Source organism: Sulfurimonas sp. NWX367, assembly GCF_039667065.1.
Taxonomy (GTDB): Bacteria; Campylobacterota; Campylobacteria; order Campylobacterales; family Sulfurimonadaceae; genus Sulfurimonas; species Sulfurimonas hydrogeniphila.
In genome coordinates, this window is sequence record NZ_JALCZM010000004.1 from 113,645 (window position 1) to 155,647 (window position 42,003).

At 37.1% G+C, this 42,003-nt stretch carries 43 protein-coding genes (1 of these 43 running past the window's edge); 28 read left to right on the top strand and 15 right to left on the bottom strand.

The window, feature by feature from the left end; translation table 11 throughout:
• Positions 1-434 carry the 3' portion of a hypothetical protein gene (locus MNY28_RS11330; protein WP_346389901.1) on the top strand. The gene continues 25 nt to the left of window position 1, outside the view, so only the last 434 of its 459 coding nucleotides appear in the window; its start codon lies off the left edge, out of view; its stop codon occupies positions 432-434.
• Here MNY28_RS11330 and MNY28_RS11335 read toward each other — a convergent pair.
• The 3 genes from MNY28_RS11335 to MNY28_RS11345 are packed head-to-tail and all read right to left on the bottom strand — an operon-like array spanning position 427 to position 4,038.
• Positions 427-1,578: a hypothetical protein gene (locus MNY28_RS11335; protein ID WP_346389902.1), complete on the bottom strand. Its 1,152-nt coding sequence runs from the start codon at positions 1,576-1,578 to the stop codon at positions 427-429. The genes MNY28_RS11330 and MNY28_RS11335 overlap by 8 nt on opposite strands.
• Positions 1,559-3,130 carry a VWA domain-containing protein gene (locus MNY28_RS11340; protein ID WP_346389903.1) on the bottom strand — a complete coding sequence of 524 codons (1,572 nt, stop codon included), beginning with the start codon at positions 3,128-3,130 and terminating at the stop codon, positions 1,559-1,561. Before MNY28_RS11340 ends, MNY28_RS11335 begins: the two co-directional genes overlap by 20 nt.
• On the bottom strand, positions 3,127-4,038 hold the full coding sequence (locus MNY28_RS11345; RefSeq protein ID WP_151899834.1) for a VWA domain-containing protein: 912 nt from the start codon (positions 4,036-4,038) through the stop codon (positions 3,127-3,129). The genes MNY28_RS11340 and MNY28_RS11345 overlap by 4 nt, the downstream gene beginning before the upstream one ends.
• A 45-nt stretch (positions 4,039-4,083) precedes the next feature.
• Between MNY28_RS11345 and MNY28_RS11350 the strand changes: the two genes are divergently transcribed.
• Positions 4,084-4,440 carry a c-type cytochrome gene (locus MNY28_RS11350; RefSeq protein WP_188110038.1) on the top strand — a complete coding sequence of 119 codons (357 nt, stop codon included), beginning with the start codon at positions 4,084-4,086 and terminating at the stop codon, positions 4,438-4,440.
• 107 nt (positions 4,441-4,547) lie between these two features.
• On the opposite strand, the gene MNY28_RS11355 is transcribed toward MNY28_RS11350, so the two are convergent.
• Positions 4,548-5,045, bottom strand: a complete 498-nt coding sequence (locus tag MNY28_RS11355; RefSeq protein ID WP_151899836.1) for a redoxin domain-containing protein — start codon at positions 5,043-5,045, stop codon at positions 4,548-4,550.
• A 64-nt stretch (positions 5,046-5,109) separates the two neighbouring features.
• Here MNY28_RS11355 and MNY28_RS11360 point away from each other — a divergent pair, with 64 nt between their 5' ends.
• Positions 5,110-5,622: a nitrous oxide reductase accessory protein NosL gene (locus MNY28_RS11360; RefSeq protein ID WP_346389904.1), complete on the top strand. Its 513-nt coding sequence runs from the start codon at positions 5,110-5,112 to the stop codon at positions 5,620-5,622.
• A 21-nt stretch (positions 5,623-5,643) separates the two neighbouring features.
• Here the strand turns inward: MNY28_RS11360 and dnaK are convergent, their stop codons facing one another.
• Positions 5,644-7,530 (bottom strand): molecular chaperone DnaK, encoded by a 1,887-nt coding sequence (gene dnaK / locus MNY28_RS11365; RefSeq protein WP_151899838.1) that lies wholly within the window; start codon positions 7,528-7,530, stop codon positions 5,644-5,646.
• Positions 7,531-7,638: 108 nt separating this feature from the next.
• On the bottom strand, positions 7,639-8,169 hold the full coding sequence (grpE, locus tag MNY28_RS11370) for a nucleotide exchange factor GrpE (RefSeq protein ID WP_346389905.1): 531 nt from the start codon (positions 8,167-8,169) through the stop codon (positions 7,639-7,641).
• A 193-nt stretch (positions 8,170-8,362) separates the two neighbouring features.
• Here grpE and MNY28_RS11375 point away from each other — a divergent pair, with 193 nt between their 5' ends.
• Positions 8,363-10,384, top strand: coding sequence for a hypothetical protein (locus MNY28_RS11375; protein WP_346389906.1), 2,022 nt, complete (start codon positions 8,363-8,365; stop codon positions 10,382-10,384).
• Here MNY28_RS11375 and MNY28_RS11380 read toward each other — a convergent pair.
• The 7 genes from MNY28_RS11380 to MNY28_RS11410 are packed head-to-tail and all read right to left on the bottom strand — an operon-like array spanning position 10,376 to position 17,912.
• Entirely contained in the window at positions 10,376-10,954 is a 579-nt protein-coding gene (locus MNY28_RS11380; protein ID WP_346389907.1) for a ComF family protein, read from the bottom strand. The genes MNY28_RS11375 and MNY28_RS11380 overlap by 9 nt on opposite strands.
• Before the next feature lie 10 nt (positions 10,955-10,964).
• Positions 10,965-12,755 (bottom strand): translation elongation factor 4, encoded by a 1,791-nt coding sequence (lepA, locus tag MNY28_RS11385; protein WP_346389908.1) that lies wholly within the window; start codon positions 12,753-12,755, stop codon positions 10,965-10,967.
• An 8-nt stretch (positions 12,756-12,763) separates the two neighbouring features.
• On the bottom strand, positions 12,764-13,690 hold the full coding sequence (locus MNY28_RS11390; protein ID WP_151899843.1) for a ribose-phosphate pyrophosphokinase: 927 nt from the start codon (positions 13,688-13,690) through the stop codon (positions 12,764-12,766).
• 59 nt (positions 13,691-13,749) lie between these two features.
• Positions 13,750-14,157: a Fur family transcriptional regulator gene (locus MNY28_RS11395; protein WP_151899844.1), complete on the bottom strand. Its 408-nt coding sequence runs from the start codon at positions 14,155-14,157 to the stop codon at positions 13,750-13,752.
• A 38-nt stretch (positions 14,158-14,195) separates the two neighbouring features.
• Positions 14,196-15,164 (bottom strand): DNA polymerase III subunit delta, encoded by a 969-nt coding sequence (gene holA / locus MNY28_RS11400; RefSeq protein ID WP_346389909.1) that lies wholly within the window; start codon positions 15,162-15,164, stop codon positions 14,196-14,198.
• Positions 15,157-17,103 carry a ribonuclease R family protein gene (locus MNY28_RS11405; RefSeq protein ID WP_346389910.1) on the bottom strand — a complete coding sequence of 649 codons (1,947 nt, stop codon included), beginning with the start codon at positions 17,101-17,103 and terminating at the stop codon, positions 15,157-15,159. Before MNY28_RS11405 ends, holA begins: the two co-directional genes overlap by 8 nt.
• 5 nt (positions 17,104-17,108) lie before the next feature.
• Entirely contained in the window at positions 17,109-17,912 is an 804-nt protein-coding gene (locus MNY28_RS11410) for an HDOD domain-containing protein (protein ID WP_151899847.1), read from the bottom strand.
• 144 nt (positions 17,913-18,056) lie between these two features.
• Between MNY28_RS11410 and MNY28_RS11415 the strand changes: the two genes are divergently transcribed.
• From MNY28_RS11415 to MNY28_RS11430, 4 genes are all read left to right on the top strand, one after another.
• Positions 18,057-18,383, top strand: a complete 327-nt coding sequence (locus tag MNY28_RS11415) for a hypothetical protein (protein WP_151899848.1) — start codon at positions 18,057-18,059, stop codon at positions 18,381-18,383.
• Between the two features lie 9 nt (positions 18,384-18,392).
• Positions 18,393-18,920 carry a transcription elongation factor GreA gene (gene greA / locus MNY28_RS11420; RefSeq protein ID WP_188110039.1) on the top strand — a complete coding sequence of 176 codons (528 nt, stop codon included), beginning with the start codon at positions 18,393-18,395 and terminating at the stop codon, positions 18,918-18,920.
• A gap of 62 nt (positions 18,921-18,982) precedes the next feature.
• On the top strand, positions 18,983-21,199 hold the full coding sequence (gene purL, locus MNY28_RS11425) for a phosphoribosylformylglycinamidine synthase subunit PurL (protein WP_346389911.1): 2,217 nt from the start codon (positions 18,983-18,985) through the stop codon (positions 21,197-21,199).
• 76 nt (positions 21,200-21,275) lie between these two features.
• Positions 21,276-21,863: a DUF302 domain-containing protein gene (locus MNY28_RS11430; RefSeq protein WP_151899850.1), complete on the top strand. Its 588-nt coding sequence runs from the start codon at positions 21,276-21,278 to the stop codon at positions 21,861-21,863.
• On the opposite strand, the gene MNY28_RS11435 is transcribed toward MNY28_RS11430, so the two are convergent.
• Positions 21,860-22,837: a 6-phosphofructokinase gene (locus tag MNY28_RS11435; RefSeq protein ID WP_346389912.1), complete on the bottom strand. Its 978-nt coding sequence runs from the start codon at positions 22,835-22,837 to the stop codon at positions 21,860-21,862. The two genes, MNY28_RS11430 and MNY28_RS11435, sit on opposite strands and share 4 nt — an antisense overlap.
• A gap of 90 nt (positions 22,838-22,927) precedes the next feature.
• On the opposite strand from MNY28_RS11435, the gene purH reads away from it, so the two are divergent.
• From purH to MNY28_RS11450, 3 genes are all read left to right on the top strand, one after another.
• The gene (gene purH, locus MNY28_RS11440) at positions 22,928-24,466 is read left to right on the top strand and encodes a bifunctional phosphoribosylaminoimidazolecarboxamide formyltransferase/IMP cyclohydrolase (protein WP_346389913.1); all 1,539 of its coding nucleotides are present in this window, start codon (positions 22,928-22,930) and stop codon (positions 24,464-24,466) included.
• 104 nt (positions 24,467-24,570) lie between these two features.
• The gene (locus MNY28_RS11445) at positions 24,571-25,467 is read left to right on the top strand and encodes a J domain-containing protein (protein ID WP_151899853.1); all 897 of its coding nucleotides are present in this window, start codon (positions 24,571-24,573) and stop codon (positions 25,465-25,467) included.
• A 15-nt stretch (positions 25,468-25,482) separates the two neighbouring features.
• Entirely contained in the window at positions 25,483-25,857 is a 375-nt protein-coding gene (locus tag MNY28_RS11450; RefSeq protein ID WP_151899854.1) for a helix-turn-helix transcriptional regulator, read from the top strand.
• 5 nt (positions 25,858-25,862) lie between these two features.
• Here MNY28_RS11450 and murA read toward each other — a convergent pair whose 3' ends face one another.
• Positions 25,863-27,125 carry a UDP-N-acetylglucosamine 1-carboxyvinyltransferase gene (gene murA / locus MNY28_RS11455; protein ID WP_346389914.1) on the bottom strand — a complete coding sequence of 421 codons (1,263 nt, stop codon included), beginning with the start codon at positions 27,123-27,125 and terminating at the stop codon, positions 25,863-25,865.
• A 240-nt stretch (positions 27,126-27,365) separates the two neighbouring features.
• Here murA and MNY28_RS11460 point away from each other — a divergent pair, with 240 nt between their 5' ends.
• The 17 genes from MNY28_RS11460 to MNY28_RS11540 all read left to right on the top strand — a co-directional run bounded on the left by MNY28_RS11460 (position 27,366) and on the right by MNY28_RS11540 (position 41,743).
• A complete protein-coding gene (locus MNY28_RS11460) occupies positions 27,366-27,797 on the top strand; it encodes a hypothetical protein (protein WP_346389915.1) in 432 nt (143 codons plus the stop codon).
• A complete protein-coding gene (locus MNY28_RS11465; RefSeq protein WP_346389916.1) occupies positions 27,790-28,350 on the top strand; it encodes a hypothetical protein in 561 nt (186 codons plus the stop codon). The genes MNY28_RS11460 and MNY28_RS11465 overlap by 8 nt, the downstream gene beginning before the upstream one ends.
• Entirely contained in the window at positions 28,344-29,045 is a 702-nt protein-coding gene (locus MNY28_RS11470; protein ID WP_151899858.1) for an exonuclease domain-containing protein, read from the top strand. The genes MNY28_RS11465 and MNY28_RS11470 overlap by 7 nt, the downstream gene beginning before the upstream one ends.
• 4 nt (positions 29,046-29,049) lie before the next feature.
• Positions 29,050-29,424 (top strand): hypothetical protein, encoded by a 375-nt coding sequence (locus MNY28_RS11475; RefSeq protein ID WP_151899859.1) that lies wholly within the window; start codon positions 29,050-29,052, stop codon positions 29,422-29,424.
• Positions 29,414-30,013 carry a 16S rRNA (guanine(966)-N(2))-methyltransferase RsmD gene (gene rsmD / locus MNY28_RS11480; RefSeq protein WP_151899860.1) on the top strand — a complete coding sequence of 200 codons (600 nt, stop codon included), beginning with the start codon at positions 29,414-29,416 and terminating at the stop codon, positions 30,011-30,013. Before MNY28_RS11475 ends, rsmD begins: the two co-directional genes overlap by 11 nt.
• Positions 30,014-30,049: 36 nt before the next feature.
• Entirely contained in the window at positions 30,050-31,096 is a 1,047-nt protein-coding gene (locus MNY28_RS11485) for a flagellar basal body P-ring protein FlgI (protein WP_151899861.1), read from the top strand.
• Complete coding sequence (locus MNY28_RS11490) at positions 31,096-31,404, top strand: rod-binding protein (RefSeq protein WP_151899862.1); 309 nt, start codon at positions 31,096-31,098, stop codon at positions 31,402-31,404. The genes MNY28_RS11485 and MNY28_RS11490 overlap by 1 nt, the downstream gene beginning before the upstream one ends.
• 76 nt (positions 31,405-31,480) lie before the next feature.
• Entirely contained in the window at positions 31,481-31,687 is a 207-nt protein-coding gene (locus tag MNY28_RS11495) for a flagellar biosynthesis anti-sigma factor FlgM (protein ID WP_151899863.1), read from the top strand.
• 23 nt (positions 31,688-31,710) lie between these two features.
• A complete protein-coding gene (locus tag MNY28_RS11500; protein ID WP_346389917.1) occupies positions 31,711-32,139 on the top strand; it encodes a hypothetical protein in 429 nt (142 codons plus the stop codon).
• Between the two features lies 1 nt (position 32,140).
• Entirely contained in the window at positions 32,141-34,021 is a 1,881-nt protein-coding gene (flgK, locus tag MNY28_RS11505; protein WP_346389918.1) for a flagellar hook-associated protein FlgK, read from the top strand.
• 4 nt (positions 34,022-34,025) lie between these two features.
• Positions 34,026-34,823, top strand: coding sequence for an ABC transporter permease (locus tag MNY28_RS11510; RefSeq protein WP_346389919.1), 798 nt, complete (start codon positions 34,026-34,028; stop codon positions 34,821-34,823).
• A gap of 11 nt (positions 34,824-34,834) precedes the next feature.
• Positions 34,835-35,878 carry an AI-2E family transporter gene (locus MNY28_RS11515; protein ID WP_346389920.1) on the top strand — a complete coding sequence of 348 codons (1,044 nt, stop codon included), beginning with the start codon at positions 34,835-34,837 and terminating at the stop codon, positions 35,876-35,878.
• Between the two features lie 60 nt (positions 35,879-35,938).
• Complete coding sequence (locus MNY28_RS11520) at positions 35,939-36,505, top strand: aminodeoxychorismate/anthranilate synthase component II (RefSeq protein WP_151901488.1); 567 nt, start codon at positions 35,939-35,941, stop codon at positions 36,503-36,505.
• The gene (locus MNY28_RS11525) at positions 36,502-37,695 is read left to right on the top strand and encodes a hypothetical protein (protein ID WP_346389921.1); all 1,194 of its coding nucleotides are present in this window, start codon (positions 36,502-36,504) and stop codon (positions 37,693-37,695) included. The genes MNY28_RS11520 and MNY28_RS11525 overlap by 4 nt, the downstream gene beginning before the upstream one ends.
• Positions 37,696-37,782: 87 nt before the next feature.
• On the top strand, positions 37,783-39,123 hold the full coding sequence (locus tag MNY28_RS11530; protein ID WP_151899869.1) for an ATP citrate lyase citrate-binding domain-containing protein: 1,341 nt from the start codon (positions 37,783-37,785) through the stop codon (positions 39,121-39,123).
• Positions 39,124-39,132: 9 nt separating this feature from the next.
• A complete protein-coding gene (locus MNY28_RS11535) occupies positions 39,133-40,947 on the top strand; it encodes a citrate/2-methylcitrate synthase (RefSeq protein WP_346389922.1) in 1,815 nt (604 codons plus the stop codon).
• A gap of 85 nt (positions 40,948-41,032) precedes the next feature.
• A complete protein-coding gene (locus MNY28_RS11540) occupies positions 41,033-41,743 on the top strand; it encodes a prepilin-type N-terminal cleavage/methylation domain-containing protein (protein WP_346389923.1) in 711 nt (236 codons plus the stop codon).
• Positions 41,744-42,003: the final 260 nt, after the last annotated feature.

Here is a 42,003-nt window from a genome sequence, read left to right on the forward strand (position 1 = left end):
TAAGAAACGAATTTGAAATGATGCAAAAACAGGCAATGCAGGCTGCCTGTGATGACGGAAGCTGTGCAGAAGATGAGTATGAAGACTATCCAGACTATTTAAAGGCCATTTATGCAGAGATTATGCCTCCGGCAAAAAGCGGTATCTATTTTTCAAGATGGGATTTAAAACGCATAGCAGCTGAACTGGGCGAATCTTTTGCCATAGATGTACGTGAGAGAATGTTTAAAAATTTCATGCAGTGGATTGCTACACCCGAAGACATGCAGGCTGTTGTCAATGAATTTAAAAAACACATGGATATGAAATGTGATTTGTATCAAGAATATATGCAAAACTATCCGGCAATGAAAGAGATTTTCGAACCGAAAATTCAAAAAGCGGAAAAAGCAAAAAAATATCTTGACAAAGTCTATATCGAGTTTTTTACTTAAGCTTTTTCAGTATCTCTTTTTTTATTTTTCCGAGATTGAGGGGATGTTTTTTATGAATATCCGCCTCAAGCTTTGCAATCTCCTCATCTAAACCTCTGTTTTGATAATTCATTATTAAGAGCAAGAGCAATTCTTTTGCATCTTTTGCGCGTTTAATATCTGCAAACTCTTCTTCTTGTTTTTTGGTAAAAAATGATTTTTGACTGATTTTTGCGGTGAAAAATCCGGCTAAAAAAATCAGGGTATAGATGAAAAAAGTTTTTATCTGCGCAAAATTTATCCATGCTTCATTTTGTGGGGCATTTGTTTTGTCTAACAAGAGTGCAGGATTTGTTTTTTTTACTTTGACTTTATATGCTTTTGTATGGAGTGTGTAATAGCTGTTTTTGCGCGGGGAATAAACTTCTAACGCAAAAGAGGGGATTGTAAAATTATCTGCCGCGCTGAGGGCATATATATATTCTGTATTGATAATATACCCATCTTCTGTAAGCCTGGAAAGTTTGTCTTTTCTTTTTGAAAATATGCTTACATTTTCAATTTGCGTATTGAGGATATTCAATGCTGTTTCTTTGTAACCCGTACCGGAGAGTATATAATGCAGATTGACAATCCCGTACTGGTCAATTTCATCGGTGTCAATTGTAGAGCTGATTTTAAAATCTCCTACCAGGTCAACATGTTTTTTAAATTTTTCTACCTTGAGTGTTAAAGGTTTGAGCGCTATTTTTGTATCATAGGTGCTGATGGCTATACTGTCATCATGGTCATCAACATAACTTTGTTTGACAGCTTTGTCACTGGCGGTGCGAATAATAAAATCAAAATTTACATGCAGTGTTTTTGCTTTGAGTGCAAAGAGAATAAACTTAAAGATTGTCTTCGTGTTGTGGTAGCCTTTGTCCTGTATGCTTTTTTGTAAAAGTTTTACTTCATAATCAGGGCTTTTTTGCACATTAAAGGAAAAAAACATATGATCACTGTGGTTTTTCTGTTCCGCCTGAAAGGTAATGAGCAGAGGTTCTTTGATGTGGACACTTTTTTTATTGGTTGTAAGTTTGTAGGTTGCCAGCTGGCCTGCACCAAAAAGTGAGACAGTAAAAAGTATAAAAAGCAAAAATATCTTACCAAGGGTGTTTTTCATTTGTATATCCTTTGTTTATGAGTTCATAAGCTCTGTATCCCAGCTTGTATTTTGATTTGTTTTTCTTATTTACATGTAGAAGATTTTGGTTCTCTTTTTTCTTTTTGCTGTTTTTTCCGCTGCCGCTGCTTTTTTGTGAAGCTTTTTGCTGTGAGTTGGACGATGAGGCACTTTTGTTTGTGCTTTTTTTCTGCATTTGTTTTTTATCATCTTGCTTTTTGTGCTGCCTGTTGGTTTTTGGAAGCATTTGTCCGAGATTTTTTTCATCCTGAAGTCCCAGTTTATACAGAAGGCTGAGATTGTAAAAAGCATCTTTGTCAAATCCAAGTGCCAATGATTTTTGGTAATAGCGCATTGCTCGGCTGTATTTTTTCAAGGCAACAGCACAATTGCCGAGATTGTAAAAAATATTTTGTTTGAGTTTTGGATCTGTGGAACGTATTTGTGAAAAAAGTTCTACAGCTTTTTTGTAATTTTTTGCTTTGCAATAGGCAACTGCACTGTTATAGTAGCTTGCAGGGGAGGGAGAAAGCTTGAGAAACTCCTGTGCAGCAGCTGCATAGTTTTTATGCCTGTATGCCTGATTTGCTTTGTTGTGATGATAAAAATCCAAGAGCGAGGCCGCATGAACAGGGTATGGCAGAATGATAAAAGGCAGAAAAACAAAGAGTTGGTGCAGTTTTGTTACAGCAAGAAAGAAACTAAGCAGCGCTATAAAAAGCGGAAAAATAAAAAGTTCCCGGTAGCTGAGTACCTTTGTCGTTGATTCAACGGCAGTACCCTGTTTTTGAAGATCGCTGATGATTTCCTTTGATATATCTGAATCTGTGTCCAATTCATAATATTTTCCTCCGCACTCCTGTGCCAACGGTTTTAAAAGTGGATTTATTCTTGAAATTACAAGATTCTCGTTATTGTCCAAAATAGGTTTGTTGTTCTTTTTCAGAGTGGTTCCTTTTGTTGAACCTGTTGCAACGATATAGGGAATGATGCTATTTTTTTTACATATATCTACGAGGCTGGCAAGATCTTTGTCCTCGCCCCCGTCAGTGAAAATAATGAGATTTTTTTGTTTATAGGAAGTCTTGGCAATACTTTGAAACAAAGAGAGCAGGGAGGTTCCTTTTGTTAATATATATTTTGGCTCCAGAGAGTTGAGTGCCATCATACTGATGGTACTGTCTGTTGTCGGAGGTGAGATGAGCATGGCATTGGAGGTGAATGCAAAAATACTGAACCGATCCTGATTCAGTTGCCTAAGCAAAGAGGCAATATTTTTTTTTGCCACTTCATAGCGTGTTGGCTTCAGGTCATCCGCCTGCATTGAAAAGGATGCATCAAGGGCTATAATATAATCCTGTGCATCAAATTTTTGCTCGATCGGTTTGTTTGTAATGACCGGTCGACTGAGTGCGATGAGCATAAAAAACAGAGAAAGGTAGAGCAGGTTCTTTTGCTTTTTTGTCTTTTGCTGTGTCTCTTTTATATCATTCTTATAGTAAAAATAGAGTGGAATCAGAAAAGAAAGAATCCAGGGATACAAAAGTGTCATAAAACTTCCTTTTTCTGTTTTGCAATAAGATAGAACAGCAGGAGCAATGCCAAAGTAAGCGGATAGATAAAGAGATTTTGTTTATGAAGATAATGTTTTGATCGAATGGCACTTGGTTCGAGTTTGTCTATTTCCTGATAAACTTCTTGCAGCATCTTGACATCTTTAGCCGCAAACATTTTTGCACCTGTGTTTTTTGCTATGAGTTTGAGAAGATTGGCATCAAAAGAGGAGGTGTCTCCTATGCCTATGGTATAAATTTTCACATGCTGCTTTTTTGCCCTTTGTACCGCCTCTTTTACAGAAACAGCACCACTGTTCTGATAGCCGTCTGTCACTAGAATAATCACTTTTTCTTTTGCTTTTCCTTTTTTGAGGATTTTGAGTGCAGTTGCCAGTCCTTCTCCTATAGCGGTACTTTCTCCTGCAATGCCCACATCAAAAAAATCCAGTAAAAATGCAACACTCTTCATGTCATAGCTCAAAGGAATGGCAGGATAGGCATAGCTTCCAAATATTGCTACACCGACATTGTCGTTGTAACGTTTGGATATAAATGAAGCTAAAAGTTCCTTGAGTGCATCAAATTTTCTTTTTTGCGGATTTTCTGAGTCAAATCCACTCTCCGCCATGGAACCGCTGGTATCAAGAGCAAAAACCAAATCTCTTCCTTTTCGCTTGGAAGAACTTTTTTGGTCATATACAATTGGTGAGGCAAGTGCAAAAATCATAGAGGAGAGAATCAGGGAATAGAGCAGTTTTTCCTTGTTGATGAAAGAGGTTTTTTTTGAAAAGAGATGTATGTGCGGGAAAATAATTTTTTTGAGCGTAAGAGGACATTTATATATGCAGATTACCAAAAGTAAAAGGATGAAAACATAAGGATATTCAAAGGTAAAATTATTCAATTTGTCACTACTTTTTGATACAATTATAGCAAAGAGGAGATGAGAATGAGATTTATTTTTTTATTTGTTATCCTGCTAACGAAAATATATGCAGATTCAGATGCTTACAATCGTGGTGAAATGCTTTTCTTTGCCAATGCCTGCTCAAGCTGTCATGGACCATCTGCCGAAGGAAGCAGTACCTATCCGAGACTTGCAAACAAAAAAAGCAGTTACCTGAAAAAGAAACTGATTGATTTTCGCGCAGGAAAGGCCAGCAGTGTTTCACAGCAGATGATGGCGCAGTTTGCGAAAAAACTGAGTGATCAGGATATTAACGATTTATCCTTTTTTCTTTCCAATCACAAAGAAGTCCCTGTTGAAGATGTACAGGACGATATACTGGGCGGATTTGGTTCATAAATCTGTTCCGGTACAAATAGATCCTGCAAATACAAAAGAGTACATAAAAACCATACGGGGAATTGGATATATGATGCTTTAGTGTAAGCGTGTTTGAGACGCTACATCTATTTTTCTGCCCACAGCATTCTTAGATAGAGCCCCGGCGTTGAAGTGTATCCAACCTCACTAAATACCAGTTTTTTGTGTTTGTCATAAATAAAAGTTGTCGGAAATCCGGAAATATGAAATATTGAGGAGAGTTTTCCATTTTGGTCGTTGACAACTTTGAAAGTGTAATTATTTTCATCAAGATATTTTTGAAGCTTTTCATCACTCCCTGACTTCACAGCTATGGTAATGACTTCAAAATAGTGCGATAAAAATTCTATATTTGAAGCTTCAAGCTTACATGTAGGACACCAGCTAGCCCAAAAGTGTACTAAAACCGGTTTGTTTTTTACTACTTGATATTCTTGATTATTTATAAGTTTAAAGCTGTCAACAGTTAAGGGACTCTGTGATAAATCCTGACTTCTGTACAAACTTAAAGCATTTGCAAAAAGAGTCATCGTAATCACAAAAAAGATAATTTCTTTGAGGTAGTGTTTCATTTTTTTTAGCATAAGACAAGCTTAACACTATTGTAATAATAAACTGATAAAATGCTAAAAAAATAAAGGAAAATACATGGTTAAAGCACTACTTGTTTCACTGTCTCTCGTATTGATGACGGGATGCAGCACTTCATTGCACAAAGCAACTCCTCATAAAACAAAAAAAACGGTGCATAGAATGTTCCAAAGTGTTTCTAAGGAAAAAGCTGTTTTGTTGCAAAAAGGAAAGCATAAAGAATCTTGCCATATATGCGGCATGAATTTGGTAAAGTTCTATAAAACAAATCATGCGGCAAAAGAGAATGGGATAACACATCAGTACTGTTCTATTCATTGTTTGACAAAAGATATTAAAGAAGGTGCTGAACTGGAAAATCCTCAAGTTGTTGATGTGAGTTCTTTGAAATTTGTTCCTGTAACAGAAGCTTATTATGTTGTTGGAAGTAAAAAACCCGCTACAATGAGTAGAATAAGTAAATATGCATTCAAATCTTTAAAAGACGCACAGGCTTTTCAGGCCCAATATGGTGGGAAAATAGTTGATTTTTATTCTGCCTGGCAAATAGCCAGGAAGGATTTTAAATAAGAAGGGGTTGAGACAGAGTGTTTACTCTATCTCAGCGTCGATAACATCGTCATCGTCTTTTTTCTTTGCTGCATCTGCTGCTCCGGCTTCACCGCCTTGCTCTTTTTTATACATCTGCTCTGCCATTTTATGGCTTGCTTCTGTAAGTACTTTTACTTTCTCTTCAATTTGCTCTTTTGTAGAGTTTTCATCTTTTAGAACATCTTGAAGATCCTTGATAGCCGCTTCTATTTTTGCTTTTTCGTCAGCTGCAAGGTTGTCTCCCATCTCTTTCATTGATTTTTCAGTTTGTGCAATCAATGCATCTGCCTGATTTTTGAGTTCAACAACAGCTTTTCTTGCTTCATCTTCAGCTTTATGCGCTTCTGCATCCTGAACCATTTTTTCAATCTCTTCTTCGCTTAATCCTGAAGCACCTGAGATTGTAATTTTTTGCTCTTTACCAGTTCCCTTGTCTACTGCTGAAACTGTCAGTATTCCGTTGGCATCAATATCGAACGTAACCTCAATTTGAGGTACACCACGCGGTGCCGCCGGAATATCAGTCAGTTCAAACAGACCTAAAGATTTGTTGTCTTTTGCAAATTCTCGCTCACCCTGCACAACGTTAATGCTAACAGCCGGCTGGTTGTCTTCTGCAGTTGAGAAGATTTGAGATTTTTTTACAGGAATTGTAGTTCCTTTTTCGATAACTTTCGTTGCAACACCACCAAGTGTTTCAATACCAAGTGATAACGGTGTAACATCAAGTAAAAGAACATCTTTAACATCTCCTCGTAATACACCACCTTGAATAGCTGCACCTGCAGCAACAACTTCATCAGGGTTTACTGATTTATTTAACTCTTTGCCGTCAAAATAGTCAGAAACTCTTTTTTGTACCAAAGGAACACGAGTAGAACCACCAACCATGATGATCTCTTTGATGTCGCCTTTACTTAAATCTGCATCTTTCATTGCAATTTGAACATGATCCATTGTTTCATCTACAAGTGGTTCAATCATCCCTTCAAACTTAGCACGGGTAAGTTTTACAACCAAGTGCTGCGGACCTGCTTCTGTCATTGTGATAAACGGCAGGTTGATTTCTGTTTCTGTTGCCGAACTTAACTCTTTTTTCGCACTTTCTGCAGCATCTTTCAAACGCTGTAGGGCCATTTTGTCATTTTTAAGATCAATTCCGTGACTTGCTTTGAATTCACTTGCTAACCAGTCAACAATTTTGTTGTCAAAGTCATCACCACCAAGGAATGCATTTCCGTCTGTTGAAAGAACTTCAAATGTTCCGTCAGAAATTTCAAGTGTAGTTACATCAAATGTACCACCACCCAGGTCATATACCAAAACATCTTCATCAGATTTTTTCTCTAAACCATATGCAAGTGCTGATGCAGTCGGTTCATTGATGATACGAAGTACATTCAGTCCCGCAATAGTACCGGCATCTTTTGTCGCTTTTCTTTGGCTGTCATTAAAGTATGCCGGAACGGTAATTACAGCATCAGTAACTTTTTCTCCAAGATACGCTTCAGCATCTTCTTTTAGTTTTGAAAGAATTTTTGCTGAAATTTCCTGTGGTGTGTAGATTTTTCCTGCAACATCAACTGCTGCCATACCGTCTTTGTCTACAATCTTATATGTTACTTTTTCCTGTGCAAGTTTTGCATTTTCTTCATTCATCATAAGACCCATGATTCTTTTGACAGATGAAATTGTTTTTTCCGGATTTGTGATAGCCTGACGTTTTGCAGGGTCTCCTACTAAAACCTCTCCCTTGTCTGTAAATGCAACAACTGAAGGTGTTGTGTTTTTTCCTTCTGCATTTGGAATGATTTTCGCTTCACCACCCTCATATACTGCCACACATGAATTTGTTGTTCCTAAATCTATACCTATTACTTTGCTCATTTTTTCTTCCTTTTTTTAAGTTTAATTGAATTTTATATTTTTTAAAACAGTGTAATTGTACGCTCTTTTAAATTTTTTTTTTGCAACCTAGGTTGCATTTACTGAAAGCTAGTTTGCAACAACAACCATAGCTTCTCTCAATGGTCTCTCTTTATATTTGTAACCTTTTTGAAAGGTTTGGACAATCTGTCCGCTTTCAACTTCATCACTGTCAACACTCTGTACGGCATTGTGAATATTCGGATCAAACGGCTCTTCATGTGATACCATTGTTACACCGTGTTTTTCCAGTGCTGTAGTAAATTGCTTGAGTGTAAGTTCAATACCCTCTTTGAGCTTTTCTATAAGTTCCTGAGGTTCGGCATTTGCATTAGCAGACTGCAGGGCCATCTCAAGAGAATCCACTACAGGGATCATATCTTTTGCAAATTTTTCGTTTGCATATTCAACTGCAGTGTATTTTTCACGTTCAAGTCTCTTTTTAATATTGTCAAAATCAGCATGAACACGTGCATACTTGTCTTTTAGTTCTGCCAGTTCTTTTTGCAGTAAATCTAATTCGTTTTCAACTGCTTCAGCTTCAGCAGCGACTTCATCATTCTCTATTTCGTTATTATTTGTATTTTCTTTTTCAGACATAATGATTCATATCTCCTTTTTCTTGAAAAGATAACGTATTATACACATTGAGTGTAATAATGTCAAGTAATGGTTGTGTGATTTATATAAAATAACTTTAGTCACATTCTATCAAGTTTGTTTTTCATCTTCTTAAAACTGTAATGAAGCTTCACTTGAGTATTATTATACTACAAATTTATGGAGAAATATTATGAAATATTTAACTTGGTTCTTTATTGGCGTTGTAGGTATATTTATTTTCGTGTATGTCATACTCTTTACAGGCTTTGGCAATTCATTGATAAAACCCGCTATAGAGAGTAAAATCAGAGAAGAGACGAAACTTGATTCTAAACTAAAGGTTTTTTCTTTATCAATGAGTGATTTTCAAATAATTTTGCAATTAAATGAGAACAATACAATTAAAGCTGCAGGAACCTATTCGATTTTTTCAAAATCTTTTGATATACAATACAGTGTTGATTTAGGAGAACTGGCAACGCTGCAGCCTTTGACTGTAATGCAGTTGCAGGATGCCTTTTTTACAGAGGGAAGTGTACAGGGGAATGACAAACTGTTTACTGTTTTAGGAAAGAGTGATGTTGCCAAAAGTAAAACAGAATACAAAATTGTTATGACAGACTTCAGTCCCACTGCAGTTATTGCCAAAGTAGCGCGTGCCGATTTAGCCTCTTTACTGCATATGATCAATCAAAAACCGTATGCGAGTGCCCAGGTGAATCTGAATGTCAATTTTACAAACATCACGCCGCATCAACTTGACGGTGATATTCTTCTTGTTACAAAAAATGGAAAATTAAACGCAAGCGTGATGAAAAAAGATTTCAATATTACCATTCCTCCAACAGCATTTGCAATGAATTTGGATGCAAAGCTCAAAGGCGATGCAATTGATTATAGATATAATCTCAATTCTAACCTTGCCAAAATGACATCGCAAGGCAATATAGTTCCGGCACCGTTACATGTAAAGGCAAAATACGCATTACATGTAAAAGAGCTGGCTGTTTTAAAACCGATAACTTCGGCTGATATAAGAGGAAAATTAAATCTCAACGGAACAGTAGTCGGCAATAAAGAAGAAATGATTCTCAAAGGAAAAAGTGACTTGGCTGCTTCAAACACAGCATTTACAGCAACACTGCATGATTTTGCACCCAAAAGCATTGAAGCGGATATAGAAGGTCTCAAGCTTCAAAAACTGCTTTATATGCTCAAACAGCCTCATTATGCAGATGCGCTGTTTACCATGCATGTGAACATAAGCAATGCTGATCCGAAAAATCTGCAGGGTGTTGTGACATCTCAGATTACAAAGGGGCTGGCAGACACAAGATACATTACCCAAGCGTATAAGTTTAAAAGTATGATGCCAAGAACAAAGTTTCATGCTGCAACCCATACAGTACTCAGTAAGAATATCATTGACACGAAATTAAATTTTTCTTCAACGCTTGCGAATTTTGTGATTAAAAAAGCACGTTTTGATACAAAAGAGGCTTCTTTGCAGACGGACTATGCCGTAAAAATTCCTAATCTTGAGCAACTCTATTTTGCAACGCAACGGCATCTCAAAGGTGCTTTGGCTGCCAATGGAATACTGAAAAAAGCAAAAGATTTGGATTTTACACTTTTTTCAAATATAGCCGGCGGCAAACTTGATGCAAAACTGCACAATGATGATTTTGTTGCAAATTTAAAATCACTGCAGACTTTGGATGTTCTTGATATGCTGCTGTATCCTAAAATATTCAAGGCCTCTGTAGACGGAAAATTTCTTTATAATCTCGCAGATGAAAAAGGTGACTTTAAAGGATTGCTTTTCGATGGTACGTTTATGCCTAACCAGGTACTTGACTTGACAAAAAAATATGCACATATAGACCTCTATAAACAGCGTTTTAAAGGAGATGTAGATGCAAAAATAAAGAAAGAAAAAATTGTTGCCTCGTTGGATTTAAAGTCAAATACATCTTCCATTGTGGCAAAAAATACAAAAATTGACACAAAAGCCAATACAATTGATGCAAAAATTGATATTAATGCGAACGGCAACCCTTTGAGTGTTACGCTAAAAGGAAATATCAACAGACCGAAAATCGGGGTAGACGCAAAGCAGATTATCAAAAAAGAGGCAACAAAAGCGATTAAAAAAGAGATACAAAAAAGAATAGGAAAAGATGTCGGAAATCTGTTAAAAGGATTATTTTAGACTTACATCAGTCAGGGTAAGGCAAAAACTGACGGTTTGGCCCTGTTCTTCAACTTTTGTACAGGCCTGTGCAAGTGTTTGCCCTGTTGTGACAATATCATCAACCAAAATGATACTCTCATCATCTTTGAACTTTTTCAGTTGAAAGTTTCTTGGATTTTCCTGTCTGAATTGTTTGCTTTTACCCGAGTATGAAACACTGTTTTGTGCCCGAAGTTTATTGTAAAGCGGACGGATATTGTATGTTTTAAGTGCATGGTTTAACAGTGCTGTGTGCGAATAGCCACTTGTACTTCTGTCATCTATTGCCAAAGAGATATATTTCTCTTTTGTATGAAATTCTTTGGCAAATTTTTTAAAGCTGAGTTTTGCTAAAATAGTATAAATATAAAAACCGATATCGGTATGTTTCGTAAACAACAGTTCTTTTATCTCCTCATATTTGTAAAAAGAGAGGATGTCGGTACCGTTAGGGAGTTTTCTTCTGTAAAGAGCAGGGGAGAGAAAGTTTGTCTGGCAGGCGGAACATATGTGTGTAAAAGTATAACTTTCACACACTATACATTTCATAAAATCTGCTTTAGTCCATTTTTAAAACAGACATAAAAGCCTCTTGCGGCAGCTGCACCTTGCCTATGGATTTCATTCGTTTTTTCCCTGCTTTTTGTTTTTCAAGGAGTTTGCGTTTACGGGTAATATCTCCACCGTAACATTTGGCAGTAACATTTTTTCCCATTGACTTGACTGTTTCCCGGGCTATGACCTGATTGCCCAGTGATGCCTGTACGGCTACTTCAAAAAGCTGACGGGGAATCAGTTCTTTCATGTTTTTTACAAGTGTTCGCCCGCGAGAAAGCGCAGAGGTTCGCGGGACAATCACACTGAGCGCATCCACGACCTCTCCGGCAACTTTGACATCAAGTTTGACAAGGTCGCCCTCTTTGAATTCGGTCGGTTCATAGTCAAAAGAAGCATAGCCTTTTGAAATGGACTTGAGCGTATCATAAAAATCCACGACTATTTCATTCATAGGTATTTCATACTCAAGCATTACTCTTTCTTCGTTGAGATAGGTCATTTTGTTTTGGATACCTCGTTTTGAAACCAAAAGATTCATGATATTTCCTAGATACTCACTGGGGGTTATCACTGTGGCTTTCACATAAGGCTCTTCGATTCTGTCAATATGATTGATTTCGGGCAATTCTGACGGGTTTTGCACTTTTACCATCTTCCCGTTATTAAGGTACACATGGTAGACAACCGAAGGGGCTGTGGCAATTAGATCAAGTCCGAATTCTCTCTCCAGACGCTCTTTGATGACTTCCATATGCAGCATACCCAAAAAGCCTACACGAAAACCAAAACCGAGTGCTATAGATGTTTCAGGTTCATAAGAGAGGGAGGAGTCATTGAGTCTGAGTTTGTCAAGTGCATCTCTTAAGTCTTCAAATTTGTCGGTATCTATAGGGTAGAGTCCGGCAAATACAAAAGGTTTAGCAGGTTCGTAATCCCCAACCGGTTTGGCAGTGGGATTTTTCGCATCAGTGATGGTATCACCGACACTCACCACACTTACCTCTTTAAGCCCTAAGACTACAATGCCGATTTCACCACTCTTTATAGCCTGTGTTTTGATTTTTTTCAAAGGATGCGGATATAATAAATCAAGGACTTGATGCTCTTCACCGTTTGACATCAGTTTAATCGTCTGATTTTTTCTAATTTCTCCGTCAAAAACACGTACAAGTGCCAGGGCACCAAGGTACTGGTCAAACCAGGAGTCATAAATAATTGCTTTGGTAGGTGCATCCGGATCACCGACAGGTGCCGGAATTCTCTCAACAATGGCATCAATAAGGTCACGAATCCCGACGCCTGTTTTTGCACTCACAAGGACAGCATCTGTGGCATCAATACCTATAGAAGTTTCTATCTCTTCGGCGACTTTATCAGGATCGGCGGCAGGAAGGTCAATTTTATTAATAACGGGAATGAGTTCAAGGTCGTTGTCAAGCGCCAAATAGACATTGGCAATTGTCTGTGCCTCAACACCCTGTGCGGCATCAACGATAAGCAGGGCTCCGTCAGAAGATGCCAAAGATTTACTCACTTCATAAGAAAAATCAACATGACCCGGTGTGTCTATAAGATTGAGAATATAATGTTCCCCGTCTTTGACATAGTCAAGGCGAACGGACTGTGCCTTGATGGTAATGCCGCGTTCCTGTTCTATATCCATAGTATCCATCATCTGTGTACCCATTTCTCTCTCGGTAACAGAACCGCACTCTTGTATGATTCTGTCAGCCAAGGTGCTTTTTCCATGGTCAATATGGGCAATGATTGAGAAGTTCCTAATATTTTTCAATGATACTCCTATGCAAAAAGACTGTTCACACTCTCGTTGTGATAGACTCTGCGAATTACTTCGGCAAAAAGTGGTGCAACACTCAAGACTTTTATTTTTGAATGAGGTTTTGATTCTAAGGTATTGGTTATAATGAGCTCATCAAGCTCACCGTTCTCAAGATTCTGGTAGGCATTTCCACTGAGAACACCGTGTGTAGCGCATGCCATCACAGAAACAGCTCCTTTGTTCTTAAGAGCAGTGGCCGCTTTGACCATTGTTCCTGCCGTGTCAACCATATCGTCTATCATAATAACATCATGTCCCTCGACATTTCCGATGATATTCATGACTTCACTTTCATTTGCTTTTTCACGGCGTTTGTCAACGATAACCATTTCAAGACCCATTCGGGATGCAAAGTATCTCGCACGCGCAACCCCGCCGATGTCAGGAGAAGCAATAATAGGATTTTTGAGGTTTTTGCTTTTTATATACTGCTCAAAGGTAATAGAACCGTAAAGATTGTCAACCGGAATATCAAAAAATCCCTGAATCTGTCCGGCATGCAGGTCTATAGTTACGACTCTGTCTATGCCGGCAGTTTCATAAAGGTTTGCTACAAGCTTAGCCGTAATCGGGACACGGGGGGCCGCCTTTCTGTCTTGTCTCGCATAACCGTAGTAGGGAACAACAGCTGTAATACTTGAAGCTGATGAGCGTTTGAGGGCATCAGTCAAAATTAACAGTTCCATAAGATTGTCATTTGAGGGAGCACCGGTTGACTGTACGATAAATACATCACGACCACGGACAGATTCTGCAATCTGGACCGAAATTTCACCGTCGCTAAACTTTTTAACATCAGCTTTCGCTAAGGGAATATCTAAAATACTACAAATTTCTTTCGCAAAATCAACACTGGCAGATCCTGCAAAAATTTTATAACCACGCATAGGAGTTCCTTCTTGGAAAAATTAATGTTGTATTATACAGCAATTGTACTGAGTATATGTTAAAGTTCCTGGCACTTTTGACAAAGTCCGGATAAAACCAGGTCGGCTTTGTCGATTTTAAAATGAGAAGTCTGTGAAGCGAGTTGGGCAGTTTGTGACAGGTCCAGTACAATATCCTGAATTGTATGACATTGTCTGCAGATTACATGGGAGTGTGTCTCTTTTGTCAGTTCAAATACTGATTTCTCATTTGGAATTTTTACTTCCTGTATAAAAGCATTCTCCATCATAAGATTAATATTTTTATAAATAGTAGCCAGTGAGATAGAATTGAATTTTTTCAGCATGACTTCATACAAGTGCTCTATTGTCATGTGTCCATTGGCATGAAGTGCATTTGCAATTTCCAGTCTTTGCGGTGTTGCTTTTAAATGATGTTGACGTAATATATCTGTATAATTATTCATAATAGAATTATACACTACAAATATTTAAAAATAGTTTTCTAAAGCAGTTTTTGTAATCGGATTAAGCTGGAAAAGAGAATCGCGCTTTTGTCACCACTTGAACTTTTCATCTGAAGTTCACTGTTTAAGAGTAATTCATGCAGTTTTGCATATGTCTGCGGTTTTATTTTAATTGCAGCAGAGGCTTTTTGTTCTACCACAAAAGAGGGTGCAGGGTAACCTAAAATTTCTAAAGCATTAGGCGCACCGTTTATTCGGATATATATGTTAAACATATAAAGCTGTGTCAAATAGGCGGTAATTGCTGTAATAATTCTTATTTCATCTTCGCCATGTTCGAGTATATTAAGTAAATCAGGACGAAAATCTTTTTTGTCAAGCAGTTTTGTTATAAATTCGTCAAGGTTGATACTTGCAAGTCCATATACCAGATTGTCAACATCTTTTGTTGTAATGGCTCTGTCATAAACACGAAACTTTTCTATTTCATTCGATGCAAGTGCAACATCTCCATTGTGAATTTTTAAGAGATGGGAAATTGTAAATTTATCAATATTGACATGTTTTTCTTGGGCAAGTGCATAAATAATATTTTGTGCTTCATACTCTTTTGGGTGAAAAAATCTTACACTCATGACATTTGTTTTGGCAAAAGCTTTTTTATTGTTGTAGGTTTTATGGTCTGATCCGTAATAGGCATAGACAAAAATATTTTCTGTATTTTTGTCACATAAGGATAAAAACAGATCAAGCTCTTTTTTGGGAATTTTTTTTTCGCTTTTTATGACAAGGATATTTCTGTCTCCAAAGAGTGAACCCTGCGAGAGATGTGCCTTTGCAGAGTTAAAATCATATTCGTCATGGTAATAGCTGAGAATATTTGCTTCTTCTATGTTTGTCAGCATTTTTGTATACATATCTATCAAGAAGGTACTCTCTCCAAAAAAGATAAAGCTGTTGGAAATACTTTTGTTTTGTATATGTTTGTCAAACTCGTTTTTATACATTGTTTTCTGTTTTTCCGACTACCGAGGCATATATTCGGGCTCTTGCTATATTCACTTTATCAATGCGTACAATGACATCTTCAAAAAGTGTTACATCCGCACCCGATGTAAAATGCAGTCTTGCACCTATGATTTTATCATGCAGCTGGGCACGCAGTTCCGGATCTGTAGAGGTAATTCTTGCTTTAAACTCTTTGTGCAGGTTTTGTTCTGCCCATCTTGCATATTTGCGTGCTTTGTATTCGGACTCTATAATCATAGCCTCGCGCTCTTTTTCACTGATAGCCATACTGAGTGATTCTATATTTCTTAAAACATAAGACTGTTCCTGTGTGTCGCCTCTGTTAATCGCTTTTAAAAGTCTGTGCACAATTAAATCACTGTACCTTCTGATGGGTGAGGTAAAATGGGTGTACTCTTTAAAACCCAGTCCAAAGTGCCCGACATTTACAGGGGAGTATCGTGCCTGCATCTGGGACTGAATAATCAGTGTATCCACTTCCGCTTCAATGCCCATCTCTCTGGCCTGTTTTTGGATGGAGTCTATTGTTTCTTTGATAGTGTTTTTTATCTCTACATGTATGCCTATGCCGGCTAGCTCCTGGTAAAGCTTCTGAAGTTTTGCCTGACTTGGCGGTTCGTGGATTCTAAAAAGCCCTCTTTTGTAACGTTTTGCCGCTTCTTTGTTTGCTAAGAGCATACAGTCCTCTATAAGTCCGTGAGAAGGTGTCTCCTGGGCAAGGGTTGTGGCGACAAGGTTTGTGTTTTCATCCAGAGTCATCTCTATTTCTGTAGAGTGAAAGTCAAAACCTTCCTGCAGACGTTTTGCCCGTAATCTGTCGGTAACTGTTTTGAGCTTTTTTATCCAGGCAAATATCTCTTTTTCTTCATGTGTTTTTGCCTGCAGCTTATTTTCTAAAAAGAGGTCAATCTCTTCATAGTTAAATCTTCTGTCAGAGTGCATAAGTGCCTCATACACTTCAGATTTTACGACTTCAAGAGTTTTTAGATCAAGTTTGATTTCAAATACATAAGCAAGTCTGTCTACATGGGGTTGAAGGGAACATAAAGTTTCACTGAGTTCTCTCGGGAGCATAGGAATAGAACGATGCGGCAGATAAATAGAAAAACTTCTGTAGATTGCTTCGGTATCTATGGGGCCAAAAGGTGTGACATATTCACTGACATCTGCGATAGCAACATAAAGGGTTGTGTTCTTGTCATCCCAGTAGATGGCATCGTCAAAATCTTTTGCAGTCACAGGGTCTATTGTACAAAATGTCAAATCTCTTAAATCTTTTCTTTTTGGATACTTTGAAGCATCAACAGGCTGAAAAGAGCGAGCGATTTTTAAAACTTCCTCATCAAATGCATCATGCTTGTTAAACTGGGCAAGGACAATTTTCTCATCAGATTTCGGGTCTTTGATGTTGCCTATTTTTTCCATGATTTTATTTTCATTGTTGTCAACTTTAAAAAGGTCACCCACTGCATAGTTATTGAGCTCTTCTGTTGACATCTCAGCACCGACGGGATACTCGGTTTTAAGATCAACTAAAGATTTGTGCCCCTCTTTTTCTATAATGTAGGCGACACTGTAAGTCTGTTCTTTTCCGACTATTTCTACTATTTTGGCACTCGGTTGTCCTCTGTGCCCTAAAAGTCTCTGAGCAATAACCAAATCCCCTTCATTGGCAAGTCCGAGATTGTTTTCATTGATATAGAGGTCTTTAATATTCTCGCCTATTACATGTAAATAGGCTGTTCCTTTTTGGACAAGTCCTAAAACTCCGGCACGGTATTTGGAATTGAATTTGTATATATTATGCTTGTGTGTCAGGTATTTTTTTGCAAGCCATTCGCGTACTACAGGAAGTTCCTCTTCCGTGATGTCTTGTTCATTGAGTCCATGAGTGAGTCGTATAAGTAGTGATTTCAATGCATTTAACTCTTTATATGTTCCAGGGCTTGATCGAAACTCTCCATATCAAGTCCGTATTTTTCTATTAACTCTTTTGCAGCTTGAATGCTCTCGTTTGTGATTACACCGTTTATAGGAACAGTGATACGAACTACATGAAGAATCTGTGCAGCTTTTTTATCTTCTTCCTTGGCTGCATCGGGATTTTGACAGTTGCGTATAACATCAACAAGTCCCTCTTCAAATTTCCATTGTGCAAATATTGTAGCACTGACTTCAGGTGTATCTACACCTACAATCTCTTTTTCGGCAGCTTCAACATCCTGTAACTCCTGCATAACTGCTTTGAACTCTGCTTCTTTTTTGTCCGCTATAATCTGCTGTGCAATAAGTACTTTTCCGATTTCTACCAAAAAGGCAGCAGGGGATAAAATACCCATAAGCCTGTTTTCTCTTTTTAGACACCAGGCCGTAGTAAGCGCATGCTGTTTTTTTGAGAGTTCAGAGAACATTTCGTTTGTAATGCCGTAGGGTGACAAATCAAGATCAAAGCTTTTTTTCACGATTGAAGCTAATGCAAATCCGCGAACAGTACCCATACCAAAGAGACCGACTGCCTGACTGATAGCATTTATTTCTCTGGAGAAACCGTAAAGCGGTGAATTTGCCGCTTTAAGGATATCGGCTGTCAAAAGAGGGTCTTTTTCTAAAATTTTTGCCATATCATTAAATGTAGAGTTCGGATCTTTGTAAACTTTCTCTATTTGAAGAGCAGATTCCGGAAGTGGCGGGAGTTGCTTGATTTTTTTTAATATATCTTCAGTCATTTAATTTCTCTCTTGTTAAATATAGTCTTTGTAGTGTAATTATAGTCTCAATAGCTAAATACATACTGAAGTAACCATTTTTCTTGATGCTTGTTTACAAAAAACTGTTATTATTTTTCATAAAAATTTTAGAAGGAAACAGATATGCAAAATGATGCAATGTTGACGCAACTGCGATATGTACCAAATGAAGCTTTGGTGCAGCAACTTAAAAGAATTCAAAAAAATACTCCGGGATATGAAAAAATAGAGAAGCATATTTTGGATTTAAATGATCATCTCAAAGTAAATAATGCCTATGTCGCTTTATCCAATACAAAAGATTACTTTAAAATAAAAGTAGAGTCACCTACTCCTGAGTTAGCACAGGAAGCACATGAAAAGATAGAGCATTTCAGCAGAAAATTCAAGGTAAAAACAGACAAATTACCAAATAAAGAAACATATTATATTATAGGGTACGAGCATTAGGAACAACAGTTGATGAAAGAACCTATGAGTATCGAAGGGTATGATAAACTTACAGAAGAGTTTAAATATCTGCTCGAAGTTGAAAAACCCAAGGTGGCGCATGAAAAACTTGTAGCTGCCGCACTTGGTGACCGAAGTGAAAATGCTGACTATCAGGCGGCAAAAGAGAAATTGCGTTTTATTGACAAAAGGCTTTTTTATCTCAACAAAATGATTCAAAACTCACAAATCATTGATCCCTCTTTACATGTACATGAACGTATTTCTTTTGGAAGTACCGTTACATTGGTTGATCTTGAAACCGATAAAGAAGAGGTGTATACTTTATGCGGTGTGCTTGAGAGCGAACCGGAAAACGGACTGATATCCGTTCATTCTCCTATAGCAAAAGCATTGCTTGGCAAAAGTGCAGGCGACGAGGTCAAAGTCAGGTTGCCAAATCAGATAAAAGAGTATGAAATTGAAAAAATAGAGTATAAAAATATCTTTTCTCTGAAAAAGAATATTCGCACAAAAAGTGATTTTTCTTTTCATTAAAACAACTTTTACCATTGCTTGGATATAATTCATTTTTAAAAACCAATTTTTAGGAAACCCCCGTGAGCCAACAATTACAAAACATTGATGAACAGTTAGCCAACCATAAGCTTTCGCAAGAAGACTATATACATATTAAAGAGATCTTAGGACGTGAACCGAATTTGGTTGAATTAGGTATATTTTCAGCCATGTGGAGTGAACACTGTTCGTATAAGTCTTCCAAAGTCCATTTAAAAGGGTTTCCTACAAAAGCACCATGGGTTATTCAGGGACCTGGTGAAAATGCCGGTGTTATTGATATTGGTGATGGATATGCGGCAGTTTTTAAGATGGAGTCACATAATCATCCGAGTTTTATAGAACCCTATCAGGGCGCGGCAACCGGTGTCGGCGGAATTATGCGTGATGTTTTTACAATGGGTGCCCGTCCTGTGGCAAACTTGAATGCACTGCGTTTTGGCAATATTTTGAACAAAGATGATATTTCCAAGCATCAGCGTTATTTGGTGCGCGGTGTCACTGAGGGAATCGGCGGTTACGGCAACTGTATGGGTGTTCCGACCATCGGCGGTGAAACCAGTTTTGATGAGTGTTACAACGGAAATATTCTTGTCAATGCTTTTACTCTGGGAATTGCAAAAAGTGACGAAATATTTTACGGCAAGGCAGAGGGGACAGGAAATCCAGTCCTTTATGTAGGTGCTAAAACAGGTCGTGACGGTCTTGGCGGAGCTGTTATGAGTTCGGACAGTTTTACCGAAGAGAGCAAATCTTTGCGTCCGACGGTTCAGGTAGGGGATCCTTTTACCGAAAAACTGCTTTTGGAAGCATGTCTGGAGCTTTTTAAAACGGATCATGTCATCGGAATCCAGGATATGGGAGCTGCCGGACTTACATCTTCTTCTTTTGAGATGGCGGGACGTTCAGGTTCGGGAATGATTATGCACCTTGACAAGGTTCCTGCGCGCGAAGAAAATATGACTCCTTATGATTTTATGCTCAGTGAATCGCAAGAGCGTATGCTTTTGTGTGCCAAAAAAGGTTCAGAACAGGCTATTATCGATATTTTTGAAAAATGGGATCTGGATGCTGCAGTTATAGGCGAGGTAACAGATACCGGAAAAATGGAGCTTTTTTGGCATGGAGAAAAATGTGCTGAGGTTCCTGTTGACCCTGTTAGTGAAGAAGCTCCGGAACTGAACCGTCCTATGAAAAAACCTGCTTACCTTGATGATATTCACAAAGTAAGTATTGATGATTTTGACAGAGTGTCAAATCAGGAAGCGTTTGAAAAACTGACAAAATCTATGGAAGTAGTTGATAAATCATGGATTTATACACAATATGATTCTATGGTACAGACAAATACTGTTAAAAACGGAGGCATGCTTGATGCTTCCGTCATCCGCGTAAAAGAGAATAAAAAAGCTTTGGCAATGTCAGCTGACTGTAATGTGCGTTATTGTTATATAGATCCGAAAATGGGAGCAGCGGCAGCGGTTGTTGAATCCGGGCGTAATGTTGCCATGAGTGGTGCGAGACCGCTTGCCATTACTGACTGTCTTAATTACGGAAACCCTGAAAATCCTGAAGTTATGTGGCAATTCGGTGAGGGATGTTTAGGTATTAAAGAAGCATGTGCAGAGCTGACAACCCCGGTCATTGGCGGAAATGTTTCTCTTTATAATGAAACAAACGGTGTTTCTGTTTTTCCAACGCCTTCTATTGCAACCGTAGGTGTGAATGATGATGAAAACAATGTGTTAATGTCAAGTTTTCAATCTGAGGGAAATGCGCTTTATCTGATAGGCGAAAGCAAATCAGAATTCGGCGGTTCCTTATATATGAAAGAGCTTTACGGCACTGTTGCCGGAGTTATACCTGAAATTGACTACAAGAAAGAGCTTGCACTTTGGGATTTGGTTATAGAAGCAAACAAAAAGCATTTGCTGGAGTGCGCAAAAGATGCAAGCAGCGGCGGTGTTGCAATAGCATTAGCGAAAATGGCAGCCACAAGCGGACTTGGCTGCGATGTAGATATGAGTGTTGCTGATGATCGGGATATCTTTGCAGAAAGTATGAGTCGAGCCATTATTGAAGTAAAGTCTGAAAACTGTGAAGCTTTTGAAGCGATGCTTGATGAATCAATGTCTGTTGAAAAAATTGGAACAGTTGGAGGAGATACTGTACGAATAAATGATGTAAATATGAGTATAAAAAGCCTCAAAGAGAATTATTTTACTACTTTTAGAAAAATAGTTGAACAAGATTTATAGTAATAGCAAAATCTTATAAAACTTTAATCCGTTTAGGTATATAATAATCACGAAAATATCACAAAGGAAAAGATAAATGAGAAAAAACATAATTACTGCAATAATTGCACTGAGTGTTGCATTTTTTGCAACAGGATGTTCTACAATGCATATGGGCTGGGTGGCAGTTACGAGTCAACACAAACTTGACGACAAAGCTATGGATGCGTATGATGAAATGTTTACAAAAGTTGCAAAATACGGTGACCCTGCACGTGCAATGATGAAAGAGTGGAAGGTTGAAGAAGGTGTGAGCGGTGATGATGTAAAAGAGTCAATAGCTGCACTTACTGAAGAGTATAACATGAGACTTACGGGTTATGTTAAAATGTATACAAAAGAGGATGCAAAACCAAATGAAGTGGCAGAAGCAAGAATCTGGTCTTTGTGTAACCTTACGACTGCAAAAATATTCTTGAATTATTCACGTTATTATGGTGGTTTTATGCCATGTAGAATTATGTATGTTCGTTATGGTAACGGAGACGCTTTCTTAATCAGTATGGATATGACTCTTGCAATTCATGGCGGATACCCGTTACCTCCAAAAATGCTGGAAGCTGCTTTAAAAGTAAAAGACGCAATGGAAGGAATTCCTGCTCGTGCTGCACAAGGTGATTTCTAGTCACCTGTTGCTTCTGGAGAGTTTATAAATTTTATAAGCTCTTCATCTAACTGATAGGGTGTATTCACAACCGCATCAATCTCTTTATACCTGAACCCCTCTTTTGTATAACAAACAATAGTTTCGTTTTTATTATCCAGCAAAGCATCTATCGCATACGTAATAAATTTATATGCCATAAGTCTGTCTTTTACTGTCGGATTTCCTCCGCGCTGCAGGTGACCAAGTACATTTACTCTTGATTCAATGCCGATTTTTTCTTCAAACCATCGTGCTATCTCTTCAGAATCCTCATTTATCCCCTCTGCTACAATAGCAATAAAATATCTTCGTCCGTTTTGTATCTCTTGTTTGAATTTTTGCTCATACGCGTTTAAATTATAGGCTGTTTCAGGAATTAAACAAAGCTCAGAACCGGATGTCAAATGAGATACAAGTGCAAGGTAACCGCATTTGTTTCCCATGGTCTCAATAATGAAAGCCCTTTTGAAAGAAGATGCCGTATCTCTGATGGAGTCTATTGAGAATTTTATCATATTGAGTGCCGTATCTACTCCCAAACAGTAGTCTGTGCCTGAAATATCATTATCAATAGTAGAGGGAATACCGCAAAACTTTATGTTATGTTCTTTGTAAAACTGATGTAAACCACGAAAAGAACCATCTCCCCCAAGCACAATAAGCATTGTTACATGTAATGCATCAAGGTTTTGTTTTGCTATGTTTCTATACTTCTTCTGCATAAATCTTTTGCTTCTGGCACTTCCTATTTTAGTGCCTCCACGGTTAATAATGCCCGAAACATCACAATAACTCGCTTTATGAATATTGTTGTCAATCAGTCCTTCGTATCCGTCATACACGAAGTAGGGCGTTAAATTATTTTGTAAACTGTATTCAACAAATCTTTTCAATGCCGGATTCATGCCGGAGACATCTCCGCCAGAACAGAGTATGGCAATATTTTGCTTCATTATAGCTTCCTTAAATTGTTTTTTTAAGTTTACCATCTTCTAAACTCTATTTGGATAAAATAGCAGTAATATTTTAAATCAAGGCGTCAAATGAAAAAAAGAGCATTAGTAAGTGTAAGTGACAAAAACGGTGTTGTAGATTTTTGTAAATCATTGGTAAAAAATGAGTATGAGATAATTTCTACCGGCGGAACATACAGGTTGTTGAAAGAAAATGGGGTGGATGCTATTGAAATTGATGAGATAACAAAGTTTCCCGAATGTTTTGAAGGGCGTGTGAAAACTTTAAATCCTTTTGTTCACGGTGGGATTTTGCATCGTCGTGACAAACAGTCACATTTGGACCAGGCAAAAGAGCTTGGGGTTGAAGCGATTGATCTGGTATGTGTCAACCTTTATCCGTTTAAGGAAACAATAGAAAAAACGGATGACTTTGATGAAATTATAGAAAATATTGACATCGGCGGTCCGGCAATGGTTCGCTCGGCTGCAAAAAACTTTGATGCTGTTCTAATTGTAACAAATGTACAAGATTATGACATCGTTATTGATGCGATTGAGAATGAAAAAAATACAAAAGAGTTTCGCCGCGGTTTTATGATTAAGGCGTATGAACATACTGCAGCCTATGATTCAATGATTGCAAACTACATGAATGAACGTTTCAACGAAGGTTTCGGCGAAAAACAGTTTATTGTAGGCAATAAAGTAATGAACACTCGTTATGGTGAAAATCCTCATCAAAAAGGTGCCCTCTATGAGTTTGACAAACATTTTTCAAATAATTTTAAGACACTAAAAGGCGAAGCAAGTTTTAACAACTTAAATGATTTAAACGGTGCGGTTAAAATTGCAGCGGCCTTTGGGGATGAAAATGCTGTTTGTATCTCAAAACACGGTAATCCCTGTGGCTTTGCAATTAAAGATACATTACTCGAAGCATATACAGAAGCACTCAAATGTGACCCTGTATCTGCTTTTGGCGGGGTGGTTGCCGTTAATGGCACAGTTGACAAAGCATTGGCAGAAAAAATGAATGAAATATTTATTGAAGTGATTATAGCAGGACGTATTACCGAAGAAGCACAGGAAGTATTTGCAGCAAAGAAAAGAATTAAACTTTTTGAGATGGGTGCGGATAACTTAATATTGGCGAATGATAAAAAAGACTTTAAACACATTGACGGCGGATTTATTTTCCAGGATGCGGACAAGGTGCAGGATGATGAAGTGAAAAATGCAAAACTTATGAGTAAAAATGCAGCAACACCTGAAGAGATGAAAGATCTTGAAATTGCCTATAAGGTAGCATCCCTGACAAAATCAAACTGTGTCGTTTATGTGAAAAATTCCGCAATGGTTGCTGTCGGTATGGGGATGACCAGCCGTGTAGATGCTGCACAGTGTGCGCTTAAAAAAGCAAAAGATATGGGGCTTGACGTAACAGGCGCAGCCCTTGCCAGCGAAGCATTCTTTCCATTTCGTGACTCTATAGATGCAGCCGCGGCAGCAGGAGTCAAAAATATTATAGAACCAGGAGGCTCTATTCGCGACGAAGAAATAATAGCTGCAGCCGATGAATTTGGTATGAGTCTCTACTTTTCAGGTATCCGCCACTTCTTACATTAAATCTATCAAGGTTTCTTTACCTTGATTGACATACACTCAAGTAATATGATATAATTCCACTAATGAGAATCTATGAATAATTAAATAAGTTAGAAGGAATAAATATGAGCAAATCATTATACGAAACATTGGAAGTATCTCCAAATGCAAGTGAATCAGAAATTAAAAAAGCCTACAGAAAGTTAGCCCGCAAATACCATCCGGATGTTAATAAGGATCCAAGTGCGGAAGAAAAATTTAAAGAAATAAATGCAGCCTATGAAGTGCTGAGCGACAAAGAGAAAAAAGCACAGTATGATCAGTACGGTGATGCAATGTTCGGTGGTCAGAATTTCCATGATTTTTCTCAAAGTCAGGGTGGAAATGTAGACCTTGATGAAATACTGCGTCAGATGTTTTCCGGTGGCGGCGGATTTGGAGGCTTTAGCGGTGCAGGAGGCGGAACATCCGGCTTCAGCAGTTCCGGATTTGGCGGAGGGCAACGCTATCAAGAACCAAACCTTGATATAGAAGCAAATGTAACCATCCCGTTTGCCGTAGCAATCTTAGGAGGCTCTCACTCTGTTTCTGTAAACGGCGAGCGTTTTGACATCAAAATTCCTGCCGGTGTAAAAGACGGTGAGAGAATGCGCGTCAAAGGCAAAGGCCATGCACAAAACGGCAGAGTCGGAGACCTCTTTTTGCGCATACATGTAGCACCGAGTCCGGAGTATGAGAGAGAGGGAGATGATTTAGTCAAAACTATTGATGTGCCTTTGTATGCGGCACTTTTTGGTGACAAAATATCTGTACAGACTCTGGAAAAAGAGATTAAACTTAAAATACCGCAAAATACGAAAAACGGACAGCGCTTTCGTGTCAAAGGTATGGGGGCTATGAATCGTAAAACGAAACAAAGAGGTGATTTGTATCTAAAAGCAAATATTGTATTGCCAAAAGTTGAAGATCTGGATCCTGAATTAGTAAAAATTATGAAAGAAAAATTACCAAAGACAGTATAAAAGGAGGGTATTGCTATGCACCATTATGATGAACCGGTCTATTTAATAAGCATTGTTGCAAAAATATTAGATATACACCCTCAAACTCTACGACAGTATGAGAGGGAAAACTTAATAAATCCATCTCGTTCTGACGGACGAATACGACTCTACTCGCAACGGGATATAGATAAAATTAAATTAATTTTGCGATTGACACGTGAACTGGGTGTGAACCTTGCAGGTGTGGATATTATTCTTAATTTGAAAGAAACAATAGATGCAATGGAAAAAGAGATAGCAGAACTTCGTCACGAAGTTGAAGTAGTCAAAAATGCACATTCTGTTGCTCCGGAAAAGTCACTTGTCACGAAAAAGAGTTTATATGAGATGATAGTTTTTAAAGAGTAGAAGATCTACTCTTTGAGTCTTTGTATATTGGCACCGACCTGGTAAAGTTTTTTCTCAAGTGAGTCATATCCACGATCCAGGTGGTAGATGCGGTGTACATGTGTTTCTCCAGTTGCAACAAGTGCAGCGAGAACCAATGCGCTTGATGCACGTAAATCCGTTGCCATGACATCAGTCCCACACAGGTTACTTTTTCCACTCACTGTTGCAATATGACCGTTCAATGTTATATCTGCACCCATACGCTGTAATTCACTGACATGCATAAATCTGTTTTCAAAAAGTCGTTCTTCTATAATTGAAACACCGTCTGCTTGTGTTGCAAGTGCCAAAAACTGTGCCTGCATGTCTGTTGGAAATGCGGGATATTCCTGTGTGACAATTTTAACAGGCTTGATATGCGCGGCAGGGTGAATTGTAATTGTGGTGTCTGTGAGGGTAAAAGTACTGCCCATCTCTTCGAGTTTGGATAAAACTGCGCCCAAATGTTTCGGTTCAACATTCGTCAATGTGAGTTGCGATTTTGTAATGGCCCCTGCACAAAGGTATGTTCCGGCTTCTATCCTGTCCGGAATGATAGAAAACTCATTGATATTGAGCAGTTGTCCGTCTGTACCGTGTATTTCGAGTATTGCTGTGCCTATACCGTTGATTTTCACGCCGCTGGCATTGAGTACTTCGCATAATTGGACAACTTCAGGTTCTCTGGCTGCATTTGTAATCGTTGTTACCCCCTTGGCAAGAGCGGCGGCCATAACAATATTTGCAGTACCTGTAACGGTGACTTTGTCAAAAATTATTTCACATCCGTGCAAGCCATTTGGCGTTCTTGCTTCGATGTATCCTGCTTTAATAGCTATTTTTGCACCCATCTGTTCCAAGGCTTTAAGATGCAGATCAATTGGACGCTGTCCAATTGCACATCCTCCGGGTAAAGAGACTTCACAATGCCCAAAACGTGCTAAAATCGGTCCTAAAACCAAAATAGAAGCACGCATGGTTTTTACTATATCATAGGTGGCTTTTGTTTCGTGTAGATCAAATGTATTGACGATAACACTGTCTTGCGAAAATTCACAGGTTGCACCAAGATTTGACAGGAGTTTTAAAAGCGTTTTTATATCTACAACCTGTGGTAAATTTTTCATATGTACACTGTTTTTAGCCAGTATGCACATAGCAATAAGAGGTAGAGATGCATTCTTTGCACCTGAGATATTTATAGTACCTTCGAGTGAAGCACTGTTTTTTATTTTTAAATAATCCATAGGTCTCTTTGTATTTTCATAAATTTTATAATTGGCATTATATCTAAGGGCACCTCTAAAAACCCTGATATATCTCAACATTATAGCAAAAGTGCTAATGCAAGGCAAAACTATGCAGGAGCTACGAGTAGCTTCTCTTTTTGGTTTTGAGGTATATCAGGGTTTTTAGAGATGCCCTGATTAATATGATTATATAAACAGTTTATTTTTGATATACTTAATTTTTTAAAGGATTTACACATGAGTTCCGCATTAGACAGATTGAAACATTTAACAAATAAAATTTCCAGTTATGAGACGGCGAGAAAGCAAAATTTAAAAATATTACAAAAGCTGTTTGGGGAGTTGGATATAGACAAAAAAGTAGCAAAATTTGAAGATTTATTTCATTTTAAAGCTGTGAACCTTTCGGGTGTATCGCTAAATGAGGAGGATCTTGGTACAATTAAAAAAGGAAAATATTTACAGATTTTAGCAATTCATTATGACAAAAACGCAATACAAAAAAGTAAAAATATCTCTTTGGCCTATTTTGGAAGAGTTGAGAATGTTGACACTGAACTAAAAGAGAAGGTAGTGGAATTTGTCATTCGCTACAGGTTTGAAAAAAGTTTTATGACACTTGAACATTATCATGATATGCTAAATAGATTCGGGCAGGAGAATGAGTAGATTTTATTTTTTTATATGGTTGCAGTGGGCGGTAAAACTGACATTGTATACAGCGTTGCTGACTTTTTTTATTGCTGCTTTTATAACACTGGTAATATATATAAGCCAGGGAACAGGTACATTAGACAATGAAATAACAAGGGCACTTTTGACTATATTTAAATTCTGGTTTATGGTGGCATGGAATTTTGCGCTTTTGATTGTTTTATTTAGAAGTCTGAAATATATTTTTAATAAATGCATAAAAGGGTATGTGTTTGTCCTGTTAGGTTGTCCCAAAGAAGAGACGAATGAAGAAACAGGAAAAATTATAGATGAGATTGGATATGGTGATTTGTTGAAAGTATGGCGAAAATGGTTTATGCTGATGATATGGACAGTTGCAGGAGAAATGATTGTGGCAGTGATTGTTATGAAGCTTTTTAGCTCATATGAGAGCGTGTTTACATGGTTTAATATGTATGTTCTGCATATATTTATACTAATTGCCGGTTTTTTTTCTTTCATTGTACTCAGTGTAAAATGTAAAAAAGTTCAGGTAAAAAAATGTTGATTTTTACAGATGTGCAGACTACAGGGATTGAAGCAGGCGATGTTGTGTGCTCCGTTGCATTATTAAAAGATGAAAAGGTATTTTACGAACTTATAAACGAAGGAAAAAAGATACCGCCGTCAGCTTCAAGTATTCATCATATTACAAATGAAATGATCAAAGATAAAAAGCTTTTTAAAATGACGCAAGTATATGAAATATTACAAAAAAACAATACTTTTGAAAATACTTTAATTGCACATAATGTACAATTCGTTTTGGAAAAATTTGCTGTTTCGGGTCTGCAATGGCAAGGAGCTGTAATAGATACATTAAAAGTCACAAAACATCTTATCAAAGAGTGCGAACAGTTTTCATTGCAGTTTTTACGCTATGAACTCAAGCTGTACAGACAAGAGAATGCGCTTAAACAGCAGTATGGAATTAAAGATGCTTTATGCTCCAATAATGCACTCAATGATGTATTTGTAACAAAATTATTGTTTGAATATCTGCTTGAGTATGCAACAGTAGAAAAGATGAAAGAATTAAGTTTTCAAAAAGTGCTTTTAGAAAAATTTCCCTTTGGAAAATATATGGGAAAATATATAGAAGAGATAGTCCAACATGATATTAATTATGTGAACTGGATGTTGTGTCTGGAAGATTTGGATGAAGATTTAAAGTACTCGCTTGAGTATTATTTGAGAGGATAGTTTTATGAAAGTAGCTGTTGAATGCCAGTCTCCGCTTTTGCAAAAGTCATTAGAACTTTTTTTGGCAAAGTATTTAAGTTCATCAAAAAAAAGTGACATAATCATTCGTGATGAAGAGTGTTTGAATGAGAGCCGATGTTTTTATATTTCAACGAAAGAAGGAGCAGACTTATTGAAACCTTTTTCAAAGTCACAGCTTATTTTGGCCTTGGAAAAAAAATATAATGAACTCTATCCTGAGAGTACAAATACTCAGCCTGAAGATGAGAACACAAGTGAGAGAATGAACTTTGAAGTATTGGAAAAAAGAATTGAGTTGTTAACAAAAGAGTATCAGGAAAATATTCTAAGAGCGGTGAAAGCATTTTATGAAAAGTAAACAACTGAGCAAGAAGATTATTGCAGGAAAATATAAGGGAAAAAAACTTTTGCTCCCGTCAAAAGTCACTACACGAAGTTCCAAGTCTATAGTTTTGGAATCTTTTTTTAATACTTTACAGTTTGATATAGTTGATGCAAACTTTGTTGAAGTTTTTTCAGGAAGTGGATCAATAGGTCTTGAAGCACTCAGTCGTGGTGCAAAAAAAATATACTTTATGGAAAAAGACAAAGAAGCATTAAAAACACTTCAAAAAAATATTTCACAGACAGACCCGTCTGCCTGTGAAGTCTTTGCCGGAGACAGTTTTGAAAATATTGAGTTAGTTCTCTCAAGACTGAAAAAATCGAATGAAGATGCATTCTTCTACATTGACCCTCCGTTCAGCATCCGTGAGGGTATGGAAGAGATTTATGAAAAAACTATGAAACTTATAGAAAAACTGCCTGCCTTACATGTAAAGATGATTATTGTAGAACATATGAGCGGTCTGAAGATTCCTGAATTCTTAGGCATATACAAGGTGAAAAAATCAAAAAAATTTGGGAATACTACGTTAACATATCTTACAAACAATAATATGGAATAAAATTTGCTGGTTTATCTTTACATGTAAGGATTGCTAATGAAATTTATTTTACTGTTTATACTTTTTTTCTCTACTCTTTATGCTACAAAGATATCGGATGTGTCAAATATTGTAGGAGTAAGAGACAATCAGGTTATAGGCTATTCCCTTGTTGTCGGATTGAAAAAAACCGGAGACGGGACTACCTCAAGGTTTACTCTTCAGTCTATCTCCAATATGCTTCGTGCAATGAATATAAATATGGATCCAATTGACATCATGTCGAAAAATGTTGCTGCTGTTGTGGTAACTGCTACTATGAAACCTTTTGCCAGACAGGGTGATAAAATGGATGTGACCGTTTCTTCTATAGGAGACTCAAAATCTTTAGAAGGGGGAACACTTCTGATGACACCTTTAAAAGGGGTTGACGGAAAAATTTATGCTTTGGCACAAGGAGCCATCAGTATAGGCGGACTGAACACAAGAGGTGCAGGAAATGCGTCACACCCTACTACAGGAATTGTTTTTAACGGAGGGATAATTGAAAGAGAAATCAATATTGATCTGTTTCATCAAAAATATGCAACATTATCTCTTAAAGAATCAGGATTCAGGAATGCTGTTGGAATTCAAAAGGCAATTAATGATTATTATCATACACAGTTAGCAATAGCTATGGACTCAAGAAGTATAAAACTGAAATGTCCACAAAATCGTTCTATGATAGAGTTTTTGGCTGAGGTTCAAGAGATCGACATGGATTATCATCCAAAAGATAAAATCATAATAAATGAAAGAACAGGAACAATTGTTGCTGGAGTAAATATAGAACTCAAACCGGTAGTTTTAACACACGGAGATATTACGATAAAGATTGTTGAACAGAAAAAGATTTCAAAGCCTGCAGGTTCAATGAGTGTTGATAATAATCTGGTTATCGGTTTAAACGAGAATGAAGTCTATACCAAAGAGGGAACAACAACAGTGGCAAACCTTGTAAGATCTTTGCAAAAACTCGGAGCTTCACCAAAAGATATTATATCTATACTTGAAGCGATGAAAAGTGCAGGGAGTATATCTGCAGAATTGAAGGTGATATGATGAGTTACTCAATGAATGCTGTCAATGCCCAGGCACAAATGGCTACAGCGAATAAAGCAATACCCAGGATTGACGAAAAGGCGCAGGATAAGGCTCTGAGAGAACAGACAGATGCTTTTGAAGCCGTTATAGTAAAAATGCTGATGGATAATGCGATGAAAGATGATAAGAATCTTTTTTCATCACAAAATGATCCGGGAGATAAAATATATAAATCAATGTACAGAGATGAGCTTTCTAAAGCAAGTGCCGGAAGTTTCGGATTTTCGCAAATGCTTTATGATTATTTATCTCAAAAGAATTCATAAAATCAACTTAATAAGTTCTGGTTATTGCCGATATAACAATAGCAATAAAACAAACTTATTATATAAAGGATGAATTATGATTTCAAAAGTAAATAATTCAGTGTTGGGGAGTGCCTATGTGAACAATACACTTTCAAACACACAAAAAAAAGAGAATACTTCAGTAACTGCTGTGGAAAACAAGAGCAGTAAAGTCGAACAACTCAAAGAGTCTATAGACTCAGGACAATACAAAGTAGATTTGTCTGCATTATCTAAAAAAATGGCAGATGAGTTACTTTAGAAATAAACTAACAGGAGAATGGCATGTTGAGTCATCATTTGCAGAGTGCTTTACAGGATTTAAAAGATTTAATTTCAATAACAAAATCAGATATCAAAGATATTCAAAAAGCGCAACATGACCATCAGTTTGAAAGACTCTCCATAAAAGAAGAAAAACTAAAAAGCTTTGAAGCAAAAAAAGCAATGATAGATTATGAAATTTCTGCGTTAATTACATCCCATCCGGATGTTGAACTTCCCCAATTATTAGATGAAACACAGCATCAACTACTGGATGAATTAAAACAAAGCTTGTCAGAACTCAGAACAGTGAATAAACAGTATGCAAAGTTAGTAGTTGTCGTGAGTAATTTATACAATACCTTCCTGGAAAGATTAGTACCGACTGAAATGCAGGGGTACAACAAGGTTGCATCCAAAGACTCTACAATATTGGAAGTAAGGGTTTAAAATGGCTTCAATTTTTAATACACTCAGCATCGGATACAGCGGATTAAGCGCAGCACAAGTCGGAATAAATACAACAGGAAACAATATAGCAAATGCGGAAAATGAAGGATATACCCGTCAAAGAGTGATCACTTCAGCTGCAAATCCTTTGATTACGAGTGCAGGAAATGTTGGAAATGGCGTTGAAATCCAGGATATCAAAAGAGTATTTGACAATTTTGTGTTTGACAGATACAGCAGTGTTTCTGCAGATAAAGAATACAGTGATTTTGAAAGACAAACACTTGAAGAACTCTCAACATATTTTCCTGAAATAGATGGTGTCGGAATTAAAGCGGACCTGGCCGAATACTATAATATGTGGCAGACTTTTGCTGATAATCCAAATAATGATTCCATAAAAGTTGCATTGGCAAAACAGACCGAAACACTGACACAGCATATAACCCAAACACAAAACCAGGTTTTAAATTTACAAATGCAGGTAAATGACCAGCTTGATGTTAATATTACTGAGGTAAACAGTCTGGCTCAGCAGTTGGCAGATCTTAACAAGTCCATTGATGTCGCTGAAGCGGGTGGAGGATACACTGCAAATGATTTACGGGATAAAAGAAATGTTATAGAAAGAAGTTTATCCAGATTGATAGGCGCTGAAGTAAATCAAGGACAGTTGGAATCAAATATTCAGATAGATTCCAATTCAAATACAAGAACCGGAAGTTATACACTTAGTGTTAACGGTTTTAATCTTGTTGACGGCAGTACATATCATCCGCTCACTATTGAAAAAGGGAATAATCCGTATGGATTTTATGAACTCTCCTATGAACGACAGGATGGTACACTTATTCCTATGGAAGAAGAGATAACCAATGGAAAGATAGGAGCAATTTTCAATCTGAGAGGTCGGGCTGTTGATACAACAAGTGGTATGCCGACAGATGGTGTATTGCAAAATGTTGTTTCAGATCTTGATGCTTTTGCCAAGGGCCTCATAGAATCAACAAACAACCTGTATGCAAAAAGTGCCAGATCCCGAATGGAGTCAAATAACATTAATATTAATCCGGCAACTCCTTTGGTAACTTCCTCTTTAAATATTAATCCCGGTTCTTTTGATGTGACAGTGTATGATATAGATGGCAATGAGGTGGCAAAAAGGACGATAAACATTGATGCTGCAACTTCTATGTCAGGTATCAGTGGTTCCAACTCAATTGAGGGGCAAATCATCGCAAATAAAGATGACAACAGTGATGCAAATGCCAATAATGATGTTGATGATTATATGATTTTTAATTATGCACCAAATGCGAATGGTGATATAAAACTTGAACTCAGCATGAATACAGCTGCCAATTCGCAAGGCTATACATTTGCCGTTGTTGACAACTTACCTGATAATACATTTGCATCAGGAACAAATTTTGCAGGTGCTATAGGGCTTGGTTCCTTTTTTGAGGGGACTAATGCAAGAGATATTCGTCTCAATACACAATACAGGAATAATCCGACACAATTACATGCTGGCTATTCATCCAATGCAGGTGATAACAGAGTCGCTCTTGATATGGTTCAGCAACAGTTTGAATCCTATAAATTTCAGGTAGGAAATGAGCAGTATGATACGACAACATACGGGATGTTTGATATTACCAGTACCTATGTAGGCATCTCAACAAATTCAGCCATAACAAGGAATGAAACTGTTTCTACGCAATTTAATGCGACAGAGATGGAATATAATTCTATTACAAAAGTAAGTATTGATGAAGAGATGACAAATCTCATCAAGTATCAGACTTCTTACGGTGCTGCCGCAAAAGTGATTACTACTGTTGATCAAATGATGCAGACACTTTTAGGCATTAAACAATAGCTTTATGCCTAAATTCAGTATATTTATACTCATCTTTATTTTCCTGTTTTCGTTTTTCGGATCACAACTATACCATGCCAGCCCCTATGCTTTAGATGCAAAAGCAATTTTGTTGGCGCCTTCCTTGATGCACCCTTTAGGCACGGACAGGCTGGGAAGGGATATATTGGCTCGCCTTATTGCCGGAGGAGAAGTTTCTCTTATTATTGGGGCAGGGAGTGCTTTTGTCGCTTCTTTTATTGGACTGATTCTGGGTTCGATGGCCGGATATTTCAAAGGAAGCGTGGACAGGATCTTTGTCATTACAGTCGATCTTTTTTTGACATTTCCGACATTTTTTTTACTGCTTGCATTGGTCAGTTATGTCAATGCCTCTGCTTTGGTTCTGATTGTTATTATATCAATTACAGGGTGGATGACAACCGCCAGGCTGATACGCTCTGAGAGTTTTAAAATTACTTCCCAGCCTTATATTAAAATACTCAAGATCGCAAAGGTAAATACATTAAAAATTCTTTTAAAATATTATGTCCCTGTTTTGGCTCCGATTTATTTTGTAAGTTTTACTTTCGGCGTGGGCGGTGCTATTTTGGCAGAGTCAGGATTGAGTTTTTTAGGATTGGGAATTGTCGCACCTCAGATGAGCTGGGGGACAATTTTAAGTGGAGGAAAAGATGTTATTGACATTGCCTGGTGGGTGAGTTTTTTTCCAGGTTTAATGATTTTTTTAGTCACTTTTTCACTTATTAATATTTCAAACTATTTACAGCAGATTACAAATCAACAAGAGATTCAAAGCTAAAGGAAAAACGTATGAAAGAGCATAAAATAGGCTATTATTTTATCGTTATGGCAAGTGTTGTGATTGTCCTGGCAGGCATAAAAAGTGCATCAGTCATTATTATTCCGTTTTTACTCTCTTTGTTTATTGCAATTATCCTCTCTCCTTTGTATAATTATTTTAAGTCAAAGTCGATACCGGATATTGTGTCTGTTACTTTGGTAATAACAGTCTTTATTCTGTTTTTGGCGCTGATTGCAAAACTTGTGGGTAATTCAGTGCATGATTTTAGTGCCAATATTGATACATATGCACAAAAACTTGCGCAATATTATCAGCTTATTTCACACTATACCGCTTCTTTCGGTATAGAAATTTCAACTGAGGATATAGCAAACCTGATAAATATGAAACAGGCGATGAAATTCGCAACAAGTATTATTCAAAGTATGGGTGCTATGTTTACAAATGGTTTTATCATTATTTTAACAGTGATATTTATGCTGCTTGAATCACAATATTTTGTAAAAAAAGTGGAACTGGCTGACGGACATCAAGAGACAATGGCTCATATAGAAAGAATTTTTTCTAAAATAAAAAACTATATGGTACTCAAAGCACTCATTTCATTGTTTACCGGTGCCATCATATGGATGAGTCTCTATTTTTTAGGTACAGATTATGCCTTTTTATGGGGAGTATTGGCTTTTATGTTAAACTTTATCCCAAATATAGGTTCAATAATTGCAGCCATTCCTGCAGTTTTAATTACTTTAGTGCAGCTGGGAGGCATGAGCGCTTTGGTAGTCATGGTGTTGTACACTGTGATAAATATAGTCATAGGCTCTATTCTTGAACCTAAAATTATGGGAAAAGGTTTAGGACTGTCCACCCTGATAGTTTTTCTTTCACTCATGTTCTGGGGATGGCTTTTGGGCATAGTAGGCATGCTTTTGTCAATTCCTTTAACAATAATGGCAAAGATTATTTTTGATGCCAATCAAAATACACAATGGATAGGCGTCCTGCTTGGAACAGGTGACAATATTGCATTGAAGGAAGAAACTAATAAGTAAAATACAAGAGCAATATAGCTATACTACAAAAAATATATAGATTACTCAGTAGGAAAAATTTTGATATTAATGATAGACAATTATGACAGTTTTACATACAATATTGTTCAGTATTGCAGGGAACTTGGAGCGGATTTAAAAATTATACGCAATGATGAGATGAGTGTGCAAGAGATAGAAAATCTTCATCCGGAAAAAATTATAATTTCTCCCGGACCGGCTTCTCCTGATGAGGCAGGTGTAACCTTGGAAGTGATAAATTATTTTCAGGACAAATTGCCGATTCTTGGTATATGCTTAGGGCACCAGAGTATTGCACAGGCTTTTGGTGCAGATATCGTGCGTGCCAAAAATATGATGCACGGTAAAACATCAAAGATTAAACACTCTACATGTAAACTCTTTGACACTCTGCCGGATGAATTTACGGCAACACGTTATCATTCTCTGATAGTCGATAAAAAGAGTATACCGGAGAGTATCGAACCGACAGCCTTCAGTATGGATGATGATGAAATAATGGCACTAAAAATAAAAGATAAAGATATTTACGGCGTGCAGTTTCATCCTGAATCTATAATGAGCGAATACGGACATGAAATTATTGGAAATTTTCTAAAATTATGAAATATCGAATCATCTTATTCCTGATACTTGGATTGGATGCATCTATTCTTATTTTTCAAACTACGCAAATTTCCATCTCTCCCTCTGAAGCATCACTTTTGTACGGAGATGCTTCCTTCTTACAGCAATTAGTGAAACTCTCATTAAAAATATTTGGACAAAATGATTTTGCATTACGGTTTGTGATGATACTTTTACATCTTTTAAGTGCATGGCTTTTACATGCGATTTCTGCAAAATACTTGGCATTAGAGAGAAACAGGTTATGGTTAGTAACAGTATTTGTACTTTTACCTGGGGTTGTCAGTGCTGCTCTTGTCATCAGTCATGCCGGTTTGATTATCTTTGGACTGTTTCTGTACATATATTTGAGTCAAAAACTGAATGATTATTACTTGAATATTCTGTTGTTTTTGTATGCACTTTTAGATGCGGGTTTTGTTTATTTGTTTGCAGGACTTGCAATATTTTATTTATTTCAAAAAAATAAAATATTGTTTTTATACAATCTTTTTCTCGCAGGTTTGTCTGTTTATATCTACGGTTTAAATATATCCGGTGTGCCGAGTGGTCATTTTTTAGACACAATCGGAGTTTACAGTGCTATTTTTACCCCTGTTATATTTATATATATTTTTTATACGCTGTATCGTGGTTACCTTAATGACGAGAATGACCAAATATGGTATATAGCATCAACTGCTTTATTGTTTTCTTTACTCCTGTCATTTAGACAACGTGTCGAACTTGAGTTATTTGCACCTTATCTGATTTTAGCGCTGCCTTTGGCGGCGAAAACTTTTGCACATTCATACAGGGTGAGACTGACAAACTTCAGGAAAAGATACAGAGCAATATTTGTGTTGGCCTTTGTATTTTTAATTTTTAATACCCTAATTGTAATGTTTAACAAAGAACTGTATTTACTTTTAGACAATCCAAAAAAACATTTTGCATATAAAATGCATATTGCCAAAAAACTTGCAACCGAGTTAAAAGCAATGAATATATTGTGTGTGAAAACCAACCAGGATATGCAGAAAAGATTAAAATTTTATTTTATTGATAAATGTGATGAAAATGTTTTACAAGAACTAAAACCTCATTCAAATATTAAGAGTGATGTTACTATACGTTACAAAAATAAAATACTGTATAAGGCTAATGTTACTAAAATAAACAATAAATAAATCTATTTAATGGTTAATATAAACCAAAGATATTTGTTGGATACTTTATGCTAGAATAATCCACAAATATCAAAATAGGGAGTTTCTATGGCTCAAAAAGCGATACGAGAATATGACGCGAAGTCAATTTTAGCAAAACATTGGAATAAATACTTTCCAGATTTCACTTATGCATACGAGACGGTTCTGGTAACATCAGGTGCGGAACTGCTTGAAGCTGCAAAAGAAAAACCATGGTTAAAAGAAAAACCATTAGTTGTAAAACCGGATATGCTGTTTGGTAAACGTGGTAAAAATAACTTAGTGCTTTTTAAAGATCAAAAACCGGGTGATGTTACTTTAGAAAAAGCTGCAGCATGGATTGACGAAAAAGCGAAAGAAGATGTGGCAGTCTATTTTTCATTTGAGGGAGATACTCCGACAGGTGAGCCAAAAGTAGACAGATTGACTCACTTTATTGTTGAGCCGTTTACTCCGCATGATCAGTCTGAAGAGTATTATATTTCAGCAACTGTGGTAGGAGATGAAGATGTTCTCTACATGTCAGCTGAAGGCGGTATGGAAGTTGAAGAGGGATGGGATGAAAAAGTTACCGAAGTTGCATTCCCTATTACTGCTACAGAAGAAGAGATCGCCGAGAAAATAAAAGCAAATATTCCTGCAGACGTAAAAGAAGAAGATAAAGAAAATTTTGCAAAATTTGCAATCGGTTTCTTTAAAGCGTATCGTGAACTAAATTTTGCATACCTTGAAATTAATCCATTTGTTATGCAAGGAACAAAAATTGAGCTTTTAGACATGGTTGCAAAACTGGATGATACTGCCGGATTTATGATGGTAGAAGAGTGGGGTGATGTTGAGTATCCAACTGCATTTGGTATGGAAGCAAAATCTCCGGAAGTTGAAGCAATCGAGGAAGCAGATGCAAAAACAGGTGCTTCACTCAAGCTTACATTACTGAAGCCTGAAGCCAGAATATGGACTATGGTTGCCGGTGGTGGTGCTTCAGTTGTATACGCTGATACTATTGCTGATTTTGCAGGTATTGAAGATTTAGCGAACTATGGTGAATACTCAGGCGGTCCAACTACAGGTGAAACAAAATTTTATGCTGAAACACTTCTTGATTTAATGACAAGAGAAAAAGATCCTCAAGGGCGTGATAAAATCTTAATCATTGGTGGAGCGATTGCAAACTTTACAGATGTTGCAAAAACATTTACAGGTATTATTCAGGCTTTTGAAAATTACGCCGATAAAATGAAAGACGTAGGTATAAAAATTTATGTCAGACGTGGTGGTCCAAACTATGAAAAAGGTTTAAAAGACATCAAAGAAGCTGCTGACAGATTAGGTTTAAACATTGAAGTATATGGTCCGGAAACACATGTAACAGACATCGTGCGTATGGCATTAGAAGAGAAGTAAGGAGAAAAGATGGGAAAATTATTTACTAGAGATACACAAGCAATTTTTTGGAATAACAACAAAACTGCTATCCAGAGAATGCTTGACTATGATTACACAATCAAAAGAGAAACACCATCTGTTGCGGCAATCGTTGCACCTACGAGTTCAAACAAATTTGAAAAGTTTTTTTGGGGTGCGGATGAGATTATGGTCCCTATTTACAAAAGTACAGCAGAAGCAAAAGCTGCTCAGCCGCAAGCTGATGTACTTTTAAACTTTGCATCATTCAGAACGGCTTATGATGTAACAATGGAAGCCTTAAACCTTGGCGGCTTTAAAACAATCATGATCACAGCTGAGGGAATTCCGGAAAGACTTGCCCGTGGCATGAATGCCTATGCAAGAGAACTCAATGTAACTGTTATAGGACCTGCAACTGTTGGTGCTATTGTTCCGGGTGCATTTAAAATTGCCAATATCGGTGGTACTATTGAAAATATTATCAACTCAAAATTGCACCGTGCCGGTTCTTGCGGACTTGTGACACGCTCTGGTGGACTTTTTAACGAACTTTCAAACATCATTGCAATTAATGCTGATGGTATTGCGGAAGGTGTTGCTATCGGTGGTGACAGATTCGTAGGATCAGTTTTTATTGACAATTTATTGCGTATGCAAGAAAACCCGGATGTAAAATATATGATTTTACTGGGTGAAGTCGGTGGTACAGAAGAGTATAAAGTAATCGAAGCAGTAAAATCCGGGAAAATTACTAAGCCAATTATTGCATGGTGTATCGGTACTATTGCTAAGTATTATGATTCCGGTGTTCAATTCGGGCATGCTGGTGCTTCCGCTAATGCTGAGCGTGAAACTGCTGAAGCTAAAAACAAAGCGATGGCTGAAGCTGGTATACATGTACCGGCTACATTTAACGATTTACCGGCAACTATCATGGAAGTTTATGATGATTTGAAAACAAAAGGCATTATTGGGGAAATTGAAGAACCTGAAATCAATGTTATTCCTAAAATGCGTCGTTCTAAAAACTTTATCTGTACTATTTCTGATGACAGAGGGGAAGAGGCTACATATGCAGGCTTTCCTATTTCATCTGTTGCGACTCCGGATACAGGTAAAGGTATCGGTGATGTTATTTCACTTTTATGGTTTAAAAAACAGTATCCCAAATGGGCGACAGATTTTATAGAAACAGTTATAAAAACAGTAGCAGACCACGGTCCTGCGGTTTCTGGTGCGCATAATGCAAAAGTAACAGCACGTGCAGGTAAATCAGTTGTTGAATCACTTGTAACCGGTTTATTGACAATTGGTCCGAGATTTGGTGGTGCAATTGACGGTGCGGCAAAATATTTTAAATATGCTGATGATAACAATCTTTCTCCAAAAGAGTTTTTAGCATATATGAAAAGTGAAGGTGTACCAATTCCAGGTATCGGTCACCGTATTAAATCTCTTAAAAATCCGGATCTTCGTGTTACGGGTCTTATGAATTACGCAGCAGAACATTTTCCAAGTACTCCACTGCTGGATTATGCAAAAACTGTTGAAGCATTAACAACATCAAAAAAAGAGAACCTTATCTTAAATGTTGATGGTACTATAGGTATCTTAATGGTTGATATGTGGAGAGCACTGGGATACTCTGAAGAAGAAATCAATGAATTTATCGAATCAGGTACTCTTAACTCTTTCTTTATCGTCGGCCGTTCAATAGGTTTTATCGGGCACGTTCTTGATGAAAAACGTCTTGCTATGCCAATGTACAGACATCCGATGGATGATATTCTTTACGATGTAAAAAAAGCAGAAAAAATTTAATTATTCTGCATGAGACAAAGAGGTTACTCTTTGTCTCATCTTCATTCCTTTTCCCCTTTTTATTCTATTCTGATATACTACACTCATGAAAAAAGCTTTTACTCTTTTAGAAATTGTTTTTGTGGTGGTTGTAATTGGTATATTGGCAGCAGTTATAATTCCGCATACCAAGACCAATCCTTTACAGGAAGCAGCTATACAATTGGTTTCCCATATAAGGTATACGCAGCATTTGGCAATTATTGATGACAAGTTTGATGCGAATGAGCCATACTGGTTTAGGCAAAAGTGGCAATTGGCATTTTCCACGGCTGCCGGAACAAACTCTTATATGATATTTTCGGATTCTCCTGCCAAAATTGGTGGAGCGTATGATGGTAATCCAAGCGCGAACAATACATATACTGATGTGGAAGTAGCACAAAATCCGCTAAAAAAAGGTAAGTATTTGATTGGTGTTGCAAATAATAATTTTGACAATTCTGAAACAAAACATCTTTCAAAAGAGTTGGACATAGGCAAGAAATATGGTATTGCTGCTATTACAGTGACAGGAGGAAGCACAGGTTCAGGAGCAAGAAGAATTTTGTTTGATCATATAGGCAGACCATACAGAGGGAATACAAGTTCAACTTCTATGGTTGCTTTAAATTCTGCTGTTGATAGAATTGCGACATCAGCAATTTATATAAAGCTTTGTTTGGATCTTTGTATTAATCCAAAAACGAGTGCGAACAACAGGAATGAGATTGTAATTAAAATAGAACCGGAAACCGGATATGCACACATATTATAGCTATAGACGTGAAAAAAATATTAAGAAACAGTAACTTCAAAAACTTTTTAAAAAACCCACCAAACATTAAGCAGTCTCTAAGCAATACTCCCCTATAATTCCCATCCACAAACAGAGAGACCTTGTTAAAAAGGCCTAGAGAGACTTCAAGTAGAAGCTTTTAAAAATGTTTGAGATCATTGAAAACTAAGCAAGTAAGAGACTTTTTAACTTTAGAGTTAAAGAGATAAATTACTTAGAAATAACTAATAAACAACAAC

Bases quoted from the DNA above. Each gene is read 5' to 3' on its own strand.
- MNY28_RS11465 (WP_346389916.1), top strand. From the start codon at position 27,790: ATGAGTAGATTTTATTTTTTTATATGGTTGCAGTGGGCGGTAAAACTG.
- flgK (WP_346389918.1), top strand. From the start codon at position 32,141: ATGGCTTCAATTTTTAATACACTCAGCATCGGATACAGCGGATTAAGC.
- MNY28_RS11395 (WP_151899844.1), bottom strand. From the start codon at position 14,157: ATGAATAATTATACAGATATATTACGTCAACATCATTTAAAAGCAACA.
- MNY28_RS11360 (WP_346389904.1), top strand. From the start codon at position 5,110: ATGGTTAAAGCACTACTTGTTTCACTGTCTCTCGTATTGATGACGGGA.
- grpE (WP_346389905.1), bottom strand. From the start codon at position 8,169: ATGTCTGAAAAAGAAAATACAAATAATAACGAAATAGAGAATGATGAA.
- MNY28_RS11535 (WP_346389922.1), top strand. From the start codon at position 39,133: ATGGGAAAATTATTTACTAGAGATACACAAGCAATTTTTTGGAATAAC.
- MNY28_RS11435 (WP_346389912.1), bottom strand. From the start codon at position 22,837: ATGAAGCAAAATATTGCCATACTCTGTTCTGGCGGAGATGTCTCCGGC.
- MNY28_RS11375 (WP_346389906.1), top strand. From the start codon at position 8,363: ATGAAATATTTAACTTGGTTCTTTATTGGCGTTGTAGGTATATTTATT.
- MNY28_RS11495 (WP_151899863.1), top strand. From the start codon at position 31,481: ATGATTTCAAAAGTAAATAATTCAGTGTTGGGGAGTGCCTATGTGAAC.
- MNY28_RS11445 (WP_151899853.1), top strand. From the start codon at position 24,571: ATGAGCAAATCATTATACGAAACATTGGAAGTATCTCCAAATGCAAGT.
- MNY28_RS11500 (WP_346389917.1), top strand. From the start codon at position 31,711: ATGTTGAGTCATCATTTGCAGAGTGCTTTACAGGATTTAAAAGATTTA.
- MNY28_RS11340 (WP_346389903.1), bottom strand. From the start codon at position 3,130: ATGACACTTTTGTATCCCTGGATTCTTTCTTTTCTGATTCCACTCTAT.
- MNY28_RS11335 (WP_346389902.1), bottom strand. From the start codon at position 1,578: ATGAAAAACACCCTTGGTAAGATATTTTTGCTTTTTATACTTTTTACT.
- MNY28_RS11450 (WP_151899854.1), top strand. From the start codon at position 25,483: ATGCACCATTATGATGAACCGGTCTATTTAATAAGCATTGTTGCAAAA.
- MNY28_RS11510 (WP_346389919.1), top strand. From the start codon at position 34,026: ATGCCTAAATTCAGTATATTTATACTCATCTTTATTTTCCTGTTTTCG.
- MNY28_RS11470 (WP_151899858.1), top strand. From the start codon at position 28,344: ATGTTGATTTTTACAGATGTGCAGACTACAGGGATTGAAGCAGGCGAT.
- MNY28_RS11490 (WP_151899862.1), top strand. From the start codon at position 31,096: ATGAGTTACTCAATGAATGCTGTCAATGCCCAGGCACAAATGGCTACA.
- MNY28_RS11485 (WP_151899861.1), top strand. From the start codon at position 30,050: ATGAAATTTATTTTACTGTTTATACTTTTTTTCTCTACTCTTTATGCT.
- rsmD (WP_151899860.1), top strand. From the start codon at position 29,414: ATGAAAAGTAAACAACTGAGCAAGAAGATTATTGCAGGAAAATATAAG.
- MNY28_RS11525 (WP_346389921.1), top strand. From the start codon at position 36,502: ATGAAATATCGAATCATCTTATTCCTGATACTTGGATTGGATGCATCT.
- MNY28_RS11380 (WP_346389907.1), bottom strand. From the start codon at position 10,954: ATGAAATGTATAGTGTGTGAAAGTTATACTTTTACACACATATGTTCC.
- dnaK (WP_151899838.1), bottom strand. From the start codon at position 7,530: ATGAGCAAAGTAATAGGTATAGATTTAGGAACAACAAATTCATGTGTG.
- MNY28_RS11540 (WP_346389923.1), top strand. From the start codon at position 41,033: ATGAAAAAAGCTTTTACTCTTTTAGAAATTGTTTTTGTGGTGGTTGTA.
- MNY28_RS11415 (WP_151899848.1), top strand. From the start codon at position 18,057: ATGCAAAATGATGCAATGTTGACGCAACTGCGATATGTACCAAATGAA.
- MNY28_RS11515 (WP_346389920.1), top strand. From the start codon at position 34,835: ATGAAAGAGCATAAAATAGGCTATTATTTTATCGTTATGGCAAGTGTT.
- MNY28_RS11460 (WP_346389915.1), top strand. From the start codon at position 27,366: ATGAGTTCCGCATTAGACAGATTGAAACATTTAACAAATAAAATTTCC.
- MNY28_RS11475 (WP_151899859.1), top strand. From the start codon at position 29,050: ATGAAAGTAGCTGTTGAATGCCAGTCTCCGCTTTTGCAAAAGTCATTA.
- MNY28_RS11430 (WP_151899850.1), top strand. From the start codon at position 21,276: ATGAGAAAAAACATAATTACTGCAATAATTGCACTGAGTGTTGCATTT.
- purH (WP_346389913.1), top strand. From the start codon at position 22,928: ATGAAAAAAAGAGCATTAGTAAGTGTAAGTGACAAAAACGGTGTTGTA.
- holA (WP_346389909.1), bottom strand. From the start codon at position 15,164: ATGTATAAAAACGAGTTTGACAAACATATACAAAACAAAAGTATTTCC.
- MNY28_RS11355 (WP_151899836.1), bottom strand. From the start codon at position 5,045: ATGCTAAAAAAAATGAAACACTACCTCAAAGAAATTATCTTTTTTGTG.
- murA (WP_346389914.1), bottom strand. From the start codon at position 27,125: ATGGATTATTTAAAAATAAAAAACAGTGCTTCACTCGAAGGTACTATA.
- MNY28_RS11390 (WP_151899843.1), bottom strand. From the start codon at position 13,690: ATGCGTGGTTATAAAATTTTTGCAGGATCTGCCAGTGTTGATTTTGCG.
- MNY28_RS11350 (WP_188110038.1), top strand. From the start codon at position 4,084: ATGAGATTTATTTTTTTATTTGTTATCCTGCTAACGAAAATATATGCA.
- MNY28_RS11530 (WP_151899869.1), top strand. From the start codon at position 37,783: ATGGCTCAAAAAGCGATACGAGAATATGACGCGAAGTCAATTTTAGCA.
- MNY28_RS11410 (WP_151899847.1), bottom strand. From the start codon at position 17,912: ATGACTGAAGATATATTAAAAAAAATCAAGCAACTCCCGCCACTTCCG.